Origin of the sequence: Sphingobium sp. AS12 (assembly GCF_019097845.1) — a bacterium.
Taxonomy (GTDB): Bacteria; Pseudomonadota; Alphaproteobacteria; order Sphingomonadales; family Sphingomonadaceae; genus Sphingobium.
In genome coordinates this window covers 726279-782246 of sequence record NZ_JAHRGM010000001.1, presented here as the reverse complement: position 1 = coordinate 782246, position 55968 = coordinate 726279, and the positions used below count along the sequence as shown (strand labels likewise).

Annotated in this window: 53 protein-coding genes and 4 tRNA genes (1 of these 57 cut by a window edge); 35 read left to right on the top strand and 22 right to left on the bottom strand. The window is 63.8% G+C overall.

Annotation, left to right across the window (positions count from 1 at the left end; translation table 11 throughout):
• Window positions 1-461: 461 nt before the first annotated feature.
• Window positions 462-549, bottom strand: a tRNA-Ser gene (locus KRZ98_RS03890).
• A gap of 135 nt (window positions 550-684) precedes the next feature.
• Here KRZ98_RS03890 and KRZ98_RS03885 point away from each other — a divergent pair.
• The 14 genes from KRZ98_RS03885 to KRZ98_RS03820 all read left to right on the top strand — a co-directional run bounded on the left by KRZ98_RS03885 (window position 685) and on the right by KRZ98_RS03820 (window position 14381).
• Window positions 685-1734 carry a lytic transglycosylase domain-containing protein gene (locus KRZ98_RS03885; RefSeq protein ID WP_217672304.1) on the top strand — a complete coding sequence of 350 codons (1050 nt, stop codon included), beginning with the start codon at window positions 685-687 and terminating at the stop codon, window positions 1732-1734.
• Window positions 1735-1762: 28 nt separating this feature from the next.
• On the top strand, window positions 1763-2716 hold the full coding sequence (locus KRZ98_RS03880) for a septal ring lytic transglycosylase RlpA family protein (RefSeq protein WP_302849070.1): 954 nt from the start codon (window positions 1763-1765) through the stop codon (window positions 2714-2716).
• Window positions 2717-2762: 46 nt separating this feature from the next.
• Window positions 2763-3926, top strand: coding sequence for a D-alanyl-D-alanine carboxypeptidase family protein (locus tag KRZ98_RS03875; RefSeq protein ID WP_217672302.1), 1164 nt, complete (start codon window positions 2763-2765; stop codon window positions 3924-3926).
• The gene (gene tmk / locus KRZ98_RS03870; RefSeq protein WP_217672301.1) at window positions 3923-4549 is read left to right on the top strand and encodes a dTMP kinase; all 627 of its coding nucleotides are present in this window, start codon (window positions 3923-3925) and stop codon (window positions 4547-4549) included. The genes KRZ98_RS03875 and tmk overlap by 4 nt, the downstream gene beginning before the upstream one ends.
• Complete coding sequence (locus KRZ98_RS03865; RefSeq protein ID WP_217672300.1) at window positions 4546-5517, top strand: AAA family ATPase; 972 nt, start codon at window positions 4546-4548, stop codon at window positions 5515-5517. Before tmk ends, KRZ98_RS03865 begins: the two co-directional genes overlap by 4 nt.
• 43 nt (window positions 5518-5560) lie before the next feature.
• A complete protein-coding gene (gene metG, locus KRZ98_RS03860; protein WP_217672299.1) occupies window positions 5561-7129 on the top strand; it encodes a methionine--tRNA ligase in 1569 nt (522 codons plus the stop codon).
• 4 nt (window positions 7130-7133) lie between these two features.
• Complete coding sequence (locus KRZ98_RS03855) at window positions 7134-7907, top strand: TatD family hydrolase (RefSeq protein WP_217672298.1); 774 nt, start codon at window positions 7134-7136, stop codon at window positions 7905-7907.
• Window positions 7904-8695 (top strand): MBL fold metallo-hydrolase, encoded by a 792-nt coding sequence (locus KRZ98_RS03850; RefSeq protein ID WP_217672297.1) that lies wholly within the window; start codon window positions 7904-7906, stop codon window positions 8693-8695. The genes KRZ98_RS03855 and KRZ98_RS03850 overlap by 4 nt, the downstream gene beginning before the upstream one ends.
• A complete protein-coding gene (locus KRZ98_RS03845; protein ID WP_217672296.1) occupies window positions 8695-9318 on the top strand; it encodes a TIGR02281 family clan AA aspartic protease in 624 nt (207 codons plus the stop codon). Before KRZ98_RS03850 ends, KRZ98_RS03845 begins: the two co-directional genes overlap by 1 nt.
• Window positions 9315-10616 (top strand): MFS transporter, encoded by a 1302-nt coding sequence (locus KRZ98_RS03840; protein ID WP_217672295.1) that lies wholly within the window; start codon window positions 9315-9317, stop codon window positions 10614-10616. Before KRZ98_RS03845 ends, KRZ98_RS03840 begins: the two co-directional genes overlap by 4 nt.
• 199 nt (window positions 10617-10815) lie before the next feature.
• Complete coding sequence (locus KRZ98_RS03835) at window positions 10816-12234, top strand: ISNCY family transposase (protein ID WP_217672294.1); 1419 nt, start codon at window positions 10816-10818, stop codon at window positions 12232-12234.
• A gap of 243 nt (window positions 12235-12477) precedes the next feature.
• Entirely contained in the window at window positions 12478-13257 is a 780-nt protein-coding gene (mazG, locus tag KRZ98_RS03830) for a nucleoside triphosphate pyrophosphohydrolase (RefSeq protein ID WP_217672293.1), read from the top strand.
• On the top strand, window positions 13221-13733 hold the full coding sequence (locus KRZ98_RS03825; RefSeq protein ID WP_217672292.1) for a GNAT family N-acetyltransferase: 513 nt from the start codon (window positions 13221-13223) through the stop codon (window positions 13731-13733). The genes mazG and KRZ98_RS03825 overlap by 37 nt, the downstream gene beginning before the upstream one ends.
• A 114-nt stretch (window positions 13734-13847) precedes the next feature.
• Window positions 13848-14381, top strand: coding sequence for a M48 family metallopeptidase (locus KRZ98_RS03820; RefSeq protein ID WP_217672291.1), 534 nt, complete (start codon window positions 13848-13850; stop codon window positions 14379-14381).
• Between the two features lie 9 nt (window positions 14382-14390).
• On the opposite strand, the gene hflX is transcribed toward KRZ98_RS03820, so the two are convergent.
• The 10 genes from hflX to tkt form a co-directional block, all read right to left on the bottom strand.
• Window positions 14391-15725: a GTPase HflX gene (hflX, locus tag KRZ98_RS03815; protein WP_217672290.1), complete on the bottom strand. Its 1335-nt coding sequence runs from the start codon at window positions 15723-15725 to the stop codon at window positions 14391-14393.
• A 4-nt stretch (window positions 15726-15729) separates the two neighbouring features.
• Window positions 15730-18387 (bottom strand): alanine--tRNA ligase, encoded by a 2658-nt coding sequence (gene alaS / locus KRZ98_RS03810; RefSeq protein ID WP_217672289.1) that lies wholly within the window; start codon window positions 18385-18387, stop codon window positions 15730-15732.
• Window positions 18388-18560: 173 nt separating this feature from the next.
• Window positions 18561-18731 (bottom strand): hypothetical protein, encoded by a 171-nt coding sequence (locus KRZ98_RS03805; protein WP_217672288.1) that lies wholly within the window; start codon window positions 18729-18731, stop codon window positions 18561-18563.
• A 5-nt stretch (window positions 18732-18736) separates the two neighbouring features.
• On the bottom strand, window positions 18737-19993 hold the full coding sequence (locus KRZ98_RS03800) for a Xaa-Pro peptidase family protein (RefSeq protein WP_217672287.1): 1257 nt from the start codon (window positions 19991-19993) through the stop codon (window positions 18737-18739).
• Entirely contained in the window at window positions 19980-20603 is a 624-nt protein-coding gene (locus tag KRZ98_RS03795) for a glutathione S-transferase family protein (RefSeq protein WP_217672286.1), read from the bottom strand. Before KRZ98_RS03795 ends, KRZ98_RS03800 begins: the two co-directional genes overlap by 14 nt.
• Complete coding sequence (gene thiE, locus KRZ98_RS03790; RefSeq protein ID WP_217672285.1) at window positions 20600-21316, bottom strand: thiamine phosphate synthase; 717 nt, start codon at window positions 21314-21316, stop codon at window positions 20600-20602. The genes KRZ98_RS03795 and thiE overlap by 4 nt, the downstream gene beginning before the upstream one ends.
• Window positions 21317-21597: 281 nt before the next feature.
• Complete coding sequence (locus tag KRZ98_RS03785) at window positions 21598-22503, bottom strand: fructose bisphosphate aldolase (protein WP_217672431.1); 906 nt, start codon at window positions 22501-22503, stop codon at window positions 21598-21600.
• Between the two features lie 68 nt (window positions 22504-22571).
• Window positions 22572-23774 (bottom strand): phosphoglycerate kinase, encoded by a 1203-nt coding sequence (pgk, locus tag KRZ98_RS03780; protein WP_217672284.1) that lies wholly within the window; start codon window positions 23772-23774, stop codon window positions 22572-22574.
• A 62-nt stretch (window positions 23775-23836) separates the two neighbouring features.
• Complete coding sequence (gene gap, locus KRZ98_RS03775; RefSeq protein WP_217672283.1) at window positions 23837-24847, bottom strand: type I glyceraldehyde-3-phosphate dehydrogenase; 1011 nt, start codon at window positions 24845-24847, stop codon at window positions 23837-23839.
• Between the two features lie 29 nt (window positions 24848-24876).
• A complete protein-coding gene (gene tkt / locus KRZ98_RS03770) occupies window positions 24877-26844 on the bottom strand; it encodes a transketolase (protein ID WP_217672282.1) in 1968 nt (655 codons plus the stop codon).
• 194 nt (window positions 26845-27038) lie between these two features.
• Between tkt and KRZ98_RS03765 the strand changes: the two genes are divergently transcribed.
• The 5 genes from KRZ98_RS03765 (at window position 27039) to aqpZ (ending at window position 29629) form a co-directional block, all read left to right on the top strand.
• Window positions 27039-27230 (top strand): hypothetical protein, encoded by a 192-nt coding sequence (locus KRZ98_RS03765; protein WP_217672281.1) that lies wholly within the window; start codon window positions 27039-27041, stop codon window positions 27228-27230.
• Entirely contained in the window at window positions 27223-27558 is a 336-nt protein-coding gene (locus KRZ98_RS03760) for a cell division protein ZapA (RefSeq protein WP_217672280.1), read from the top strand. Before KRZ98_RS03765 ends, KRZ98_RS03760 begins: the two co-directional genes overlap by 8 nt.
• A 248-nt stretch (window positions 27559-27806) precedes the next feature.
• Window positions 27807-28388: a 5-formyltetrahydrofolate cyclo-ligase gene (locus tag KRZ98_RS03755; protein WP_217672279.1), complete on the top strand. Its 582-nt coding sequence runs from the start codon at window positions 27807-27809 to the stop codon at window positions 28386-28388.
• Window positions 28385-28627, top strand: a complete 243-nt coding sequence (locus KRZ98_RS03750; RefSeq protein WP_217672278.1) for a DUF2842 domain-containing protein — start codon at window positions 28385-28387, stop codon at window positions 28625-28627. The genes KRZ98_RS03755 and KRZ98_RS03750 overlap by 4 nt, the downstream gene beginning before the upstream one ends.
• A 270-nt stretch (window positions 28628-28897) precedes the next feature.
• Window positions 28898-29629: an aquaporin Z gene (aqpZ, locus tag KRZ98_RS03745; protein WP_217672277.1), complete on the top strand. Its 732-nt coding sequence runs from the start codon at window positions 28898-28900 to the stop codon at window positions 29627-29629.
• Window positions 29630-29709: 80 nt separating this feature from the next.
• Here aqpZ and KRZ98_RS03740 read toward each other — a convergent pair.
• From KRZ98_RS03740 to KRZ98_RS03730, 3 genes are all read right to left on the bottom strand, one after another.
• A tRNA-Asp gene (locus KRZ98_RS03740) sits at window positions 29710-29786 on the bottom strand.
• An 82-nt stretch (window positions 29787-29868) separates the two neighbouring features.
• Window positions 29869-29945: transfer RNA gene (locus KRZ98_RS03735), tRNA-Asp, on the bottom strand.
• A gap of 42 nt (window positions 29946-29987) precedes the next feature.
• Window positions 29988-31142 (bottom strand): AI-2E family transporter, encoded by a 1155-nt coding sequence (locus KRZ98_RS03730; RefSeq protein ID WP_217672276.1) that lies wholly within the window; start codon window positions 31140-31142, stop codon window positions 29988-29990.
• A 171-nt stretch (window positions 31143-31313) separates the two neighbouring features.
• Here KRZ98_RS03730 and KRZ98_RS03725 point away from each other — a divergent pair, with 171 nt between their 5' ends.
• Window positions 31314-31787, top strand: a complete 474-nt coding sequence (locus tag KRZ98_RS03725; RefSeq protein ID WP_217672275.1) for a hypothetical protein — start codon at window positions 31314-31316, stop codon at window positions 31785-31787.
• Between the two features lie 3 nt (window positions 31788-31790).
• Here KRZ98_RS03725 and KRZ98_RS03720 read toward each other — a convergent pair whose 3' ends face one another.
• The 4 genes from KRZ98_RS03720 to thyA all read right to left on the bottom strand — a co-directional run bounded on the left by KRZ98_RS03720 (window position 31791) and on the right by thyA (window position 36505).
• Window positions 31791-33110, bottom strand: a complete 1320-nt coding sequence (locus tag KRZ98_RS03720; protein ID WP_217672274.1) for a dihydrolipoamide acetyltransferase family protein — start codon at window positions 33108-33110, stop codon at window positions 31791-31793.
• Between the two features lie 5 nt (window positions 33111-33115).
• Complete coding sequence (locus KRZ98_RS03715) at window positions 33116-34120, bottom strand: alpha-ketoacid dehydrogenase subunit beta (protein WP_217672430.1); 1005 nt, start codon at window positions 34118-34120, stop codon at window positions 33116-33118.
• 41 nt (window positions 34121-34161) lie between these two features.
• Complete coding sequence (locus KRZ98_RS03710) at window positions 34162-35457, bottom strand: 3-methyl-2-oxobutanoate dehydrogenase (2-methylpropanoyl-transferring) subunit alpha (protein WP_217672273.1); 1296 nt, start codon at window positions 35455-35457, stop codon at window positions 34162-34164.
• Window positions 35458-35578: 121 nt separating this feature from the next.
• On the bottom strand, window positions 35579-36505 hold the full coding sequence (gene thyA, locus KRZ98_RS03705; RefSeq protein ID WP_217672429.1) for a thymidylate synthase: 927 nt from the start codon (window positions 36503-36505) through the stop codon (window positions 35579-35581).
• A 174-nt stretch (window positions 36506-36679) separates the two neighbouring features.
• On the opposite strand from thyA, the gene KRZ98_RS03700 reads away from it, so the two are divergent.
• From KRZ98_RS03700 to KRZ98_RS03655, 10 genes are all read left to right on the top strand, one after another.
• On the top strand, window positions 36680-36970 hold the full coding sequence (locus KRZ98_RS03700) for a JAB domain-containing protein (RefSeq protein WP_217672272.1): 291 nt from the start codon (window positions 36680-36682) through the stop codon (window positions 36968-36970).
• 102 nt (window positions 36971-37072) lie between these two features.
• Window positions 37073-37149 (top strand) — tRNA-Pro (locus KRZ98_RS03695).
• Window positions 37150-37434: 285 nt separating this feature from the next.
• Window positions 37435-39069, top strand: coding sequence for a TldD/PmbA family protein (locus KRZ98_RS03690; protein WP_217672271.1), 1635 nt, complete (start codon window positions 37435-37437; stop codon window positions 39067-39069).
• 19 nt (window positions 39070-39088) lie between these two features.
• Window positions 39089-40423 (top strand): TldD/PmbA family protein, encoded by a 1335-nt coding sequence (locus KRZ98_RS03685; RefSeq protein ID WP_217672270.1) that lies wholly within the window; start codon window positions 39089-39091, stop codon window positions 40421-40423.
• Window positions 40424-40439: 16 nt separating this feature from the next.
• Complete coding sequence (locus tag KRZ98_RS03680) at window positions 40440-41135, top strand: DUF4159 domain-containing protein (RefSeq protein ID WP_217672269.1); 696 nt, start codon at window positions 40440-40442, stop codon at window positions 41133-41135.
• Window positions 41136-41273: 138 nt separating this feature from the next.
• On the top strand, window positions 41274-42263 hold the full coding sequence (locus tag KRZ98_RS03675; protein WP_217672268.1) for a MoxR family ATPase: 990 nt from the start codon (window positions 41274-41276) through the stop codon (window positions 42261-42263).
• 8 nt (window positions 42264-42271) lie between these two features.
• Window positions 42272-43165, top strand: a complete 894-nt coding sequence (locus KRZ98_RS03670; RefSeq protein WP_217672267.1) for a DUF58 domain-containing protein — start codon at window positions 42272-42274, stop codon at window positions 43163-43165.
• Window positions 43162-44310 carry a BatA domain-containing protein gene (locus tag KRZ98_RS03665; protein WP_217672266.1) on the top strand — a complete coding sequence of 383 codons (1149 nt, stop codon included), beginning with the start codon at window positions 43162-43164 and terminating at the stop codon, window positions 44308-44310. The genes KRZ98_RS03670 and KRZ98_RS03665 overlap by 4 nt, the downstream gene beginning before the upstream one ends.
• Window positions 44307-46430: a DUF4175 domain-containing protein gene (locus KRZ98_RS03660; protein ID WP_217672265.1), complete on the top strand. Its 2124-nt coding sequence runs from the start codon at window positions 44307-44309 to the stop codon at window positions 46428-46430. The genes KRZ98_RS03665 and KRZ98_RS03660 overlap by 4 nt, the downstream gene beginning before the upstream one ends.
• A complete protein-coding gene (locus KRZ98_RS03655; RefSeq protein ID WP_217672264.1) occupies window positions 46427-48217 on the top strand; it encodes a carboxypeptidase-like regulatory domain-containing protein in 1791 nt (596 codons plus the stop codon). The genes KRZ98_RS03660 and KRZ98_RS03655 overlap by 4 nt, the downstream gene beginning before the upstream one ends.
• Here the strand turns inward: KRZ98_RS03655 and KRZ98_RS03650 are convergent.
• The gene (locus KRZ98_RS03650; RefSeq protein ID WP_217672428.1) at window positions 48202-48651 is read right to left on the bottom strand and encodes a hypothetical protein; all 450 of its coding nucleotides are present in this window, start codon (window positions 48649-48651) and stop codon (window positions 48202-48204) included. The two genes, KRZ98_RS03655 and KRZ98_RS03650, sit on opposite strands and share 16 nt — an antisense overlap.
• Before the next feature lie 113 nt (window positions 48652-48764).
• On the opposite strand from KRZ98_RS03650, the gene KRZ98_RS03645 reads away from it, so the two are divergent.
• Window positions 48765-49436, top strand: a complete 672-nt coding sequence (locus KRZ98_RS03645) for a spermidine synthase (protein ID WP_217672263.1) — start codon at window positions 48765-48767, stop codon at window positions 49434-49436.
• 3 nt (window positions 49437-49439) lie between these two features.
• Here the strand turns inward: KRZ98_RS03645 and KRZ98_RS03640 are convergent, their stop codons facing one another.
• Window positions 49440-50201 (bottom strand): molybdopterin-binding protein, encoded by a 762-nt coding sequence (locus KRZ98_RS03640; RefSeq protein ID WP_217672262.1) that lies wholly within the window; start codon window positions 50199-50201, stop codon window positions 49440-49442.
• Between the two features lie 80 nt (window positions 50202-50281).
• Here KRZ98_RS03640 and map point away from each other — a divergent pair, with 80 nt between their 5' ends.
• From map to KRZ98_RS03620, 4 genes are all read left to right on the top strand, one after another.
• The gene (map, locus tag KRZ98_RS03635) at window positions 50282-51109 is read left to right on the top strand and encodes a type I methionyl aminopeptidase (protein WP_119747499.1); all 828 of its coding nucleotides are present in this window, start codon (window positions 50282-50284) and stop codon (window positions 51107-51109) included.
• Between the two features lie 247 nt (window positions 51110-51356).
• On the top strand, window positions 51357-51695 hold the full coding sequence (locus tag KRZ98_RS03630; protein ID WP_043151458.1) for a P-II family nitrogen regulator: 339 nt from the start codon (window positions 51357-51359) through the stop codon (window positions 51693-51695).
• A gap of 98 nt (window positions 51696-51793) precedes the next feature.
• On the top strand, window positions 51794-53206 hold the full coding sequence (gene glnA, locus KRZ98_RS03625; RefSeq protein WP_217672261.1) for a type I glutamate--ammonia ligase: 1413 nt from the start codon (window positions 51794-51796) through the stop codon (window positions 53204-53206).
• 160 nt (window positions 53207-53366) lie between these two features.
• Window positions 53367-54845: a DUF2142 domain-containing protein gene (locus KRZ98_RS03620; protein WP_217672260.1), complete on the top strand. Its 1479-nt coding sequence runs from the start codon at window positions 53367-53369 to the stop codon at window positions 54843-54845.
• Here KRZ98_RS03620 and KRZ98_RS03615 read toward each other — a convergent pair.
• A complete protein-coding gene (locus tag KRZ98_RS03615) occupies window positions 54825-55457 on the bottom strand; it encodes a phosphatase PAP2 family protein (protein ID WP_217672259.1) in 633 nt (210 codons plus the stop codon). The genes KRZ98_RS03620 and KRZ98_RS03615 overlap by 21 nt on opposite strands.
• Window positions 55435-55968 carry the final stretch of a dihydrolipoyl dehydrogenase gene (gene lpdA, locus KRZ98_RS03610; RefSeq protein ID WP_217672258.1) on the bottom strand. It continues 882 nt past the right edge of the window, so only the last 534 of its 1416 coding nucleotides appear in the window; the start codon falls outside the window, past its right edge; the stop codon is at window positions 55435-55437. Before lpdA ends, KRZ98_RS03615 begins: the two co-directional genes overlap by 23 nt.

The window sequence follows — 55968 nt, the reverse complement described above, 5'->3', positions numbered from 1 at the left end:
CCAAGACCGGCGCGTCCGTTTGTTGGTCACGCCGCAGTGGACGATCACCGTGGGGTGGGCCGGGTTAGGGATAGAAATTGTGAACAGGAGCGCTTTCCCCGTTACCATTCAAGATCTAGGCTTCACGATAGGCAAACCTAAAGGCAAAATCCCACGTCGGGTGACCATGACATCTGGCTATATCATCCATGGACCGGAACTCCCGTGTTCACTCGGCCCAAGAGAATCACTCAGCGTAGTAATAGAATCTGAGGGCCTGCACAGGCTTGGAGTTGGGAAAGCCTATGCGCAGACATCCGATGGTCGGTTCCATTATGGAGATAGCGATGCACTCGCGCAATTTAGGCGGGAAGGCTTGGTCGACATTCCCAGATAACGAATATTCGGTGTGCGTATTTTGGTGGGGACGCTGCCACTCTCCATCAAATAATCTAACATTTACAGATGATTACAACGAAGAATGGCGGAAGGGGTGGGATTCGAACCCACGGATACTTGCGCATCGGCGGTTTTCAAGACCGCTGCAATCGACCACTCTGCCACCCTTCCGTCGCCTCGCTTCCTAGCGCGCTGTGCTGGCTTGCCAAGCGCAAAAATCGCCTGTGGCTCGGTTCATCGTCTAAACGGGCCATAGTTGCCATTAAGGGGATTCACCTGCCGTCCGGCCTGTGCAACAACGGGGGGATGAGAGATTCTCTGCGTTCTTCTGTATTTTCGCTGTTGCTGGGGCTGGCTGGCGTAACCGCTGGTGCCGTCGTGCCGGGTGCTGCGCTGGCGCAAGATAGCACGGATTTTCGCGCCTATCTGGAAAGCCTGCGGCCCAAGGCACGGGCGATGGAGATCAGGGACGCAACGCTGGACAGCGTGTTTCCGACGCTGACCCCCAACCCGCGCGTCATCGCGCTGGACCAGACCCAGCCGGGTGGTGGCGCTTATTCGCCGATCCCCAATTTCGAACCCTATCGCCGCCAGCATGTCGACGCCGCGCGGATCAGCCGTGGGCGGATCGCCTATCAGGCCAACCGGGCGCGGCTGGCACGGATCGAGGCGGAGACCGGCGTGCCGGAGGAGATCATGGTCGCCATCTATGGCCATGAAACCAATTATGGCAGCTATACCGGCGATTTCGACCTGATCCGGTCGCTGGCGACGCTTGCGCATGAGGGGCGGCGGCGTGCTTTGTTCGAGCCGGAATTGCTGGCGACGCTCAAGATGCTGGACAATGGCGTGCCGCGCAGCCGCCTGATCGGCAGTTGGGCAGGGGCGACCGGCTATCCCCAATTTCTGCCGTCGGTCTATTTGCGGCTGGCCAAGGATGGCGATGGCGACGGGCGCGCGGACATCTGGACCAGTGAGGCCGATGCGCTGGCATCGATCGCCAATTATTTCGTGCAGGCCGGATGGCGGCGTGGCCAGCCCTGGGGTGTGGCGGTGTCTGTGCCGTCCAGTTTCGATCGCGCCAGCGTGGCGGCCAGGACCAACCCGGCGCGCTGCCCGCGCGTGTTCAACCGGCATAGCCGCTGGCTGACCATGGCCGAATGGCGCAAGCTCGGCCTGTTTCCCGCCAGCGGCATCTGGCCCGGCGACACGGTGATGGCCACGCTGCTGGAGCCGGACGGGCCGGGCAAGACCGCCTATCTGCTGACCGGCAATTACCGGGCGATCCTGGATTATAATTGTTCCAATTTCTATGCTCTGTCTGTGGGGTTGCTGGCCGATGCGGTCAAACAATAGGGGGAGGCTGCCACTGGCGGCCGGAGTGATGCTGTTCCTCGCGTCCTGCGGCGGCGGGGAGCAACCGCGCGTGCCGCCGACGCCATCACCGCGTCCGCTGGCGCAGGGCGGGATGGTCGCCGATGAACCGGTGACGATCGGCGCGCCCTATAGCGTGGGCGGCGTGACCTATACGCCCGAAGATGCGCCCAATTATGATGCGGTCGGCTATGCGGGCTGGTATGGCGAGGAGTTGCAGGGCAACCGCACCGCCAATGGCGAGACGTTCGTGCCGAGCGCGATCACCGCTGCGCACCAGACATTGCCGCTGCCCAGCTATGTCGAGGTGACGGCGCTGGACACGGGCCGGACGATCCTGGTGCGGGTCAATGATCGCGGCCCCTTTGCCAATGACCGGATCATCGACCTGTCGCGGGGGGCTGCCGAGCAATTGGGTGTCATCGGCGATGGCGCGGTGGCGGTGCGGGTGCGGCGGGTCAGCCCGCCCGATCAGGAGCGCGCCACGCTGCGCGGCCATGGCCGGGTCGCCGAGCGGCTGGAAACCCCGCCAGCCCTGCTGACGGCATTGCGCGCCAAGCTCCCCGGACGTCTGAAAAAGGCCGCCATTTCAGCCAAGCCCAGCCTCAGGACATTGCCCAAGCCGGTGCGCGGCCCGGACCTGCGCGAGTCCGTGCCCCAGCCAGCACCGCAGGATGGTTTCGTGGTGGAACAGGTAGGCGCGCCATCGGCACCCCAGCCTGTTGCGCCGGTCGCCGCGCCGACGCCGCCCAGAAATTATATCGTGCAAGTCGCCGCTTTTGCCTCCCGCGCCCGCGCGGAAACGCTGGCGAAGCGCATTGGCGCGCAGGCGGTGGAAGGCGACGGATTGTGGCGCGTGCGCTTTGGTCCCTATGCCACGCAGGACGCCGCGCAGGCGGGTGTGCGCGCAGCCGCAGCCAAGGGCTTTGAGAATGGCCGCATCATGGCTAATGACGCGCGATAGACATCGCGCACCGACCGGCGATTCCATCCCATTTGAAGGCAGCCCCATGAACAAGTCCGTTGCAGTCCTCCTTTTCACCGGGCTGTTGACCCAGCCGCTGACCGCCGCCGCGCCGCCTTACACCAGCGAAGCGCCCATCGCCTATATGAAGGATTTGTCGTCGGGCGCTGTGCTGTATGACAAGGGTGGCGAGACGAAGATGCCGCCCGCGTCGATGGCCAAGATGATGACCGCGCATGTCGCGTTCCGCCTGATCAAGAAGGGCGATTTGAAGCTCGACACGATGTTCACCGTGCGCCCGGAAACCTGGAAACAGTGGCATGGTCCTGCCGCAGGATCGACCATGTTCCTGTCGGCGGGCGAGCAGGTGTCGGTCGAAAATCTGCTGCACGGCATTGTCACCCTGTCGGGCAATGACGCCTGCGTCGTGCTGGCCGAAGGGATTGCCGGTACCGAACAGGCCTTCGTCGCGCTGATGAATGAGGAGGCCAAGCGCATGGGCCTCAAGAACAGCCATTTCGGCACCAGCAACGGCTGGCCGGACGAGGGCGTGACCTATGTGACCGCCGAGGATCTGGCCAAGCTGGCGCAGGGAACGATCGAGGAAACGCCCGATCTCTACAAGCGCTTCTACGCCACCCGCTCCTTCACCTGGGGCAAGACGATGGGCGGCGCGGACATTGCGCAGGGCAATCGCAACCCGATCCTTGGCAAGATTGCGGGTGCCGACGGCCTCAAGACCGGCCATACCGAGGAAGCCGGTTTCGGCTTTACTGGATCGGCCGAGCAGGATGGCCGCCGTCTGGTGATGGTGGTGGCGGGGCTGACCAGCTTTAACGGGCGGATTCAGGAATCGGTCCGCTTCATGGACTGGGGCTTTAAGGCGTGGAAGGCGCAGCCCTTGTTCAAGAAGGGCGTGACGGTCGAAACCGCCGACGTCCAATTGGGCAGCGAAACCAGCGTCGCGCTGGTCGCGCCGCAGAATCTGGCTGTCACATTGCCGCGCACCGCATCGACCAATATCTCGGTCAAGGTCGTCTATACCGGCCCGATCAAGGCGCCGATCGCCAAGGGGCAGAAGATTGCCGACCTGATCGTGTCCACGCCCGACACGCCGCCGCAGGTGATGCCGCTGGTCGCGGGCGCAGATGTCGCCGAAGCGGGCATGTTCGGCCGGTTGTGGAATGGCCTGAAATCGCTGTTCGGGTGACGGCGGGACGGTTCATCACGCTGGAAGGCGGGGAGGGCGCGGGCAAATCGACCCAGTTGCGTGCGCTCGCAGCCGCTCTGCGCGAGCGCGGACTGGACGTGGTGGAAACCCGCGAACCGGGTGGCAGTGAGGGGGCCGAAGCGATCCGTTCGCTGTTGCTGACGGGCCGCGCGGATCGATGGAGCGCACGAGCCGAGGCTTTGCTGTTCGCCGCTGCGCGGGCCGATCACGTCGAAAAGACGATTCGGCCTGCGCTGGCGCGCGGGGCATGGGTGCTGTCCGACCGGTTTCTCGATTCGAGCCGGGCCTATCAGGGGCAGGGGGCGCTGAGCGACGCGGATATAGTGACGCTGCACCGAATCGGTAGCGAAGGGTTTTTGCCCGATAGGACGCTGTTCCTGACCTTGCCAGAGGGCGAGGCCGAAGCGCGGGCGCGGGTGCGGGACGGGGACAAGTCCGACCGGATCGGCGGGCGAGGCCAGAGTTTTCATCGGGCTGTTGCTGATGCCTTTGCCCGATTTGCCAGAGACGAAGCCGCCCGCTTTCACGCGATTGATGCGTCGGGTGAGGCTGACGCGGTGACGGCCCGCCTGCTCGATGCGGTGGCGGACTTGCTGCCATGACGTCACTTCTGGGCCATGACGCGCAGGCGCGGACGCTGATAGACGCGGCGGCCAGCGGGCGGATGCATCATGGCTGGATCTTGAGCGGTCCCAAGGGGATCGGCAAGGGCGGTTTTGCGCGCGCGCTGGCGCTGCGCCTGCTGGCTGACGCCGCCGGTCCGCCGGTGGAGGGGGAGGGGCTGGATGTGCCGGAAACCCACCCTGTCCGCCGCCTGATCGAGGCCAGCGCTCATCCTGATTATGCCGAACTGTTCCCGCTGGAAAAGGATGGCGTCACTGCGCGCAACATCAACGTCGATCAGGTGCGCGGGCTGCACCGGTTGCTCCAGTCGGCCCCGTCGCTCTCGACCCGGCGGATCGTGGTGATCGACAGCGCAGACGATCTGGAGCGGGGCGCGGCCAATGCGTTGCTCAAAAATCTGGAAGAGCCGCCCGCCGACATGCTCTTCCTGCTGGTCAGCCATGCGCCGGGGCGTTTGCTACCGACGATCCGGTCGCGCTGCCGTACATTACGGTTCGATCCGCTGAATGACGGGGCGATGCGTGTGATCTTGCGGAGCAAGGACGAGGCGCTGTCCCCGGCGGAGATTGACGCGCTGATCCGCGCGGGTGAAGGGTCGCCGGGCAAGGCGCTGCGCTATGCAGGGCTGAACCTTGCTGACATTGAGAGCGCGATGGCGCGGATAGCGCAGGATGGCGACCGCGACAATCGCCAGCGGCTGGCGCTGGCCAAGGCGCTGGCGATCAAATCGGCCAAGCCGCGATACGAGGCGTTTCTGGAACGCGCGCCCGCCTTTATCGCGCAGGCCGCGCGCCATCGCAGTGGGTCCGCGCTTGGCGTGGCGCTTGATCATTGGGAAAAGGCGCGGCATCTGGCGGGCGGAGCAGTGATCCTGTCGCTCGATCCGGCAGCGGTGGTGTTTGAACTGGCCGGCCATGTCGCGGCGCTTGCACCGCAATCGGCCTGAAAAGCGGCTTCCCGCCCGGCGCAACAGCCGCTAGGGACGGGGCATGTCCAAGCCATATACGATCACCACCGCCATTTCCTATCCCAATGGCCGTCCCCATATCGGCCACGCCTATGAGGTGATCGCGACCGATGCGATTGCCCGGTTCCAGCGGATGATGGGCCGCGACGTATTCTTCCAGACGGGTACGGACGAGCATGGCCTGAAAATGGCGCAGACCGCGCGCAACCGGGGGATCGAACCACTGGCGCTGGCCGATGAAATGTCGGGCTATTTCCGCGAGATGAATGAGCGGCTTAACATCAGCCATGATCGCTTCATCCGCACCAGCGAGGCAGCGCACCATAGTGCCAGCCAGGCGATCTGGCAGGCGATGGAGGCCAATGGCGACCTGTATCTGGACCGTTATGAAGGCTGGTATTCGGTCCGCGACGAAGCATTCTACGACGAAAAGGAACTGACTGACGGGGAAGGGGGGGCCAAACTCTCACCCCAGGGGACACCCGTGGAGTGGACGGTCGAGGAAAGCTGGTTTTTCCGCCTGTCCAACTATCAGGACAGGTTGCTGGCGCTCTATGAGAGCCAGCCCGATTTCATTCGCCCCGACAGCCGCCGAAACGAGATTTTGCGCTTCGTCGAGGGTGGCCTGTCGGACCTCAGCATTTCCCGCACCAGCTTCGACTGGGGGGTCAAGGTGCCCGGCAGCGACGGCCATGTCATGTATGTGTGGGTCGATGCGCTGACCAATTATCTGACCGGCTGCGGCTATCCCGACGATGCGGAGCGGATGGCGCGATATTGGGCGGAAGGCGGCGACATCACGCACATCATTGGCAAGGATATTGTGCGTTTTCATGCCGTTTACTGGCCAGCCTTCCTCATGAGCGCCAAAATACCGCTGCCCAAGCAGGTCTTTGGTCACGGCTTTCTGCTCAACCGGGGCGAGAAAATGTCCAAGTCGGTCGGCAATGTCGCCGACCCGATCGAACTGGCCGAGCGGTTCGGTGTTGACCAGTTGCGCTATTTTCTGCTGTCGGAAGTCACGTTCGGCAATGATGGCAGCTATAGCGCCGAGGCGATCGTCCAGCGCTCCAACAGCGATCTGGGCAATGCGTTCGGCAATCTGGCGCAGCGGACGCTGAGCTTCATCGCCAAGAATCTGGAAGGGTATTTGCCCGCCATTCATGGCCATGATCCGGCGGACAGCGAATTGTTCGACCTGATCGATCGGGTTGTGCGCACCGACATGCCTGCCGCCATGGCCGACGTTGCGCCATCGGTGGCGATCGACGCCTGGCTGCGCGCAGCCTTTGCCTGCAACCAATATATCGATGCGCAAGCCCCCTGGACCCTGCGCAAGACCGACCCGCAGCGGATGGAGACCGTGCTGGCGACGCTCTATATCGCGATAGCGCAGCTTACCGTCGCCGTGTTGCCGGTGATCCCCGCCAGCGCGACCGCGCTGCTCGACCATATGGGCATTCCCGCCGACAAGCGGACCTATAGCGCGATCGGCGATCATTGGTATTCGCCGCTGGCGGAAAGCGACTTCATCCTGGCCGCGCCCAAGCCGCTCTTCCCCCGGCTCGAACTGACCGAAGCGGACGGCTAAGCCCATGCTGATCGACAGCCATTGCCACCTTAATTACAAGGGGTTGGTCGAGGATCAGGAGAATGTGCTGGAACGCGCCCGCGCGTCCGGCATCGACCTGATGCTCAACATCGCCACGCGCGAAAGCGAGTGGGATGCGGTGTTGGACACCGCCATCCGCGCGCCGGACGTGTGGGCGACGGTCGGCATCCATCCGCATGAGGCGGACGAGCATCCCCATATCGACACCGCCAAACTGGTCGCCCGCGCGGCGCATCCCCGCGTCGTCGGCATCGGCGAGACGGGTCTCGATTATTATTACGACCATAGCGACCGCGAACGGCAACGCAGCAGCTTCCGGTCGCACATCGTCGCAGCGCGCGACACGGACCTGCCACTGATCGTCCACACCCGCGATGCGGAGGAGGATACACTGGCGGTGATGCGGGACGAGATGGGGAAGGGCGCTTACACCGGCGTCATCCATTGCTTCACTGCCAGCGGAGCCTTTGCCGACGCCGCGCTGGAGCTGGGTTTCTATATCAGCATATCGGGCATCGTGACCTTCAAGAGCGCGAAGGATTTGCAGGAGACCGCCGCGCGCCTGCCGATCGACCGGCTGCTGGTGGAAACGGACTCGCCCTTCCTGGCCCCGGTGCCGCATCGCGGGCGTCCGTGCGAGCCGGCCTTCGTCGCCGACACCGCAAAATTCCTTGCCAATTTGCGCGGCGAAAGCCTGGAGGATCTGGCCGCCGCCACCTCCGCCAATTTCCGCACCCTTTTCAAGAAGGTGGCATGAGCCTCACACTCACGATCCTGGGCAGCGGCACATCGTCAGGGGTTCCGCGCATCGGCAATGACTGGGGAGCGTGCGACCCCGCAGAGCCAAAGAACCGCCGGACCCGCGTGTCGATTCTGGTCGAAAGCGCGACGACGCGGATATTGGTGGACACCTCGCCCGATATGCGCGCGCAACTGCTGGCCGCGGACGTGATCGCCATCGATGCGATCCTTTGGACGCATGACCATGCCGATCACAGCCATGGCATAGACGATGTGCGGCAGCTTTATCACCATCGCCGCGAGCCGCTGCCCGGCTATGCCCGGTTGCAGACGCTCAGCCTGCTACGCCAGCGGTTTAGCTACGCCTTTGATGGTCGCAACGGCTATCATCCGACCATCGACGGGCGAGTTTTGCCTGATGGCCTGCGGATCGGCGATATCGACATTGCCTGCGTCGATCAGCCCCATGGCGACATTTATTCGACCGGCTTCCGCTTCAGCCATGGCGGCAGGTCCATCGCCTATGCCACGGATTTTCATGAGCTGACGCCCGACATGCTGGCGCTGTATGACGGTGTCGATGTGTGGGTGGTGGATGCCTTGCGCGAAAAGCCGCACCCGACGCATCCGCATTTGGCGCTGACGCTGGACGGCATCGCCGCTGCCCGGCCCGGTCGCGCGATCCTGACCCATATGGACCAGAGCATGGATTATGCGACATTGCGCCGCACCCTCCCCAAGGGCGTCGAACCGGGCTATGACGGCATGATGATAGTGTTGGAACCGGCAGAGCAGGGGGATTGATGGACAGCGGCGATCAGGCGGCATCAACCATCTGGTATGTGCTGGCACTGGTGCTGGTTGGCTCCGCGCTCATCGGTCGGCGGCTTGCCTGGGGCGGGGTGCTGCGCATGGCGTTGCTGTGGGTCGCGATCTTCGCCGGACTGCTGGGCCTGTTCAAACTGGCGCAGAATCAGGGCTATCTGACCGGGCGTTGGGCCGAGCAGGGGGATATGGTCGATGAAGCCCCTGTCGCGCTGCCGCCTGCCAAAGCCGAGGGGCAATCCATTCGCATCCCCGTCGCGCCCGATGGCCATTATTGGGTCGAACCGACGATCAACGGCACACCGGCCCGGTTCCTGATCGACAGCGGCGCGACCATCACCGCGCTGTCGGAAAATACCGCGCGGGCGTCGGGCCTCAACTATGATGTCGGCGCGCCGGGCGTGATCATGACCACAGCCAATGGCAGGGTGGAGGCGCGGCGATCCAGCATCGCCAGCTTGGCGGTCGGTCCAATTACGGCGACCGACTTGCCCGTTGTCGTGTCATCCAGCTTTGGTGAGGTCAATGTGATCGGCATGAACATGCTGTCCCGCCTGAAAAGCTGGGGCGTGCAGAATGGCGAAATGGTGTTGACGCCATGACCGCCCCAATAGAAACAGGTGCTCCCAGCCAGCGCGAACGACTCAAGGCCATTATCGGCGGCTCGACCGGCAATCTGGTCGAATGGTATGACTGGTATGCCTATGCCGCCTTCACCCTCTATTTCGCGCCGCATTTCTTCCCCAGTCAGGACCGCACCGCCCAGTTGCTGAGCGCGGCCGGCATCTTTGCCGTCGGCTTCCTGATGCGGCCGATCGGCGCGTGGATCATGGGCGTCTATGCCGACCGGCACGGGCGCAAGAGCGGGCTGACGCTGTCGGTGGCGCTGATGTGCGCGGGGTCGCTGCTGATAGCGATGACTCCGGGCTATGAGACGATCGGGGTCGCTGCGCCGCTGTTGCTGGTACTGGCGCGGTTGATGCAGGGATTGTCGATCGGTGGGGAATATGGCGCGAGCGCGACCTATTTGTCGGAAATGGCGGGCAGAAACCGGCGCGGCTTTTTCTCCAGCTTTCAATATGTAACGCTGATCGCGGGGCAGTTGGTGGCGATCTGCGTGCTGCTGCTGTTGCAGGCGACACTGAGCGAGGCGCAGTTAGATGCTTGGGGCTGGCGGATACCCTTCTTCATTGGTGGGGCGCTGGCGGTCGTCGTATTCTGGCTTCGGCGCGGGCTGGCGGAGACGGAGAGCTTTGCCGTGGCCAAGGCGGAGGGCGCGCCGAAATCCGGCTTTGTCGAACTGCTGACCAAGCATCCGCGCGAGACGGTGACGGTGATGCTGCTGACCGCGGGCGGGACGATCGCATTCTATGCCTACTCCATCTACATGCAGAAATTCCTGGTCAACACGAGTGGGTTGAGCCGTGAAGCCGCATCGCAGATCAATGCCGTGACCCTGTTTGTTTTCATGCTGTTGCAGCCGGTTGCTGGGGCGCTGTCGGACCGGATCGGGCGCAAGCCGCTGATGATCGGCTTTGGCGTCATGGGCGTGCTTTGCACCTATCCGATCTTTGCGACGCTGGCGGTGACGAAGGATCCTGTGGTCGCCGGGCTGCTGGTGATGGCGGGGCTGGTGATCGTGACCGGTTACACATCGATCAACGCGGTAGTGAAGGCCGAGCTGTTTCCCGCGCATATCCGGGCGCTGGGCGTGGCGCTGCCTTATGCGCTGGCCAATACGATGTTTGGCGGGACGGCGGAACTGGTGGCGCTCTGGTTCAAACAGGCGGGCATGGAGCAGGCATTTTATATCTATGTCAGCGTGATGATCGCCATCTCTCTGGTCGTCTATGTGCGGATGAAGGACACGGCCAAGACCAGCCTGATCCGGGAGGATTAAGTTTAAGCCGACAGTGATTTGGACATATGTGAGCGATTTGATACGAGGCTTGATTTAACATAATATATATTATCGGACTTGGATTGCTGTAAGCGCCATTTAGAAATGACACACCCCCGCTAGATAGAGATGACACAGTTTGGATCATCAGCGGAGCGCTGCTGTCATGTTCATCCTTCGCGTTGGAGGATGTGCGATAATGGCGGTGCTGGTGATGAGCGATGGCGAGCTTTCGCGTTTCGATACCTTGATGCGCGTGAACCGTGGCGAACTGCGGCCGACGGATGCGGCCCGGCTTTTAGGCATTCAGCGGCGGCAGATTTATCGGCTGTTGGATCGGTTACGAGCCGAAGGTGCTGCCGGCTTGGTGTCAGCCAAGCGCGGCCGGCCCAGCAACCGGCGCTATCCCGATGATTTTCGCGAGCGCGTGGTCGCGATCGTGCGTGAGCATTATTATGATTTCGGTCCCACTCTGGCCCGTGAGTATCTGGCCGAACGGCACGATATTCATCTGGCCTGCGAGACGTTGCGCCAGTTCATGATCAAGGCTGGGTTGTGGAAGGATCGCGAAGCCCGCCGCCCTCGCCCATATCAACCACGCTATCGCCGGGATTGCCGGGGCGAGTTGATCCAGATCGACGGCTCGAAGCACTGGTGGTTTGAGGATCGCGGGCCGCAATGCACGCTTCTCGTCTATATCGACGACGCGACCAGCGAGCTGATGCACCTCAAGATGGTCCAGAGCGAGAGCACCTTCGCCTATATGGAGGCGACACGCGAGTATATCGAGCGGCACGGCAAGCCAGTGGCCTTCTACTCCGATCAGCACAGCGTCTTCCGCAACTCCCGCGCCAGCGCGGCGCGCGGTGACGGCATGACGCATTTCGGGCGGGCGCTCGATGCGCTCAACATCGAGATCATCTGCGCCAACTCGCCGCAGGCCAAGGGCCGGGTCGAACGGGCCAATGCCACGTTGCAGGATCGCCTGGTCAAAGCGATGCGTCTGGAAGGCATATCGTCGATCGATGACGCCAACGTCTTTCTCGACAGCTATATGGCCCGGCATAATGCGCGGTTCGCTCGCCCCGCCTTTGATGCGCGCGACCTGCACCGTCCCCTCGCTACGCATGACGATCTGCGCTCGATCATGGTCTGGCGAGAGCAGCGGACAGTAACGGCGGCGCTGACGCTGCATTACAACAAGGTGATGTTCATTCTGGAGCCGACAGCGATCAGCAAAGCATTGGCGCGCAAGCGGGTGACAGTGTGCGAATATCCTGACGGTCGGCTGGAGATCGAGCATGAAGGCCATGTCCTGCCCTATCGTCAGTTCGACAAGATGCGGCAGGTGAACCAGCCTGCCATTGTCGAGAACAAGCATCTGGATGCGGCGCTCTTGTTGGCCCGGCAGATGCAGGCGATCATGCCGCATCACCGCAAGCGCAACAACGACGCCCCTGCCCGCCGTGACCAGACCATGCATATGTTCCCCGAGCCGGAACCACCCGCGAAGATCGATCGCCGCAAACTGGGCGGCTCAAAGCTCAAGCGCGGTCCCAGGCTCAGTGATGAGGCGTTGCGCGAACGCGGCACGCTCAGGTTCGTGCAGAGGACATGACCGGGCCCACTGCAGGGCAGCGGGTCCATGGGTCGGCTACCCCAAGGTCAGCGCATCAGCAGGGTCTGCGCTGCGCTGTATCGATGGCTCCACGCAGCCCCTGCTGTTCCCCAACCTGTGACATTTATATATGGCACAGATTGTGACTTCTCTAATTAGCGAGAACAGATTGCGAAGTCTGGCCAACGCCCTTTCGAAACAGTATCTCCCTTTTTCATCCCCTCCATCATTCCAGGTTCCGCCATGCCCACAGCCAGTTCCGCCGACATCATGCCGCTTGCCACCGTCATGGCGCGGTTGCGTGATCCTGATACGGGCTGCCCTTGGGACATCGAACAGGATTTCATGTCGATCGCGCCCTATACGATCGAGGAAGCCTATGAGGTGGCCGACGCGATCGAGCGTAACGACATGGCGGCGCTGCGTGATGAACTGGGCGATCTGCTGCTCCAGGTGGCGTTTCACAGCCGGATGGCAGAACAGGCCGGGCATTTCAGTTTGCAGGACGTGATCGACGGCATCACCCAGAAGATGATCCGGCGGCATCCGCATGTCTTTGGCGAAGGCACAAGACGCGAGGATGGCCATGCCCAGTGGGAGGCGATCAAGGCCGCCGAGCGGGCGGAAAAGGAACCGGACCCAAGCGCGCTGGCCGGGGTCGCGATCGCCCTGCCCGCACTGCTGCGCGCCGAGAAGTTGCAGAAGCGCGCGGCGCGGACCGGGTTTGACTGGCCCGACAGTGATGGCGCGATCGCCAAGATCGTCGAGGAACTGGACGAGGTGCAGGGGGCGGCGACGCAGGCGGAGCGTGAGGAGGAAGTGGGTGATCTGCTGTTTGCGGTCGTCAATCTCGCACGACATCTGAAGGTTGATCCGGAAGTGGCTCTGCGGGCCGGTAACGCCAAGTTCGACCGGCGGTTCAGAATGATGGAGGCCATCGCTGGAGACGCTTTCGCCGCCCTTCCGCTGGATGAGAAGGAAAAGCTATGGCAGCGGGCCAAGCAGGCGGAAGTGCCGGCTTGATCCGCGCGGTCACGCCCGCCGATCAGGATGCGATCTGGGCTATCATCGAACCAGTGATCCGTGCTGGCGAAACGCTGGCCGTCCCGCGCGAGATGACGCGGCAGGCCGCCCTCTCCCTCTGGCTGTCGCCCGACCGGACAGTGCGGGTATTGGAGGAGGATGGCGTTGTGCTGGGCGTTTTCTATGTGCGCGCGAACCAGAGCGGCGGCGGCGCACATGTCGCCAATGCAGGTTATGTCGTGGCGCAACACGCGACTGGACGCGGTGTCGCGCGGCGCATGTGCGCGGCCTCGCTCGATCTGGCGCGGGAATTGGGTTTTCGCGCGATGCAATTCAACTTCGTGGTGTCGACCAATCTGCGCGCGGTGGCCCTGTGGCAGGCCATGGGCTTTGTGGTGGTCGGGCGGTTGCCGGGTGCGTTTGATCACCCTGCCCTTGGCACTGTCGATGCGCTGGTGATGTTTCGGGAGTTATAAAACGCTCCACTCGCCTCAGACATGACCCAGACAAGGTTTGGAATTGAAACTGATATTTGACAAGTGCTTGCAAAAGCCATAATTTTCTCCCGATCATATGATGGAGGAAATGCGATGCGCCTGACTGTCCTTCTCCCGCTCCTTTGCGCTGTGGCGGTGCCTGCCTACGCCCAGCAAAATGGCACTGGCATTTCCGGCATCCATTTCAACACGGCCAGCCCGATGGGCGTCATGCCCATCACCGGCTTTGGCCCCGACAATTTCCGCAGCAGCCGCTCCACGTCCTTGCAGCAGGCACAGCAGTTGATCGCATCGGGCGATTATGTGCAGGCTGACAGCCTGCTTGCGACCGTGATCGGCGAGACGCCCAGCCGTCAGGCGCGTTTCCTCAAGGGCATGGCCAAGCTCGGCCTGGGCGATGCGGCAGCAGCGCGGCGCTATTTCGAGCAGAGCCTCTATCGTGGTCGCAACGGGCATCCCGGTGCGATGTCCGGACTGGCCATTGCGGAAATCCGGCTAGGCAATGCGGATGCCGCGCGCAATATCCTGCACAAGTTGCAGTATCAGCAGGAAAAATGTGGGCATAGCTGCGACCGCGCCGGGGCGTTGAAGCAGGCCGTAGGCGTGGTTGAAAAAGCGCTGGCGTAACGCCAGCGCCTACACCTGCCCGCGTTTCCCGAACCGTGCGAAGGCCGCGTCCGAAAGCCTGACTTCGACGCGGGTTTCCTCGCCCTGGGCATCGCTGGTCAGCACTTCGCCATGTTCGTGGAGCCACGCCAACGCTGCGCCATCGGACGCCGCGATGCGCAGACCATAGACTTTGGCTCCTCCTGTCATTTTCGTACTGATCGCGCGTTGCAGGTCGGCGACGCCATCCCCCGTCAATGCCGAGAGGATCACCACATCGTCGCGGCGGGACGCGGTTTCTCTCGCCAGCGCTTCGGCTTCGGGATCAAGCAGGTCGAGCTTGTTCCACGCCTCGATAATCGGCGGGGCTGCGGGTTCGCCTTCAGCGCGGTCGAGCGCCCCCTCCCCGGCCACGCCCAACTCGCTCAGCACGTCCAGCACATCGTCGCGCTGGGCGTCGCTGTCGGGATGGGCGATGTCGCGGACATGGACGATGAGGTCGGCGGACAGTACTTCTTCCAGCGTCGCGCGAAAGGCGGCGATGAGCTGGGTCGGCAGGTCGGAGACGAAGCCGACCGTGTCGGACAGGATCGCCTTGTCGAGGCCGGGCAGCGCGATCTGGCGCATGGTCGGGTCGAGCGTGGCGAAGAGCAAATCCTCCGCCATGACGTCAGCGCCTGTCAGGCGATTGAAAAGCGTCGATTTTCCGGCGTTGGTATAGCCGACCAGCGCGATCACCGGCCAAGGCGCGCGTTGCCGCCGGGCGCGGTGTAGGCCGCGCGTGCGGGTGACCTGATCCAGTTCCTTGCGGATCTTGGCCATGCGGTCGCGGATCATCCGCCTGTCCGCCTCGATCTGGGTTTCGCCGGGGCCACCCAAAAAGCCGAAGCCGCCGCGCTGCCGCTCCAAATGCGTCCAGCTGCGCACCAGCCGCCCCGCCTGATAATCCAGATGCGCGAGTTCGACCTGTAGCCGGCCTTCGTTGGTGGCAGCGCGTTCGCCGAAGATTTCGAGGATCAGCCCGGTGCGGTCGATCACTTTTGCGCCGACAGCCTTTTCCAGATTGCTTTGCTGAACCGGCGACAGGGCATTGTCGACGATGACCAGTTCGGCCTCCTCCTGGACAACGAGGGTGGCGATCTGGTCGACCTGCCCGCTACCGAACAGGGTCGCGGGTTTACGGTCGCGCACGCGAAAGGCTTGGCCCACGCGCACGTCGATGCCAATGGCCAGCGCCAGCCCGCGCGCTTCCTCCAGCCTTGCCTCGCTATCCCGGCGTTCCAGCCCGTGGGTTTCGGCATGGACGACCACGGCGCGGGCGCCGCGGGCGACTTCATCATCGGAATCGCGGTTGAATATGGCCATGGGGTTAGCCGGGACTCCCCGCAAGTCGGGCCTTGACCGCCTCGATAGCTGCAGCCGCCTTGTCCCCGTCGGGGCCGCCGCCCTGCGCCATGTCGGGACGGCCACCGCCGCCCTTGCCGCCCAGCGCCTCGACACCGACGCGGACGAGATCGACCGCGCTGATTGTGCCGGTCAGATCGTCAGTGACGCCCACGGCAATAGTGGCGCGGCCATCGACCACGGCCACGATCGCCGACACGCCGCTGCCCAGCGTCTTTTTATTGCCGTCAACGATGCCGCGCAATTCCTTGGGGTCGAGGCCGTCGATGACCTGCGCCAGGAAGCTGACGGCGCCGACCTGTTCGGGACCAGCCGGAGCCGCACCCGACGCGCCGCCGCCCAGCGCCAGTGCCTTCTTGGCTTCGGCCAGTTCGCGTTCCAGCTTGCGGCTCTGTTCTACCAGCGCGGCGATGCGCGCGGGCACATCTTCGGGCGACGTTTTGAGCGTGGCGGCGGACTGGCGAAGCTTGTCCTCCCGATCGACCAGCCAGAGGCGCGCGGCCTCCCCGGTCAAGGCCTCGATCCGGCGAACGCCGCTGGAAACGGCGCTTTCCGACACGATCTTGAGCAAGGCGATATCGCCCGTCGCGCGGACATGGGTGCCGCCGCACAGTTCGACCGAATAATGAAGATCGTCGCCCTTCCCCATCGAAAGAACGCGCACTTCATCGCCATATTTTTCGCCGAACAGCGCCATTGCGCCCGCTGCAATCGCGTCGTCGGGCGTCATGAGACGGGTCGTGACCTCCTCATTATGGCGGATCTGCGCGTTCACGTCCGCCTCGACCTTGGCGATCTGCGCATGGGTCAGGGCTTCGGGGTGCGAGAAGTCGAAGCGCAGCCGTTCGGCGGCGACCATGCTGCCCTTTTGCGTCACATGCGCGCCGAGTTCCTTGCGCAGGGCTGCGTGGAGCAAGTGGGTGGCGCTGTGGTTGGCGCGGATGCGATCGCGGCGTTCGACATCGACGCTCAGTTGGACCGTGTCGCCGACCTTGACGCTGCCGGCGCTGATCACGGCCTGATGTGCATGGAGGCGGCCCAATGGCTTGGATGTGTCGGCAACGTCAGCGGACAGGCCGCCGAGCGAGGTGATCGCCCCGGCATCGCCATTCTGCCCGCCGCTTTCGCCATAGAAAGGCGTCTGGTTGGTGATGATCGCAACGCTGTCGCCAACGGTCGCGCTATCGACGCGCGCGCCGTCCTTGACGATGGCCAGCACTTCGCCCTCGCCCTTGGTCGAGGCGTAGCCGACAAATTCGGTGCTGCCGAGGGTTTCGGCAATGTCGTACCAGATGTCGTCCGACGCCTTTTCACCCGATCCCTTCCACGCTGCGCGGGCGGCGGCTTTCTGTTCGGCCATGGCAGCGTCGAAACCGGCGCGGTCGACGCCCAGACCCTGGGTGCGCAGCGCGTCCTCGGTCAGGTCATAGGGGAAGCCATATGTGTCGTAGAGCTTGAATGCGGTTTCGCCGGGCAGCGTGCCGCCTTCGGCCATGCCGGTCGTCGCTTCATCGAGCAGGCGCAGGCCGTTTTCCAGCGTCTTGCGGAAGCGGGTTTCCTCCCGCAGCAAAGTTTCCTCGATCAGCGGCTGGGCACGGACCAGTTCGGGATAGGCGCCGCCCATTTCGGAGACGAGGCTGCCGACCAGGCGATACATCAGCGGGTCTTTGGCCCCGATGATGTGCGCATGGCGCATGGCGCGGCGCATGATCCGGCGCAGCACATAGCCGCGGCCTTCATTGGCGGGCAGCACGCCATCGGCGATCAGGAAGCTGGTCGAACGGAGATGATCGGCGATGACGCGGTGGCTGGCCTGGAGGTCACCATCGGTCGCGGTGCGGGTGATCGCGCCGCTTTCGGCAATCAGCGCCTTGAATGTGTCGGTATCATAATTGTTATGGACGCCCTGCATGACGGCGGCGATGCGCTCCAGACCCATGCCGGTGTCGATCGAGGGCTTGGGCAGTTCGCTGACGATCTCATTGGCTTCCTGCTCATATTGCATGAACACCAGATTCCAGATTTCGACGAAGCGGTCGCCATCCTCCTCCGGGCTGCCGGGAGGGCCGCCCCAGATATGGTCGCCATGATCGTAGAATATCTCCGAACAGGGACCGCAGGGGCCACTGTCGCCCATCGCCCAGAAATTATCCTTGGTCGGGATGCGGATGATGCGATGTTCGGGCAGGCCCGCAATCTTGCGCCACAGGTCGAACGCTTCGTCATCGGTGTGATAGACGGTCGCGGTCAGCTTGTCGGCCGGAAGCCCCCATTCCTTGGTCAGCAGGGTCCAGGCATGGTGGATCGCCTGTTCCTTGAAATAGTCGCCAAAGCTGAAATTGCCCAGCATTTCAAAGAAAGTATGGTGGCGCGCAGTATAGCCGACATTGTCGAGATCATTATGCTTGCCGCCCGCGCGAACCGACTTCTGGCTCGACGTCGCGGTCTTGTAGGGGCGGGTTTCCAGGCCGGTAAAGACATTCTTGAACGGCACCATGCCCGCATTGACGAACATCAGCGTCGGGTCGTTGTGCGGCACCAGCGGCGCGGACGGAACGATGGTGTGGCCGTTGGCCCCGAAATAGTCGAGGAAGGAGCGGCGAATGTCGTTGGTCGATGTCATGGGGGCGATTTAGTGGGAAGCGGCCCGCCGCACAAGCGGAGGATTTGGTCGCAACGTAACATCTGTCATGCCAGCGAAGGCTGGCATCTCTCTGCCTCCTTTCGATGCGCAGACGAAAAGTGAGATCCCAGCTTTCGCTGGGATGACCATAGCAGGAAAGCAACGAAAGAAGACTACTCAATCTCAAACGAGGCGACCATGGCGACAGACGCAGCAATCCAAAAAGCTACGCTAACCAATAGGCCACCAAGCAGGCCGACACTCGTTCCCCACCGACGCTTGAGAAGAATGGCGCTACCCAGCCCCGACAGGAAGATCGCCACTATTATTGCCGCTTCGGTCATGCCCCCTACCCAATAGCTTCCTCGATCGACACCGGCGGCTTAGAAAACCACGCCGGTCCCTGCGCCGTCATGTGGAAGCAGTCCTCCATCCGCACGCCCATCACGCCGGGCAGATACAGGCCCGGTTCGTTGGAAAAGCACATGCCGACGTCCAGCTTGGTGGTTTCGCCATGGACCAGGTTGACCGGCTCATGCCCTTCCATGCCGATGCCATGGCCGGTGCGGTGGGACAGGCCGGGGAGCGCGTAGCCGGGGCCGTAGCCCTGGGTTTCATACCAGCCGCGCACTGCGTCATCGACCGATCCGGCGGGTTCGCCGAGTTTTGCCCCGTTGATCGCGATGCTCTGGCCGCGCGACACGTCGTTCCACACTTTGCGCTGTTGCGTGGTGGGGGTTGCGCCATGGATGAAGGTGCGACTGATGTCGGACTGATAGTCGCCGACGGTGCAGCCGCAATCCATTAGCACCACCTCCCCTATCCGCACCGCCTGTAGCTTGCCGGAGCCATGGGGATAGGCGGCTGCCTCGCCGAGCAGCACCAGATTGAATTCAGGCTTGCCGCCGAGCTGTTTGGTCGCGGCGGTCATCAGCGCGGCGATGTCGGCGGGGGTCATGCCCGCTCTCACCTGCGGGTAGGTCCAGCGATAGGCGGCCATGGTGACGTCGGCAGCTGCCTGCATCAGCGCGATTTCAGCGGGGGCCTTGCGCATTCGCAGGGTGCGGGTGACGCTGTCGGGGACCAGGGTTGCGCCGGGCAAAGCGGCTTTGAGGCCATCGACGGCGAAATAGCGCACTGTTTCCTCTATGCCGATGCGACCACGCGCCAGCCCCTTCTCCTTGAGGAAGGTGGCGATCAAGGCGTGGGGGCTTTCATGCTCCTGCCAGACGCGGACCTCCGCCGGGATGCCGAGCGATTCTTCGATCGAGGGCTTCTCGAAAAAAGGACAGATGATCAACGGCGTGCCGGTCGCAGGGATGATGGCGGCAGTCAGCCGCTCGCTGCGCCACCAGCGAACGCCCGTATAATAGACGAGGCTCGCGCCCGGCTCGATCAGCAGCGCGTCGATCCCCCCGCGTTGCATCATTGCCTGTGCGCGGGTCAGGCGATCGGCGCGTTCGGGGCGGCCGATCGGTGCGATGGTGCCGGTGAGAGGCCTCAAGGCTTCTGCCGCCCGCTCCTGCGCGAACAGGCGCGGCGTGACCGTGCTTGCCGCCAGCCCCGCCATGGAGGCGAGCACAGTGCGGCGATCAGGCGTAAGCATAGGGACCGCCCGCGGCGAGGGCAGCCTGATAGGCCGGGCGCGCCTGCATTCCGCTGAGCCAGCGCCGGATAGCGGGACGCGAGTCGTTCAGGCCACCGCGCGAGCGGGAGGCTTCGATCGGGAAGCTCATCATCATGTCGGCGGCGGTGAAATCGTCCCCGGCAAAATAGGGGCGCGACGCCAATTCGCTTTCCAGCCAGTCGAGGTGATCGTCCAGCATCCGCTGCACCGTGGGCCGCGCAGGGCGACCGAGCAGGCCCAGCTTGCCGATGATGAGCAGCGCGAGAAGCGGCGGCATCATCGATCCTTCGGCATAGTGCATATATTGCCGATAGCGGATCGCGCCCTCCGCATCTGCGGGCGGGCCAAAGCGTCCGGCTCGGGCAACCAGATAGTCCATGATCGCGCCGGTTTCGATCAGGGCGTGACCGTCCACCTCCACCACCGGTGAGCGCCCCAGCGAATGGATGGCGCGCAGCGTGGCGGGCGCGCGCATGGTCTTTCGGTCGCGCTCGTAACGGACGACCTGATAAGGCTCGCCCAATTCCTCCAGCAGCCAGAGGATGCGTTGTGACCGGCTGTTGTTGAGATGATGGACGATGATGGTCATTTGGGGTCCGGCGCTCCGTTGCGGGCCTGTTGCAAGACGTCGGCAAAGGCCGCAACGCCAGCGCCCGGCCCCGCCGGATGGTTCCACACCGCGCTGCTGACCGCCAGAAAATCCGCGCCCGCCGCCACCAGCGGCGCGGCATTGTCCGCCGTCACGCCGCCGATCGCTACGCAGGGTAGCTCGAAAATCGTCGTCCACCAGCCCAGGATCGACGGCTCTGCATGGTGCAGCACATCCTTGGTCGTGGTGGGATAGAAAGCGCCGAACGCGACATAGTCGGCCCCCGCCTCTCCCGCTTCCATCGCCAGATGGCGGCTGTCATGGCAAGTGACGCCGATCTGCACCTTGGGTCCAAGGATTTTGCGGGCCTCGCGCGGATCGCCATCGCCCTGCCCCAGATGCACGCCGTCTGCGCCCAGACGTTGCGCCAGCGCGACGCTGTCGTTGATGATGAAGGCAACGTCGCGATCTGCGCACAGCGCCTGCAACGGCGCGGCCAATTCGGCAATCGCGTCCTCATCCAGCCCTTTCAGACGCAACTGGAACGCGGCGACTTCGCCACCATCCAGCGCGGCGGCCAGCGCATCAACAAAGGTCGCGTCGATGTTGGGAGGGGAGATCAGGTAAAGCTGGCAGGCCGGGCGGAAACCTTGCTCGAACTGATCGGCAAAATGCGGGTCGAGCGCCAGCTCTTCATCGGTAAAATCGGTCATGCCCGGGTGTTAGCCCAGCCAGCATCGTAACGAAAGCCTCTGGCTTTCCTTGCCTCCCCTGCAAGGTAGGGGAATTGTATATGAAACTGCCCCCGCCTCCACCGTCACCCTGAACTTGTTTCAGGGTCCATTTCTCCAGCTCAACCGGCGGTTTGTGACGAGAAATGGATGCTGAAATAAATTCAGCATGACGTTGTAGGGATAGCGGAAGCCTATGTGCGATATCTCCCCCTTAAAGGGGAAGATAAGGCTGTAGTCAGTTTGATCGGCTGTAATGCAAGTTACGCAGCAACCGCCGTCTTGGCGACCGAAGCGCCATGGATTTCGTCGATCGCTTCGCCCAGCGATGCGTTGAATTCATCGTCGCTCATCTGGTGGCGCAGATCGTTGAGAAGCGCGCGGCTGAAGCTGGCGATGATGCCGCGATTTTTGGCCAGTTCGACGCAGGCTTCGGGACGGGCAAAGCCGCCCGACAGGGCGACGACGCGCAGCACGCGGGGATGATCAACCAGCGGGTCGAACAGGCCCGGCTGCACCGGCAGCGACAGCTTCAGCATTACCTGCTGGTCGGCGGGCAGCGCGTCGAGCGCCTTGAGCAGTTCGTCGAGCAGGATCGCGTCGGCCTCGGCGCGTTCGGGCGACTTGATGTTCACTTCGGGTTCGATGATCGGCATCAAGCCTGCGGCCAGCACCTGTTGACCGATTTCAAACTGCTGCTTGACCACGGCGGCAATGCCTCCGCGGTTGGCTAGGTTAATGACCGAGCGTTCCTTGGTCCCGAACACGCCCAGCGCCTTGGCGCGGTGGAGCAGCACGTCCAGGTCGGGGTTCGGCTTCATCACCTGAACGCCGTTCGCCTCATGCTCCAGACCCTTGTCGATCTTGATGAAGGGGACAACGCCGCGCTCGATCAGCGCCTGCGGGGTCGGCTTGCCATCGACGGTGCCGTCCATCGTGCGCTCGAACAGGATCGCGCCCAGCACCTTCTCGCCGGTGAACACGGGCGAAGTGATAATGCGGCTGCGCATCGCGTGGATCAGGCCGAACATTTCCTCGTCATTGGACCAGGCACCCTCTTCGATGCCATAGCCCTTGAGCGCCTTGGGCGTTGAACCGCCGCTCTGGTCGAGTGCGGCGATAAAGCCTTCGCCTGTCGCAATCTTCTGCTTCTGAACCTGATCCAGCATCTGCACATACTCTCTCTTAATGGAGATGGCGCCGCCCTCTCCAAGGCGGTGCCACCGTTGACCGGTCGTCAGGCCATCAAAGCCTTTACGCCCGGCAAATCCTTGCCTTCCATCCATTCCAGGAACGCGCCGCCGGCCGTCGAGACGAAGGTGAAATCGGCTGCTGCCCCTGCGTGGTTGAGGGCTGCCACAGTATCACCGCCACCGGCGACCGAGGTCAACTGGCCTTCCTTCGTCAGCGCAGCCGCCGTGCGGGCGAGCGCCACCGTCGCAGTGTCGAACGGGGGAATTTCGAACGCGCCCAACGGCCCGTTCCACACAAGCGTGCGGCAGGTCTTGAGGACATCGGCCAGCGCTTCAACGGCGGCGGGGCCGACGTCGAGGATCATTTCGTCCGCCGCGACTTCATGGACGTTGCAGGTGCGGACGGAGGGCGGGTTCGCGGCAAATTCCTTCGCGACCACCACGTCATAGGGCAGATGGATGGTGCAACCGGCGGCTTCCGCTGCATCGAAAATGGCGTCGGCGGTAGCGGCCAGATCCTTCTCGCACAGCGACTTGCCGATATCGACGCCGCGCGCGTGGAGGAACGTGTTGGCCATGCCGCCGCCGATGATCAGATGATCGACCTTGGTGACCAGATGGTTCAGCACATCAAGCTTGGTCGAGACTTTCGCGCCGCCCACAACAGCGGCCACCGGCTTGACCGGGGTGCCGAGCGCGGCCTGCAACGCATCGAGTTCCCGCTCCATCGCGCGCCCGGCGAACGACGGCAGCTTGTGCGCAATCCCGGCGGTCGAGGCGTGGGCGCGGTGCGCGGCAGAGAAGGCGTCGTTGACATAAAGGTCGGCAATCGCCGCCATCGCATCGACCAGAACGGGATCGTTCTTTTCCTCGCCAGCGTGGAAGCGGGTATTTTCCAGGATCGCGATGTCGCCTGGGCGCATCACTGCGATGCCATCGGTCGCAGCCTCCCCCTGGCAGTCAGGGATGAACTGTACTTCGCGACCCAGCACCTGGCTCAGGGGCCGGGTGATCTTGGACAGCGAATATTCGGGGTTCTTCTGCCCCTTGGGACGGCCGAAATGGGCCAGGATCAGCACTTTCGCACCACGATCGGCCAGTTCCAGCACGGTCGGCATGGCCGAACGCAGGCGGGTATCATCGCTGACCGAACCGTCCTGCATCGGCACGTTCAGATCCTCGCGCACCAGCACGACCTTGCCGTGGATGTCGCCCATATCGTCGAGTGTCTTGAACGGCTTGGTCATGCTATTTCCCTGCTTCTGCCCCAAATGCAAAAAGGGGACGGTTTTACCCGCCCCCGCGTTCCTTACAGGAACTTCGCCACCACGCCCGTAGTGTCGATCATGCGGTTGGAGAAGCCCCATTCATTGTCGTACCAGCTGAGCACGCGCACCAGCTTGCCATCGACCACGGCGGTTTCCAGGCTGTCGACGGTCGAGCTGCGCGGATCTCCATTATAGTCGATCGAGACCAGCGGCTCGTCCGAATAGCCCAGCACGCCCTTGAGCGGACCAGCTTCCGACGCGGCCTTGAGCAGCGCGTTGACCTCATCCTTGGTGGTCGGGCGCTTGGGAATGAACTTCAGATCGACGACCGAGACGTTGGGCGTCGGCACGCGGATCGACGAGCCGTCCAGCTTGCCCTTGAGTTCAGGCAGAACTTCGCCCACCGCGCGGGCAGCGCCGGTGGAGGTCGGGATCTGCGAGAGAGCAGCGGCGCGGGCACGGCGCATGTCGCTGTGCAGCTGGTCCAGCGTGTTCTGGTCGTTGGTGTAGCTGTGGATCGTCGTCATGAAGCCGCTTTCGATGCCGATGGCGTCGTTCAGCACCTTGGCGAGCGGGGCCAGGCAGTTGGTGGTGCAGCTGGCGTTCGAAATCACGATGTCGTCGGCGGTCAGCGCGTCATGGTTGACGCCGAATACGACGGTGCGATCGACATTGGTGCCGGGCGCGGAAATGATGACGCGCTTGGCGCCGGCGGTAAGATGCGCGCTTGCCTTGTCCTTGGTGGTGAAGATGCCGGTGCATTCCAGCGCGATCTCCACGCCCAGCGCCGCGTGCGGCAGATTGGCGGGGTCGCGCTCGGCGGTCACCTTGATCTTCTTGCCATCGACGACCAGGAAATCGCCATCGACGCTGACGTCGCCGCTCCAGTTGCCATGAACCGAATCGCGCTTGAACAGCAGTGCGTTGGATTTGACGTCGCCCAGATCGTTGATGCTGACCAGTTCCAGGTCATGGTCGGTGCGCGAGAGAATGGCGCGCGCCACCAGGCGGCCGATACGTCCGAAACCGTTAATTGCTACCTTCGTTGCCACTGCACTAGCCTCCTGAAGTTGTTGTTCGGTCAGTTGTTGAGAGCGGCCACGATCTGCGGCGCAATCTTTGCGGCGGTCAGGCCGAAATGGTCGTAAAGCGCTTCCGCCGGGGCCGACGCGCCGAAGCTGTCGATGCCAAAGCGCAGCCCGGCGATGCCGGTATGGCGTTCCCAGCCAAAGGTCGTCCCGGCCTCGATCGATACGCGCAGCACATGGTGCGGCAGCAGATCGTCCTTGTAGGACTGTGGCTGCGCCTCGAAATGCGCCCAGCTTGGCATGGACACGACATCGGCACCGATGCCCTGTTCTTCCAGCGCCTTGGCGGTATCGACCGCGATTTCGACTTCGGAGCCGGTGGCGATCAGCACGACCTTGCGATCCGCATTGGCGGCACGCAGGCGATAAGCGCCCTTGGCCGACAGATTTTCTGCCTTTTCGGTGCGCAGCTGTGGCAGATTCTGGCGGGTCAGCGCCAGCACCGACGGGCCGGTCGCGTCCTTCAACGCCAGTTCCCAGCATTCCGCCGTCTCGACAATGTCCGCGGGGCGATAGACGTCCAGGTTCGGGATCATGCGCATCGACATGACATGCTCGATCGGCTGGTGGGTCGGGCCATCTTCGCCAAGGCCGATGCTGTCATGGGTCAGGACGTGAATTACACGCTGCTGCTGGAGCGCGGCGAGGCGGATGCCCGCGCGCATATAGTCGGAAAAGACCAGGAAAGTGCCGCCATAGGGGATGACGCCCCCATGCAGCGCCATGCCGTTCATCGCGCAGGCCATGCCGAATTCGCGGATGCCGTAATAGACATAGCGGCCCGAATAATCGTCCTTGGTCAGCGGGCCTGTCGACTTGGTTTTGGTATTGTTGGACCCGGTAAGGTCCGCCGAACCGCCCAGCGTTTCGGGCAGCAGGTCGTTGATCGCGCCCAGCGTCAATTCGCTGGCCTTGCGGGTCGCGACCTTCTGCGGCGCGGCAATCAGGCTGTCGATATAGGCTTCCAGCGAGAAGTCGGCGGGCAGATCGCCAGCCATGCGACGGGTAAATTCCGCGCTCTTCTCATTGCTTGCAAGCCGGGCTTCCCACGCAGTGCGAACATCGCCACCCTTGGCACCAATCGCCTTCCAGGCGGCGGCAATGTCGGCGGGAATGACGAAGGGTGCCGCGTCCCAGCCCAGAAATTCGCGCGCGGCTGCGACTTCAGCGTCGCCCAGCGCGGAACCGTGGACGCCCGACGTGCCTGCCTTGTTGGGCGAACCATAGCCGATCTTGGTGGCGCAGGCCACGAGCGAGGGCCGCGAATCGGCGACAGCTTCGGCCAGCGCGCGGCGCACATCGGCCACGTCATGGCCATCGCACGACACGACATGCCAGCCGGTTGCTTCATAGCGGGCGCGGACATCTTCGCTGCTCGACAGGTCGACCGCGCCGTCAATGGTGATCTTGTTATCGTCCCACAGCACGATCAGGCGGCCAAGGTTTAGGTGACCGGCAAGGCCAATCGCTTCATGGTTGATGCCTTCCATCAGGCAGCCATCGCCCGCAATCACCCAGGTTCGGTGATCGACCAGATCGTCGCCAAATTGCGCGTTCAGATGCCGCTCGGCAATCGCCATGCCGACGGCAGTGGCCAGGCCCGAACCCAACGGCCCCGTGGTCGCCTCGACGCCTGCCAGCTCGAAATTTTCAGGATGGCCAGCGCAGGGGCTATGCAACTGGCGGAAATTGGCGATGTCCTCAATCGTGGGACGTGCATAGCCGGTCAGGTGCAGCAGGCTGTAGATCAGCATAGACCCATGGCCTGCCGACAGGACGAAACGGTCGCGGTCGGCCCATTTGGGCTGGGTCGGATCGAACTTCAGATAATCGCTGAACAGCACCGTTGCGACGTCTGCCATGCCCATCGGCATCCCCGGATGGCCGCTGTTGGCGGCCTGCACGGCATCCATGGAAAGCGCCCGGATGGCGTTGGCGAGCGACTTATCGGAAACGGTCATCGGCAGCGTGCGTCTTTCCTGAACAGGACTGACCTGCCCGCAGGCTATGCGGGCGAGTCGAGATCGCGCCTCCTTTGTCGCGTCAAGCCCCATGCGTCAACCGCGGCGGGCCGGAAAGCGGCCTCTTGTAGGTCCAATGATCGCTTTTGTGCCGCGCCAAGTTTCGCTATGCGTGAGGAATGGCAAGCGAGCGCATGATGCAGGCAATTGGCACGCTGGAACGTGCAGTGGGTCGGCTCGAACAGGATGTGGTCCGCCTTGCGGCCGCCCCCTCCCCCTCCCCACTCCCCACCAGCGGTCAGAATATGGATGTGGACGGCGCCCGCGCGGCGCTGCGTTCGCTCGATGAGCTGATCGCCGATCTGAAGGGCCGGACCATTGGCTGAAACCACGCTGCACATTGCCGGACGCCATTATGACATACGGTGCCGCGATGGCGAGGAAGCACATCTCACCCATCTCGCCAGCCTGATCGAGGAGAAGGCGCGCGCCGCGCAGCAGGGGATGCCCGGCATGACGGAGGTGCGCAGCCTGCTGTTCGCCGCTTTATTCCTGGCCGACGAATTGAACGACTTGCGCCGCGATACTGCGGCCCGGCAGCAAAAGCTGGCGCTGGAAGCGGAGGATGAACCGGCGGCGCAGGTGATAGAGGCGCTGGCGGCGCGTATAGAAAAGCTGCGCGACGGGCTTGCCGCCCGCGCCGCGGACGCCTAGATTGGGGTGGACGGGTACTGCCTGGTACGAGCTTTAGCGAACATCCCTGAGGCGATAATCACATCCTAGGGGGCTGTCCCTGGGCGGGCTCCGGCCCGATCTACATGGTCCCCACCTGACGTTGAGGCGTCAGAGGATTTTCCAGCAAACGGCCAAGGCGGTCCCGTCACCCTTCCAAGGCAAGCGATCCAAATATAGACGTGTTCCCGCGCAGGCGGGAACACGATAGTGAGCAGGCAGACATACGGATGAACGGCGACACCATCGACAAGACGAGCTTGCGCCAGATCGCGCGCGACCGCCGCCGTGCCTTCGTCTCGACGCTTGATCCGCTGGCGCACCGGCTGGCGTTCAAGGTGCTGCCTTCCCCCCTCGCCCGCCGCATTGCAGACGCACGGGTGGTCGCGCTCTACATGGGGCTGGACGATGAAGCACCCGCGCAACGGCTGGCGCACCAACTGAGCGCCATGGGCAAGACCGTGGCTCTGCCGCGCGTGCTGGATCGGTTGGGCAGCATGGACTTCCTGCGCTGGCAGCCTGACGACATATTGCTGCCCGGCCCGTTCCGCACCAGCCACCCCGAACCCGGCGATGGTCCGGTGACGCCTGACGTCATCATCGCCCCGCTGGTCGGGTTCGATCGCGCCCTCAATCGACTGGGTCAAGGCGGCGGCTATTATGACCGCGCCTTTGCCCGCTTCCCTGACGCGCTACGCATCGGCATCGCCTGGTCGGTGCAGGAACAGGATGCCGTGCCTGCCGACCCGTGGGACTTGCCGCTGCATATGGTGCTGACCGAAGTCGAACTGATCGAAGGGCCACTGACATGAGCATCGACCCGCGCCATTATCATCGCCCAAGCTGGCGCAAGCCGGTGGGGATGCTGGCGATCGTCGGCCTGATCGCGCTGTGGGCGGTGATGGTGGCCAGCCTGTCGGGCCTGATCGGCTCGCTGCCGGTATGGGCACAGACGCCGCTCTATGTCGTTCTGGGGATCGTGTGGATATGGGTGCTACCATTGCGCCGCCTGCTCGCGTGGATGGAGACGGGGCGTTGGCGGCGCGGCTGATTAACAGCGGTGACAAGCATCCCGCCTGCCTGTATCTGTTCCGTTAAGGAAGCGTAACGGCCTATCCCCTATTGCGGAGACGCGCGCTGCTTCCTGACTGCGGAAGGGGGGCAAAGCCATGTCCATGCGCCAGTCGACACAGAAGGCGCGCTTATGGCGCGATCCTGCCCCCTGCCCGTCACATCTGAACCACCGGGCGGCGGCCACCGCGCGCCGGGGGACGCACAGCCTGTCGGTGGCCCTTGCCAACCCCCACAGGAGGACGATGCGATGGTTCCCATGAGCAAACGGCTGTTTGCAGAAGCGTTCGGCACATTCTGGCTGGTTTTCGGCGGCTGCGGCAGCGCGGTGCTGGCGGCGGCCTTCCCTGATGTCGGCATCGGCCTGCTGGGCGTCAGCCTGGCGTTCGGGCTGACGGTACTGACCATGGCCTATTCGATCGGCCATATATCGGGCTGTCACCTCAACCCGGCCGTTACCGTCGGCCTGTGGGCAGGCGGGCGCTTTCCGGTGCGCGACATCGCGCCCTATATCATCGCGCAACTGATAGGCGCAGTCATCGCGGCGCAGCTATTGCTGTTCATCGCCAGCGGCCAGCCGGATTTCGCCCTGACCGGTACCGGGCTGGCGGTCAACGGCTATGGGGCGCAGTCGCCCGGTGGCTATAGCATGGAAGCGGGCCTTGCGATTGAAGCGGTGCTGACGCTGGGCTTCCTGATCATCATCCTGGGATCGACCGACAGCCGCGCGCCCGCAGGCTTTGCGCCGATCGCGATCGGTCTGGCGCTGACGCTGATCCACCTGATCAGCATTCCGGTGACCAACACATCGGTCAATCCGGCGCGCAGCACGGGTCCGGCGCTGGTGGTCGGCGGACTGGCGGTGCAGCAACTATGGCTGTTCTGGCTGGCCCCGATAATCGGCGCGCTGGCCGCAGGCGGCATCTATCGCTGGCTGGCCAACGAACCGCTCGCTCCCGCGATCACGGGCGATAATCTGTGAGCCAATGACAGGCGGGCCGATACCATGCGTGTCGGCCCGTTCATCTGCGCGATTGCGCCATCCCCTGCATCGGCAGGAAATGGCGCGAGTGACGGGGCTCGAACCCGCGACCTCCGGCGTGACAGGCCGGCACTCTAACCAACTGAGCTACACCCGCGCAGGGTGACATCTGTTCGGGATTTTAGTCCCCAGACGATGCTGTCTGATCCACCTTATTCCCACCTTCCGGTCAAGGAAAGTGGCGCGAGTGACGGGGCTCGAACCCGCGACCTCCGGCGTGACAGGCCGGCACTCTAACCAACTGAGCTACACCCGCGTTCGGTGTGGAAGCGCCGTCTATGTGCGTCCGCCGGGACTGTCAACCGTCCGCATCGGCTGTTTTCGCATTCTCGTCACTTTCTTTGCGCGGCGCGACCGTCAGCGTCCCCTGCTCGAACAGGAAACCGGCGATATCGGGCGTGCCAGCGGCCGAAACGACGGTCTGGATGATGATCAGCAGCGGCACACCCAGCAGCGCGCCCGGCGTCCCCCACACCCAGCCCCAGAAGGTGAGCGACACGAGAATCAGCAGCGGGTTCATCGTCAGCCGCCGCCCCAGCACCGTGGGCGTGATCACATTGGCCTCGACCAGATGAAAGCCGACCTGGAGCGCGGCGGGCATCAGCGCTACCCACACATCGTCGAACACCATCAACCCGCCCAGCGCCAGCAGCACGGCGGCCAGCATCGGCCCGAAATAGGGCACGAAATTGAGTAATGCGACGATGCCCCCCCACATCAAAGGCGACGGCATCCCGATCAGCCACAACGCCAGCGCGACCGCCAGCCCCAGGCACAGGTTGATGACGGCAATGGTGATGACATAGGCCGATGTCGCATCGACCACATTCTGGATCACCCGCGCCACCGCCAGCGCCCCATCGAAACTGTCGCGGCTGTTGATCGTGCGCCGCCGCAGCCGGGTCCAACCCGCCAGAAAGAAGTAGATAATGAGCAGAGCGAACACCATCTGGATGATCGCGGCAGGCGCAGACATGGCGGCAAATTGGAGCAACGATCGCGGCGTATCGACGGTAGCTGTCTGCGCCGCCGCAACCGGCCCGGTCGCCAGCATCTGCACCGTTTCGTCGACGAAGCGCTGGAGGTTGGAATAAAAGTCTATCAGCGGGGCCAGGTTCGCCTGAATCTGCGGCAGTCGCTGGGGCAGGATGCGGAACCAGTCGGTCGCTGGCACGATGATCAGCACCAGCGCGGTATTGGCAACCACCAGGAATCCGATCACTGCCAGCAACGCGGCCAGTCCCGACGGCAGCCGGTGCCGCTCCATCCATTCGAGCAGCGGCACGAGCGCGATCGCGATCACCAGCGCGGCGGTCAATGGCAGGAAAAACTCCGCTCCGGCGCGCAGCGCAAAGGGCAGCGCCAGCATCAGTCCAATGCCCGCCGTCAGCGCGATCGATGCGAGCAGCCGGTCGCGCCTGCGATTGATTTCCTGCTGTTCGTGCAATTTCACGGTGGATTGATTCTCCGGTCGAAAGGCCGTTCCGATGTGCGCTCGCTGCTACCGGGCGTCAATTTGCAAAGCAGGGCCGGACCATGACCGGGCGCAGGAAAACAGCGGCTTAACCAAATATTGGCCGGACCGTTCTAGGGACGAACAAGGGAATGCAGAACGGGAATGGGCATGAAGGCCGCCACATTGTCATGGATGATCGCGCTGACGGGCCTTGCGGCGTCACAAACGGCAAGGGCGCAATCGGGCGTCCGGCTCGACACGCAGATGTTCGTCGAGCGGGTGACGACTGACGTCAACGGCCGCTCACGCCGGATATTGGCCAGCGCAGACCGGATTGCGCCCGGCGACCAGCTGATCGTCATCGTCCATTGGCGCAATGACGGCAGCGCGCCTCTGCGCGATCAGGCCGTGGTGCGCCCACTGCCGCGTGGCGCGCAAATCGACCCGACCGATCCGACCATGCAGGTGTCGGTCGATGGTGGCGCGCATTGGGGCCGGATGGAGCAGCTATGGCTACCCACGCCACTGGGCGGCACGCGCCGCGCCGTGGCCGCCGATGTAACTCATGTCCGCTGGTCGCTACCGCAAGCAGTGCCGCCCGGCCATGCCGGACGGCTCAGCTATCGCGCGACGATGCGCTGAATATTAATCGACGAACAGCAGCGCGGGGTTTTCCAGCAATTTGCGGATGGCCTGCACATAGCTGGCCGCGTCCCAGCCATCGACGACACGGTGGTCGCAACTGATCGACAGGTTCATCAGCTTCGCCGCGACAATCTCCTTGCCGCGGAATACCGGCCGCTCGATCACCCGGTTGGGACCGATAATCGCCACTTCCGGCCGGTTGATGACCGGCGTCGTTGCGATGCCGCCCAGCGGTCCCAAGGACGTCAGCGTCAGGGTGGAGCCGGACAGTTCTTCCGACTTCGCCTTGCCCGACCGGGCGGCGTCGGCCAGACGGCGGATTTCGCTCGCCAGCTGCCAGACGTTGCGGTCCTGCGCATCGCGGATCACCGGCACCATGAGGCCCGCATCGGTCTGCGTCGCGAGGCCCAGATGCACCGATCCATGGCGGGTCACCACGCCCGCCTCATCATCATAGCGGGCATTGAGCATCGGGAAATCGGGCAACGTCTTGCAGATCGCGACGATCAGCAGCGGCAACATGGTGAGCTTTGGCTTGTCACCACGGCTGGCGTTGAGCTGTTCACGTAGGGTTTCCAGCGCGGTGACGTCGATTTCCTCGACATAGGTGAAGTGGGGGATGTGGCGCTTGGACGCGGCCATATTCTCCGCGATGCGACGGCGCATCCCGATGACCTTGACCTGCTCGTCGGGACGACGCGCGGACGCCCCCGCCGCGCGATAGCCCTGTCCCTGCCCGTAGAGCAGATAGGCGTCGAGATCGGCATGGCGGATATGGTCGCCAGCGGACTTTACCTGCGCCAGGTCGATGCCCAGATCCTTCGCGCGGGCGCGGACGGCTGGGGAGGCGAGGATCTTGTCCTCCCCGGCACGGGGAGGGGGACCGCCCGAAGGGTGGTGGAGGGGGTTGGCCTCCGGCACGACATTCGATGGGTTCGCCAACTCTTCCAAGGGTGCGTCCAGACGCTCGCCCCCTCCACCACTCGCTTCGCTCGCGGTCCCCCTCCCCGTTTCGGGGAGGAATGGCACCTCCGCCTCGATCACCTCGACCGGCGGCATCGGTGCAGCGACTGCCTCGCCCTCGACCTCAATCTCCACCAGCATCGCGCCGATCGAGACCTGATCGCCTTCTTCGCCCGCCAGCCGCATGATGGTGCCCGCGACCGGGCTTTCCATCTCGACTGTCGCCTTGTCGGTCATCATGTCGGCGATCGGCTGGTCCTCCTCGACCCGGTCACCGACCTTGACGTGCCAGCCGACTATTTCGGCCTGCGCGATGCCTTCGCCGATATCCGGCAGCTTGAATGTGAACAGAGCCATGGCGCTCAATCCTTCATGATCTTGTTGATGGCTTCGCGGATACGGACGGGACCGGGGAAATAGGCCCATTCCAGACTGTGCGGATAAGGCGTGTCGAACCCGGTCACCCGCTCGATCGGCGCTTCGAGATGATGGAAGCAGCGTTCCTGCACCTGGGCGAGCAATTCCGCGCCAAAGCCGCTGGTGCGGGTGGCTTCATGCACGATCAGGCAGCGTCCGGTCTTTTTCACCGACGCCTCGATCGTTTCGATGTCGAGCGGCACCAGGCTGCGCAGGTCAACAATCTCCGCGTCCAGACCCAGCATCGCGACCGTATGCTCAACGACATGGACCATCGTGCCATAGCAGAGGATGGTCAGCGCCTCGCCCGCCCGCGCGATCCGCGCCTGACCCAGCGGGATGCGATAATAGCCGGTCGGCACCTGCGCATCCTTATGCCCGGCCCAGCTGGTCGCCGGCGTGTCATATTCGCCGTCGAACGGGCCGTTATAGATGCGCTTGGGTTCAAAGAAGATCGTCGGATCATTATCCTCGATCGCCGCGATCAGCAGCCCCTTGGCATCATAGGGGGTGGACGGGATCACCGTCTTGATCCCCGAACAATGGGTGAAGATGCCTTCGGGCGATTGCGAATGGGTCTGGCCGCCGAAAATGCCCCCGCCAAAGGGCGATCGCACCGTCATCGGCGCGATGAACTCGCCCGCCGACCGATAGCGCAGCCGTGCGGCTTCCGACACGAGCTGGTCGAGCGCGGGATAGATATAGTCGGCAAACTGGATTTCCGGCACCGGCCGCAGGCCATAGGCGCCCATGCCCACCGCGACGCCAATGATGCCACATTCAGTGATCGGCGTGTCGAACACGCGGTTCTTGCCATATTTCTGTTGCAGCCCGGCGGTGGCGCGGAACACGCCGCCGAAAAAGCCGACATCCTCGCCCATCACCACGACCGTCGGGTCGCGCTCCATCATCACGTCCATAGCGCTGTTGATCGCCTGGATCATGTTCATGTGCTGCACGTCCGTGCCTGCCTCTTGCGTCATGACGTCACTCACAGCCCCGCCGCCTTCCATTCGTCCAGCATCTGTTGCTGCTGTTCCTTCAGGTGCCAGGGCATGTCCTCGAACACATCCTCGAACATGCTTTCCATCGGATGGTGCAGGCCGTGGCCAAGGATGCCGTTCTTCTCCGCTTCGCGCGCGGCGTCGCGAACCATCTCGGCCAGTTCCTTGTCCATCGCGGCGTGGCGATCCTCGTCCCAGATGCCCAGCGTGATGCAATGCTGCTTGAGCCGCGCGATCGGGTCGCCCAGCGGCCACAGGCTGCTTTCCTCGGCAGAGCGATAGGCGGTCGGATCGTCCGACGTGCTATGCCCTTCGACGCGATAGGTAAAATGCTCGATCAGCGTCGGCCCGGCATTGGCCCGCGCCCGGTCGGCCGCCCAACGGGTCGCGGCATAGACCGCCAACACGTCATTGCCATCGACCCGCAGCCCCGCAATGCCATAGCCCACGGCGCGCGCGGCAAAGGTCGTCGCCTCGGCCCCGGCGAACCCTGAAAAGCTGCTGATCGCCCATTGGTTGTTGACGACGTTCATGATGACCGGCGCGCGATAGACGCTGGCGAAGGTGCAAGCGCTATGGAAATCGCCCTCCGCCGTGGAACCCTCGCCGCACCAGGTCGCCGCGATCCGCGTGTCGCCGCGCGCCGCGCTTGCCATCGCCCAGCCGACTGCTTGGGGATATTGGGTGGTCAGATTGCCGGAGATGGAGAAGAAGCCCGCCTCCCGCGCCGAATACATGATCGGCAACTGGCGACCTTTCAGCCGGTCGCCCTTGTTGGAATAAATCTGGTTCATCATGTCGATGATCGGCCAGTCACGCGCGATGAGGATGCCCTGCTGGCGATAGCTGGGGAAGCACATATCATCGCGATGCAGCGCCAGCGCCGCGCCGATCGACACCGCTTCCTCGCCAGTCGACTTCATATAGAAGCTGGTCTTGCCCTGCCGCTGCGCCCGGAACATACGCCCGTCAAACGCGCGGGTCAGCGCCATCGCGCGCAGCATCCGCAGCAAAGTTTCGGGCGGCAGGTTGGGGTTCCATTGCCCGACCGCCGCGCCATTCTCGTCGAGCACCCGCACCAGCCCATAGGCCATGTCGCGCATGGTCGCAGGCTGCGCCGTTTCGTCGGGCCGGGGCGCTGCGTCGGCGGCAGGAATGTCGAAATGGGTGAAGTCCGCGCTCTCGCCGGGGCGGGCGGGCGGCTCAGGGACGTGCAGGCGCAGCGGGGGCAGATTACGCCCGGCTTCACCCTGCAATCGCGCCGAATCGTGCGGATCGGTCATCCTGCCTCCTAATGCTGCATCGCAATAATGTTGCTTGTGGCTAACATTATATTACGTCACCACGAAAGGCAAGCCTTCCTTACCCATTTTTCCTTTTCACTATGTCCGGCTCACTGTCGCCCTAGACAGCGACCGGCGCGGAAATATGGGCTTGCGGCGCGTAGTCGGTCACCTCGAAATCCTCGATGGCGTAGCTGAAAATGTCCGAAGGCCGCCGATTGATCCGCAGCTTTGGCGCTCCCGACGGAATTCTCTCCATCTGCGCCTCAACCAGCGCGGCATGGTTCAGATAGAGATGCACGTCTCCGCCCTGCCAGACCACCTCGCCCGGCTCCAGATCGCATTGCTGCGCCAGCATCCGGGTGATCATCGACAGGCCGAATATGTTGAAGGCGAACCCCAGTCCCAGGTCGCAACTGCGTTGGAACAACAAGCCGTTGAGCTTCCCGTTCGACACCTGAAACTGATAGGTCATATGGCAGGGCGGCAGCGCCATATTGGCGACTTCCGCGACATTCCAGCCCGTGAACAGCAACCGCCGCGACCCCGGCGTCGCCCGGATCGCCGCGACCAGATCGGCAATCTGGTTATGCCCTTGGGCTGCCCGCCGATAGAGGCCATCGCCCGCCGGCTCATAACGCGGCCAGTTGACCCACTGCGCGCCATAGACCGGACCTAGATCACCCCATTGCCGCGCGAACGCTTCATCCTCGATGATTCGCGCCTCGAACGCATCCCGGTCGATCGCCTCGCCGGTTGCGCGGCGATAGGCGTCGAGCGGCCAGTCGGTCCAGATATGCACACCCTGCCGCACCAGTTCGCGGATATTGGTGTCGCCCGACAGGAACCACAGCATCTCCCGCGCCGCCACCTTCCAATAGACCCGCTTGGTCGTCAACAGCGGCACCGCGTCGTCGGCCAGCGCAAAACGCATCGTCGCGCCCAGGATCGACCGAGTGCCCACCCCGGTGCGGTCGACCCTTTCGTCGCCATGTCGCCAGATGTGGCGCATCAGGTCGAGATATTGCTGCTCATAATGGGGCGTCATGTCGCGCAAGGGCGGGCATCCTGAACTGAAAGGCTGTGGGTCGTCACCCGCTCTAGCCCAGCCAGTCCCGCCCGCCAATGTCCCGTTCGTTCTGGACCAGATTGCGCGTGCCTTTCACCATAATGGCGCGGCTTGCGCTGGCGAGGCGGAGCGCGCCTGGGTCACATTTCGCCCATGGCCGGACTGGACCTGCTCATCCTCGATCGCACCTGGCGTCCCCGCGACCGCGTGCCATTGGCGCACGACTGGCGTACCGTCATCGGTCAGTTGCTGGCGCTGGAGGGGCGATGGCTGGCCATCCACCAGCAGCGACCCGGCGACGCCCCCGCCCTGCCCCGCCCGGCCGACATCGCCCTGACCCGCGCCCTCACGCGGCGGCTCCGCCCGCTCGACATGCGGCTGGCCGACCATATGATAGAGGCCGGGGAAAGCCGGTTCAGCTTCCGCGCTGCCGGGCTTTTGTGAGGTGCAAAAAAAGCCGCTCTGGCCGCTTGCCAGCCTGAAAAGCCGTCTCTATAGGCTGCGGCCTGCCTTACGGGGTCGCTTGACGGCGGCTTCGGCATCGGTCGGGGAATAGCTCAGCCTGGTAGAGCACTGTCTTCGGGAGGCAGGGGCCGGAGGTTCGAATCCTCTTTCCCCGACCAACTTTCTTCACAGTATCATGAACGGATACACCCCTTCACGGGGAACGGCCATCCGCGCCGGATTTTGTTGCGTCCACGCAACGTCCGGCCTGTTCCGCATTGGCCAGCGACTTTCGACAGATGTCATATGTCGAAAGCGGGCGACCCCAAGTTGCGCAGTCGTAAAAGATGTTTGACCCGGCCCCGCCCTGCCGCGATGATCCCGGCTATCGGTACGGCCGACCGGCCGCATCCCAAGCACAATCCGACCCGCGTCGCGCGGGCATTTGCAGGTGGAGACGAACCTTGCACAGAAGAGATTTTCTGGCCTTTGGCACCATGGGCGTGGGCGGCCTGATCCTGCCGTCGATGTTCGGCAAGGTCATTGCGGCTGAGGAACTGAGCAGCGCCATCGACGTCGCCGTCAAGAAGTCGCTGGCCGACGCAGCGATGAACGCAGCCAAGAGCGCAGGCGCAACCTATTGCGACGTGCGCGTCGGCCGCTACCTGCGCCAGTTCGTCATCACCCGCGAACGCAATGTCGAAAATATCGTCAACACCGAATCGACCGGCGTCGGCATCCGCGTGATCGCAGGCGGGGCATGGGGCTTTGCCGCGACGAACGAGATGACCAAGGAAGCCGTGGCCAAGGCCGCGACCCAGGCGGTCGCCATTGCCAAGGCCAATGCCCCGACCCAGTCCGCCCCGGTACAACTCGCCCCGGTCAAGGGCGCGGGCGAGGTCAACTGGCGCACCCCGATCGTCAAGAACAGCATGACCGTGCCGATCAAGGACAAGGTCGACCTGCTGATGGGGGTGAATGCCGCCGCCATGGATGCAGGCGCGGACTTCATCCGCTCCATCCTGTTCCTGGTCAACGAGCAGAAATATTTTGCCAGCACCGACGGCAGCTATATCGACCAGGACGTCCACCGCATTTGGGCGCCGATGGAGGTCACCGCCGTCGACAAGGCGACCGGTAAGTTCCGCGTGCGCGAAGGCCTGTCCGCGCCGATGGGGCTGGGCTTTGAATATCTGGATGGCGCGGCGTCGGGCAAGACCGTGCTGCCAAACGGCGTCACCGTCTACGGCAACAGCTATGACATGAAGGAAGATGCGATCGCCGCCGCCAAACAGGCGCGCGCGAAGATCAAGGCACCGTCGGTCAAGCCGGGCAAATATGATCTGGTGCTGGACCCCTCCCACACATGGCTCACCATCCACGAATCGGTCGGCCATCCGCTCGAACTCGACCGGGTGCTGGGCTATGAAGCCAATTATGCCGGCACCAGCTTTGCCACGATGGACAAGCTGAAGGCCAATTTCCAATATGGCAGCGACAAGGTGAACATCGTCGCGGACAAGACGCAGCCCGGCAGCCTGGGTGCGGTCGCCTTCGACGACGAAGGCGTCAAGACCAAGAAATGGGACCTCATTCGCAACGGCAAGCTGGTCGGCTATCAGGCGATCCGCGATCAGGCCCATATCGAGGGCAAGAGCGAAAGCGACGGCTGCTGCTATGCCGACAGCTGGTCCAACGTGCAGTTCCAGCGCATGGCGAACGTCAGCCTGGAACCCGGCAAGGCCAAGCAGAGCGTCGCCGACATGATCTCCAATGTCGAAGATGGCATCTACATCATCGGCGACGGCAGCTTCTCGATCGACCAGCAGCGCTATAATGCGCAATTTGGCGGACAGCTCTTCTACGAGATCAAGCAGGGCAAGATCACCCAGCAGATCGAGGATGTGGCCTACCAGATCCGCACCCCGGAATTCTGGAACGGTTGCGCCGGGGTCTGCGACGCCAGCGACTATCGCCTGGGTGGTTCCTTCTTCGACGGCAAGGGCCAGCCTGCGCAGGTTTCGGCCGTGTCGCACGGCTCCAGCACCGCGCGCTTCAACGGCATCAACGTCATCAACACCGCCCGTTCGCTCGGTTGATCGGTCAGGGAGAGAAAATATGAGCATCCTTTCCGAAGCACAGGCCAAGGCGATCCTGACCAAGGTCGTGGGCTTTTCCAAGGCGGACGAATGTACCGCGCAGCTGACCGGTTCGATCCGTGGCAATGTGCGCTTCGCCCGCAACGACGTGTCGACCGCAGGCATTACCGACAATATCGAACTGTCGGTGCAGGTCGCCTATGGCAAGCGGGTCGGCATCGCGACCATCAACCAGTTTGACGATGCCGCGCTGGAGCGCGTGGTGCGCAGGGCGGAGGAGCTGGCCAAGCTGGCCCCGGAAAACCCGGAATTCATGCCCGCGGTCGAGAAGCAGACCTACACAGCAACCCCCACATACAGCGCTACCACCGCCGGGATCACCGCTGACTATCGCGCCAAGGTGGCGATCGATTCGATCGCGCCCTGCCGCGCCGAAAAGCTGATCGCGGCGGGCTATCTGGAGGATCAGGCCGGGTTCGTCGCCTTCATGAACAGCAAGGGCAATTACGGTTACCAGACCGGCACCAGTGCCGATTATACCTGCACCGTCCGTACCGAGGATGGGCGCGGGTCCGGCTGGGTCGGGCATAATGTACAGGACGTCGCAACCTTCAACGCGGGCGAGGATATCCGCGTCGCCATGCGCAAGGCGAGTGCGTCAGCCGAAGCCAAGGCGCTGGAACCGGGCAAATATACCGTCATCCTGGAACCGGCGGCGGCCGCTGGTCTGATCCAGTTCATGTTCTTCTATTTCGACGCGCGATCGGCCGATGAAGGCCGCAGTTTCCTGTCGAAAAAGGGCGGCGGCAACAAGCTGGGCGAACAGGTGTTCGGGCCGCAGGTCAATTTCTTCGCCGACCCGGCCTATCCGGGCGCGGCTGTCTATCCGTGGGACGAAGAAGGCCTGCCGCGCAGAAAGATGCCGATCGTCGAGAATGGCAAGCTCGTGAACATGGAATATTCGCGCTACTGGTCGCAAAAGCAGGGCAAGCCCGCCATGGCCCAGCCGGGCAATCTGATCATGACCGGTGGCACCAAATCGACCGCCGATCTGGTGCGCACGACCGAGCGCGGCATATTGGTGTCCCGCACCTGGTATATCCGCATGGTCGATCCGCAGACGGTGCTGCTCACGGGCCTGACCCGCGATGGCACTTTCTATATCGAAAATGGCCAGATCAAATATCCGATCAAGAATTTCCGCTTCAACGAATCCCCCGTCATCATGCTCAACAATGTCGAGGAACTGGGCAAACCCGTCCGGGTGAAGGGAGACGAAGCGGATGCCCCCATGGTCGTGCCGCCAATGAAACTGCGCGACTTCACCTTCACGTCACTGTCGGACGCGGTGTGAGGCCAATGCGCGCGATATGACGCGGAGCGATTTTCTTCGGTTGATGGCGGGTGGTCTGGCCAGCGCAATGCTGGCCCGGCCGCTCGCCGCCGCCGGGGGCTATGATTTCTGGTTCACGCGGCTGCGCTATGATTCGGGCGACTGGGATGTCGACCAGCGGATGCCGTCCAACCTGATCACGTCGCTGATCGACTATACGACGTTGCGGGTGGACCCGAAGGAGCATGTCATTGCCCTGTCGGACCCCAAAATGCTGACCGCGCCCTTCTGTTATCTCGCGGGGCACAAGCTGGTCGAGTTTTCGCCCGCCGAACGGCGCAATTTCGAACGCTATGTCCGCAATGGCGGCTTCGTGCTGGTCGATGATTGCAACCACGATATTGACGGCCTGTTCGCCCGATCGTTCGAGGCGCAGATGAGCAAGATTTTCGGGGCCAGGGCGCTGAAACAACTGCCCAATGTCCACCCGCTCTACCGGTCTTTCTTCAAATTTGACGGGCCACCCAATACCGGCCTGGAATTGAACGGCTGGGGTGATGATCTGGTCCATGACTATCTGAAAGGGATCGAGATCGAAGGGCGGCTAGGCGTGCTGTACAGCAACAAGGATTATGGCTGCGAATGGGACTATGACTGGCGCAACAAACGGTTCCTGGCCGAGGATAATACCAAGTTCGGGGTCAATATCGTGATGTATGCGCTGTCGGTGTGATCCATAATTTTTACGCCTCCAATTAAACCCCGTCCGGGCTGAGCCTGTCGAAGCCTTGTTCTTCCCTTCAAGAAGGAAGCCCCTTCGACAGGCTCAGGGTGAACGGTAAGCATGAAATTGCCCAGTAAGGGACCATCTATGACCAGCATCACCGAAGCCGATATTCAGGGCCAGCTTGCCCGCCTGACGCAATTGCGCGCCGCGATCGGGCAGGCGATCGTGGGGCAAGGCGAGGTTGTCGAACAATTGCTGATCGGCCTGCTGGCGGGTGGCCATTGCCTGCTGGAGGGGGTGCCGGGGCTGGGCAAGACCTTGCTGGTGCGCTCGCTGGGTGAAGCGCTCAAGCTGGAGTTTCGCCGCGTCCAGTTCACGCCCGACCTGATGCCCAGCGACATTCTCGGCACCGAATTGCTGGAGGAGGACCATGGCACCGGACACCGCAGCTTCCGTTTCCAGAAGGGGCCGGTATTCACCAACCTGCTGCTCGCCGACGAACTCAACCGCACCCCGCCCAAGACGCAGGCGGCGCTGCTGGAGGCGATGCAGGAAAAGACGGTGAGCTATGCGGGCGTGACGCACCAACTGCCCGCGCCCTTCTTTGTGCTGGCAACGCAAAATCCGCTGGAACAGGCCGGCACCTATCCGTTGCCAGAAGCGCAGTTGGACCGTTTCCTCCTCCACATCCGCGTCGATTATCCGACCGAGCAGGAGGAGCAGGACATCCTTGCTCAGACAACGGGAGCGAAGGCAAGCGCTGTCCCTGCCGTGATGCATGGGGAGGAGGTGCTGGCGTTGCAGGCCTGGGTACGGCAGGTGCATTTTAGCGATGATCTGCTGCGCTGGGTCACCCGCATGGTCCGCGCCAGCCGCCCCGGCGACGGCGCGCCTGACGATATCCGCAAATATGTGAAATGGGGTGCGGGGCCGCGCGCTGGCCAGTCGCTGATCTTGGCGGCCAAGGCGCGCGCGCTGCTGCATGGACGGCTGGCCGCAACACGCGACGATATTGTCGCGCTGGCCGCGCCGGTGATGCGGCACCGCCTGCTCCTGTCCTTCGCGGCGGAGGCGGAAGGACGCAGCGCCGACGATGTCGTGGCCGCCCTGCTGCGCGCCGTGCCGCTCAGCTGAGCTTGCGGATGGTCGATCTCATTCCCCCGGATGTGCGCAGCAGGCTGAAAAGCCTGCGCCTCGTCACGCGCCGGGCAGTGGGGTCGCACGGCATTGGGCTGCACCAGAGCCACAGCCGGGGCGCGGGCCTCGAATTCGCGCAATATCGCGCCTATGAGCGCGGCGACGAACTGCGCCAGATCGACTGGAAACTCTACGCCCGGTCGGACAAATTCTTCGTGCGGGAAGCGGAGCGGGAAAGCCCGGTCGCGGTGTGGATATTGATGGACGCCAGCGCCTCCATGGCGCAGGCCGATGCTGCCCGCCCCGACTATCGCCGCTTCGACGCGGCAAAAGCGCTGGCCGCCTGCATCGCTGACCTGGCGATGCGGCAGGGCGACCGTTTTGGCTGGATGGCGCTGAGCGATCACGGGCTGACGCTGCTGCCCTCTGCCAGCGGCGCACGGCAGCGGGACCGGCTGTTGCTGGACCTGATCGCGGTGGACGCGGTAGGCGGCTTTGCGCGGGAGGACCAGCTTGGCCCGCTGTGGGAGCGGATCGGCGCGCGCGATCTGGTCATCCTGCTGAGCGACTGCTTCGATCCTGGCGCGATCGAACTGGCGGAAAAACTGGCCGCAGCGGGGCGCGAAACGCTGGTGATCGAAATGCTGACGGTCGCCGAGCGCGATTTTCCGTTCGATGGCGGCTATCGCTTCCGTGACCCTGAAACGGGCGAGGAGTTGCTGGCGGACGGGGCGGCCTTGCGCAGCGAATTTCTGACCCGTTTCGGCGCGGCGCGCGATGCGCTTCACGATCGGCTCGATGCTATGGGCATCCGTTACGCCACGCATGTGCTGGACCAGCCGATCGACCTGCCCCTGCGCCGCCTGTTCGGTCCGCATGAATCGGCGGAATATTCATGACGCCAGCCCTGTTGCTGCCCGGCGCACTGGCGGCGCTGCTGGCGCTCGTCATCCCGCTGATCATCCATATCGCCCGGCGCAGCGAGCAGGTGCCGACCGATTTCGCCGCCTTACGCTGGCTGCGGCAAAAGCCCCGGCCACGATCGCGGTTGCGTTTTGACGAAAGGGCGTTGCTGTTGCTGCGCCTTATGTTGTTGGCGCTGGTGGCCTTGTGGCTCGCCCATCCGGTGCTGTTCGGGGCGGGGGACCGCACGCCGGTCGTCGCGCTGGTGCCCGGTGTCGATCCGGCGCGCGCCCCGACTGGCGACGTCCGAACCGTCTGGCTGGCACCCAGCTTTCCAGCGATCGACCAGCCATCGCCGACCGGGGCGCTGCCGGTTGCCAGCCTGATCCGCCAACTCGACGCGGATATTCCGGCAGGGGTCCCGCTGACCATTGTTACGCCGCAAGTGATCGAAGGGGCCGACGCCGACCGGCTGCGACTCTCGCGCAAGGTAAGTTGGCGCATCGTGTCGGGTGCCATGTCCACACCTCGCAGCCAGCCTGTCGCCATGCCGTTGCTGTCGATCCGGCACGATGACCAGCATCGTGGCGGCATCCGCTATCTGCGCGCCGCTGCGCTGGCCTGGCAGCCCGCTGGACGCGCGTCGGCGATCGACATTGGCTCGCTCGATGCGCCACTGCCAGACCAGCGCCACCTCCTCATCTGGCTGGGCGGCGGCACGATGCCGGACGGTCTGACCCAGTGGATCGCGCAGGGCGGAACAGCGCTGGTCGCTTCGGACATACTGGTGCCTGCAGACAAGCCACGCGCTTCGCTTTGGCGTGATCCGCTTGGCGTGGCGTTGGTCGAGGCGATACCTTTGGGCCAAGGGCGGCTGTTGCGTTTCACCCGCCCCCTGACACCGGCCATGATGCCAGCCCTGCTGGAGGGTGATTTTCCGGCGCAGCTGCGCGCTGTGCTGGCCCCCACTCCGCAAGCACCAGCGCGGGTTGCTGCCGTCGATTATGCTCCGCTGACCGGTGGTCGCGTCTATGACCAGCCGCCGCAGGATGTGCGCCCGTGGCTGGCCATGTTGATCGCGGCGCTGCTCATCGCAGAACGCTGGCTGGCGACCCGCCGCAGCCGGGGGGCCAATCCATGAGCGCGGCGGATTTGCTCGCGCGCTGGACGGCCCCTGCAAGACGTCGGGTGTTGGCCGACAGTCTGGTGCTTGCCGTTCCGCTGATTTTGGCGCTCGCCGCGATCGGCTGGCGCTTGTCCGGCATGGTCGCCGTCGTGGTGACTGTCCTGATCGGTGTCGCGATCGCCCTGCTGGTCGCCCGCCATCGGGCAGCCCGCTACGACCAGCGCTGGCTGGTCCGCGCGCTGGATGCTAATCGCCCGGATTTGGAGGACAGCGCCGACCTGTTGTTCGCTGACCCGGCCATGCTCGGTCCACTCGAACGGCTCCAGCAGGCGCGTCTGGCGGACCGGATCGACGGCGACAGTCCGCAAAGCCTGCGCCCCGACTGGTCGCGCCGCCTGATCCCGATCCTGTGGATCGCCGGTTTGATCATGATCGGATTGGCGCTGTTCTGGCCTCGCCCCGGTCACGGCCCGCCGACCCTGGCCCCCAGCACGGAAGCACTCCCCGCAACGCCCGGCATACCCCGTCTGGTCGCTCAGAATCTGCGGATCATCCCGCCTGCCTATACCGGACTGCCGCCGCGCGATTTGGCGTCGCTGGACGCCCGCGCGCCGGTGGGATCGCGGATCGAATGGACGTTGCGCTTTGATCCACAAGCGACTGTCCCCGCGATCCAGCCCGTTGGTGGCGCGCGGCTTGCCCTGCGCCGCGATGGTGCCAACTGGATTGCCAGCCGCACGCTCGACGCTTCCTTCCTCTATCGTGTCGATCCCGCCTCTGGCCGTGGCCCGACGCCGCCGCTCCACCGGATCGACGCCATTGCCGATAACCCGCCGCAGGTGAAAGCACTCAGCCCCGCCGCCAGCCTGAGCATGGTGACGGCCGGCCAGCGTAGCTGGTCGCCAGTCTTTGCCGCGACGGACGACTATGGCGTCGCCGCCACCGCCCGGCTGCGCATTACGCTGGCGATTGGCGAGGGCGAGAATGTGACCTTTAGCGAGCGCGAGATCGCCTTGTCCGGCAGCGGTCCCGCGCGCGACAGGCGCTTCAGTCCCCGGCTCGACTTCAGCGCTCTGGGCTTTGGCGCGGGCGGCGACATGGTGGTGCAACTGATCGTCCGCGACACGCGCCAGCCCGTTGCGAACGAAGTGCGCGGCCCCAGCCTGATCCTGCGCTGGCCATCGCCCAAGCAGCCCGAAAGCAGCGGCCTCCAGGGCATGGTCAACACCACCCTGCCCGCCTATTTCCGCAGCCAGCGCCAGATCATCATCGACGCCGAAACGCTGATCAAGCAGAAGCGCCGCCTTGCGCCCGATCGCTATCTCGCCCGATCCGCCAGCATCGGCGGCGACCAGCAGATATTGCGCGGTCGCTACAGCCAGTTTCTGGGCGGCGAGGAGGAAGGCACGCCCGAACCACCCACCAATGACGGCGAGCAGCATAGCGACGATGACGGCCATGATCATGGCGGGCCGCCGCGCCAGCCCGGACCCGGCTTCGGCGCGCCGGAGGATGTGCTGGCGGATTTCGGTCATCCGCATGATGATTCGCCTGCGTCCAGCCTTGATCCAGAAACCCGCGCGATCCTGAAAAAGGCGGTCGATGAAATGTGGCAGTCCGAACTGCAACTGAAACAGGGTCATCCCGATCTGGCGCTGCCCTACGCCTATCGCGCGCTGCGCTTCATCAAGGATGTGCAGCAGGCGACGCGCATCTTCCTGTCGCGGGTCGGGCCGGAACTGCCGCCGATCGACGCCAGTCGCCGCATGACCGGCAAGCGGGAGGGGCTGTCGAGCCGCGTTCTGGCGATCAGCCCTGTCGAGGGACGCGATGGTCCCGCCGCCGCAGCCTGGCGCGCTCTGGGCGACGGGCCGGGTGCGATCCGGGGACCAATCGAGCTGGATGCGCTCGATCGCTGGGCGCGGGGACAAGCCGCGCATTTGCCCGATCCACTGGCGCTGTCGGGCGCGATCGACGCGGTGCGGCGCGACCCGGCCTGCCTGCCCTGTCGCGCCAAGCTGCGCGCCTTGCTGTGGACCGCGATGGAGCGGCCCCCCGCCCACCTCGCCCGCCGCCGTCCGGCCGATGCTGGTGGTACAAGCTATCAGAGCGTGATTGGTGGAGGCACACCATGACCCCGGCATGGATCACCGCCATCCTGCTGGGCATGGCCGTGCTGCTGGCAAGCGTGCGCTTGATCCTGTGGTATCGCAGCGCTGCCGCGCCGTCGCCCAAGCGCCTGATCGCTCTGCTGTTGCTCCAGCCAATCTGTGCGGTGCTGCTGTTCCTGACCCTGTTTCCGCCTGCGGTAACAACGGGTGGCGACGCGCTGCGGATCGCGACGCAGGGAACGCCGCGTCTTGCCGCTATGGGCAGCCCGCTCATCCTGCTGCCCGAAGCCCCGGACACTGGTGCTGGTGAGCGCGTGCCGGACCTTGCGACCGCGCTGCGTCGGCATCCCGGCACCAGCGAGATTATCGTGGTGGGCAACGGCCTGCCGCTACGGGACATGGATGCGGCCAAGACTGTTGCCGTCCGCTTCGACCCGCCGCCGCAGCGTCCGGGGATCAGCCATGTCGCTCCCCCAGCGATCGTTGCGCCGGGGAGCAGTTTCAGCGTTTGCGGCCAGCTAAGCGCCCTGCCCCGCGCCACCGTCGAGTTGCTGGACCCCGCGGGCCAGGTGACGGACAGCGTTCAGGCCGATGCCGATGGGCGCTTTACTTTGACCGGTACGGCGCGCGCTGCCGGAGCGGTGCTATTCACCCTGCGCGTACGCGACGGGCGACGCACCGTGGAACAGGCCAGCGTGCCGGTGCTGGTGGCGGACAGTCCCGCCCCGCGCCTGCTGATCCTCTCCGCCGCGCCCAATGCCGAGATCAAATATCTGCGTCGATGGGCGAGTGATGCGGGCTTTGCCGTCACGACGCAGATGAGCGCGGGCGGCGGGATTGCACTGGGTGACGCACCAATAGCGATCGACGGCGCGACGCTGCGCCGGTTCGATGTCGCGATCATCGACGACCGGAGTTGGGCAACGCGGCGGGGCGTAGTGATGGGCGCGGTGAGGGACGGTCTGGGCCTGATCCTGCGCGCCAGCGGGCCGATCGACGCGGCGACGCGCGGCCAGTGGCGGGCGTTGGGCTTTGGCTTGGCTGGCAAGGATGGCGTGGCACCGCTCGCTTTGCCCAAGGCTCTCCCACCCGCCATCGCCCGTACCCGTCAAGGCATCGGCAGCGACGATGTGCCAGCAGACATCGCCCTGCCCGACGAGATGCTGCCGGAGATCAGCCGCCTTGGCCTGACGCCTGATGGCGGCGATGCCGTGCAGTTGCTGCGCGATGCGGGGGGCGCGACGCTGGCGGCGTGGCGGGCGGTCGGCACCGGGCGCGTTGCGCTGTTCACCGGGATCGACAGCTATCCGTTGACGCTGACGGGGTATCGGACGCTCTATGGCGACTGGTGGAGCGCGATGCTGGCGACTGTTGCGCGCCCAGCCCCCGGCATGACCCCGATCACCACGTCCGGCTGGGCGGGCGAGCGCATGGTCCTGTGCGGTCTAACCGCTGCGGCACAGGTCGAACGCCCAGATGGACGGATGGCGAACCTGCTCCCCGTGGGCGGTTGCGGCGCGTTCTGGCCAGAGAGAGCAGGCTGGCACCTGTTGCGCCAACCGCGGAACAGCCAGCCGACGCCCTTCTACGTCCAGCCCGCTGATGCTCTGCCGGTCATGCGCGCTGCGCGGGATCGGGACGCCATGCTGACGCTGCGTCCACCAACGCCGGGCGACCGAAAGGCCACGGGCCAGCCAAACCCCGGATCGCCCTGGCCCTTCGCTCTGGGCTGGCTGCTGGTCAGTGCGCTATTGTGGTGGCTCGAACGGGCGCGGATAGGGCGCGCCACTGTGCCTCAATCGGCGAAGTAGAAATCCCGCAGCGCCCGCGCGTCATGCAGGGCGTTGTGCGGCACCCGGCTGTTGGCCGCCGCGCTAAAGCCCGCCGCGTTGATCAGTTCCAGCCGCAGACCGAAATCCACTCCGGCCATCAGCGCCGGTCCCTTGACCAGCAGGGCGCAGAAATGGGCGAGATCCTCCGGCCAGTCGGCGATGATCAGCGGATCGTCATCGCCCTCCAGATAGGCAGCGACATGGTCAGCGGCATCCACCCGGTTGAGTTCCAGATATATGCCCGGCGGCACATGGCGCAGATAGGGGACGACATGCTGCGCCACCCATGGCTCGACATCGTCGGGCAAAGGCAGCGCGACGTAAAATTCCTGGTCGCCATGTTCAGGCACCAGCGCGACGCTCATCAACGCGCCGCCAAAGCCATTAAATTCAGTGTCGAGAAAATAGCGCATGAAAAGAGGAACTGCCTGCCGTTCGATATATCTTGCGAACGCCTGTAGCATTTGCGCGATGCTTGCCAAGCTGCCATGCGGCCCAGCGACGCACCTCAAGGAAAGACGCCAGCATGACCCCGCGCGAATATCTTGGCTCTGCCGCCATTCCGGGCGGGGAGGAATTGAAGCTCTACCGCCGGGGTGGCGATTTCATGATCGTGCTGGATCGCAACGAATTGATGAGCAGCCGGATGAGCGGATCGGAAAAGGCGCTGGCCGTCATGACGATCGAGCGGCTGGCGGGGCGCAAGGCACCGCATCTGCTGATCGGCGGATATGGCATGGGCTTCACCCTGCGCGCGGCGCTGGCGATCTTGCCAGCCGATGCGCGAATCACGCTGGTAGAACTGGTGCCGGAGATCATCGCATGGGCGCGCGGGCCGATGGTCGAGCTGGCTGCCGGATGCCTGGACGATCCCCGCGTCGATCTGGTCATGGGTGATGTGGCGACGGCTATTGCCGACGGTAAGAGCAGCTATGATGCGATCTTGCTCGACGTGGATAATGGTCCGGACGGGCTGACCATGGCGGCCAATGACCGGCTCTATTCTGCGCAGGGTCTGGCGACAGCGCGCGATGCGCTGACACCCGGCGGCATATTGGCGGTGTGGTCGGCGGGATCGGACGATGCTTTCACCCGTCGCTTGCGCAATGCGGCCTATGCTGTCGATGAAGTGGTGGTCAAGGCACGCGACAATGGCAAAGGACCGCGCCACGTCATCTGGTTCGCGGCGAAACGCTGATCCCTAGATGCCGTCCGGCATTACCGGCCATCCGCCTTGCTCCAGCGCAGCGCTGAGCGCCGCGACGCACTGGTCAAGCGCGCTTGCATCGGTCGATCGCACCACGAAGTTCGCGCCGGTGCGACCTTCGCGGAAAAAGGGATAGCTGCCGATCTGGCAGCCATCATGCGCGCGTTCGGCGGCACCCAGCAGGTCTGCAATCTCGCTTTCCGCAACCCAGCAGCCGATGGTGGCGGAGAGAACCGGCAATCCGCCCTCCAGCTTGCCCGTCAGGCTATCGAGCATCCCGCCGGTGATATGCGGCACGCCCGCCATGATGAAGATATTGCCATGGCGAATGCCCGGCGCGCCCGACATGCGGTTTTCGATCAGGCTGGCCCCGGCAGGCACCCGCGCCATGCGGAGCCGCGCGTCAGTCAGGCCGCCGCGCGTTTCATAATAGCCCGCCAGCATCGCCCGCGCCTGTGGATGCACCTCCACGGCCACGCCCAGAGCCGCCGCGATCGCATCGACGGTGATGTCGTCATGGGTCGGGCCGATGCCGCCAGTGGTGAACAGATAGTCGTTGCGCGCGCGCAGAATATTGACCGACTCGATGATCGCATCATTGTCATCCGCCACCACCCGCACTTCGCGCAGGCGGATCCCCTGGACATTGAGCCAGGTCGCAATCTGGCTGACATTCTTGTCCTGGGTGCGGCCAGAAAGGATTTCGTCGCCGATCACGATCAGCGCTGCGGTCCAGATGCGGGTGGGATCGGCCATGGCGCGTCCATAGCCTGCCCTGTCCGCCCTGCCTAGCCGCCCCTCTCGCATTATGGCGCATCTGCCCCTATAGTCATGTCATGACCGAATATATGACGATGACGGCCGATGCGCCGATTTCCCGTTCGTCCGCGATCAAACTGTATGACGCGGCCGGTTTTGAAGGTATGCGCCGCGCCGGTCGGCTGGCGGCGGAGATACTCGACGCGCTGGTGCCGCATGTCGTGCCGGGCGTGACGACGGGCGAACTGGACGACATTGTGCGGCGCATGACGCTGGATGGCGGTGGCGTGCCTGCGACCCTGGGCTATCGCGGCTATACCCATAGCTGCTGCACATCGATCAACAATGTCATCTGTCACGGCATCCCCGGCGACTATCGGCTGAAGGACGGCGACATCGTCAATATCGACGTCACCCCGCTCGTCGATGGCTGGCATGGCGATACCAGCCGGATGTTCATCGCGGGCGACGCGCCGATCAAGGCGCGGCGGCTGGTCGAGGTGACCTATGAGTGCCTGATGCTAGGCATCGAGCAGGCGAAACCGGGGAACCATCTGGGCGACATCGGCCATGTGATCCAGCGGCACGCCGAAAAGCACCGCTATGGCGTGGTCCGCGACTTTTGTGGTCATGGCCTGGGCCGGGTGTTCCATGACAGCCCTGAGGTCGTCCATATCGGCCGTCCCGGTACTGGTCCTGAACTCAAGCCCGGCATGTTCTTCACGATCGAGCCGATGATCAATATCGGCAAGCCCGGCGTCAAGATGATGGACGATGGCTGGACCGCGGTAACGCGCGACCGGACCCTGTCCGCCCAGTTCGAACATAGTATCGGCATCACCGAAACGGGGTGCGAGATTTTCACCAAAAGCCCTGCCGGACTGGACGCGCCGCCCTATAGCTGAGCGCGCGTCATGCCCTGCTTAAAAAACGGGCAGTTTGACACGGAAATGCCCTGAATCCGGGCAATATGGACAAAGATTGCTGCATCGCCGAAAGCATGTTCTAGCGATTCGCCATTTGGCACGGTAATTGGATATCAAGAGGGACGGCGCTTGGCCTTTGGGGGGACATGACGATCGTCACTTGAGGAGAGAGGGATGCGGGTCGCGCCCGCATTCTGTCGTGCGTCATGGGTTGGGATTACAAGTGATGAAAAAGATCGAAGCGATCATCAAGCCGTTCAAACTGGACGAGGTGAAGGAAGCGCTCCACGAAGTGGGCGTGTCGGGCATTACCGTGACCGAGGCCAAGGGTTTTGGCCGGCAGAAGGGCCATACCGAACTCTATCGCGGCGCTGAATATGTCGTCGATTTCCTGCCCAAGGTGAAGCTGGAAGTCGTCGTTGATGATGCGCTGGCGGACCGTGTGGTCGAGGCGATCTGCGCCGCCGCGCAGACCGGACGCATTGGCGACGGCAAGATCTTCATTTCCAACGTCGAGGGCGCCGTGCGGATTCGTACCGGCGAGCGGGACAGCGACGCGATTTGAACTCACGCAAATTCTCGTCATCCCGACATCGGGGCGACGGAACAACGGGCATCCATCTACCCCTTCGGGGGGGTAACAAACGAGAAGGGCAAGCGCACATGGCCAATACGCCAAAAGACATTCTCAAGATGATCGAAGAAAAGGAGATCGAGTGGGTCGATGTCCGTTTTACCGATCCCAAGGGCACCTGGCATCACCTGACGATGTGCGCGAACGTCATTGGCGAGGATGAGCTGACCGACGGCCTGATGTTCGACGGTTCCTCGATCGAGGGCTGGAAGGAAATCAACGAATCGGACATGATTCTGAAGCCCGATCTGGACGCGGTGTTCTTCGACCCGTTCAGCGCGACGCCGATGATGATCCTGGTGTGCGACATTGTGGAACCCGAAGATGGTTCGCTCTATTCGCGCGATCCGCGTTCGACCGCCAAGCGCGCCGAAATGTTCCTTCAGTCGACTGGCCTTGGCGACACCGTCTATATCGGCCCGGAACCTGAATTTTTCATGTTCGACAGCGTAGAGTTCGACAACACCTATAATGGCAGCTTCTACAAGCTGGACGATGTCGAGTTGCCGACCAACACTGGCACGAAATATGATGGGGGTAATATGGGCCACCGTCCGCGCGCCAAGGGCGGCTATTTCCCGGTCGGCCCGGTCGACGTGACCACCGACATCCGAGCCGAAATGGTGACCACGCTGATGGAAATGGGCCTGCCCATGGACAAGCATCACCATGAAGTCGCGGGCAGCCAGCACGAACTGGGCCTGACCTTTGGCAAGCTGGTCGAAACCTGCGACCGCATTCAGATCTACAAATATGTAGTGAAGATGGTGGCCCAGGCGTATGGCAAGACCGCAACCTTCATGCCCAAGCCGATCAAGGCCGACAATGGTTCAGGTATGCACACGCATATCTCGATCTGGAACAAGGGGCAGAATACCTTTGCCGGCGACGGCTATGCCGGTCTGTCCGACACCTGCCTGTTCTTCATCGGCGGCGTCATCAAGCACGCCAAGGCGCTCAACGCCTTCACCAACCCGACCACCAACAGCTACAAGCGTCTGGTGCCGGGCTTTGAAGCCCCCGTGCTGCTCGCCTATTCGGCGCGCAACCGGTCGGCTTCGTGCCGTATTCCTTACGGTGCCGGCACCAAGGCGAAGCGCGTCGAATTCCGCTTCCCCGATCCGCTCGCCAACTCCTACCTTGCCACATCGGCGCTGCTGATGGCGGGCATCGACGGGATCGAGAACAAGATTCATCCCGGCGAAGCCATGGACAAGAATCTGTACGACCTGCCGCCGGTGGAACTGGCCAAGGTGCCGACCGTGTGCGGATCGCTCCGCGAAGCGCTCGAAAGCCTGGAAAAGGATCAGGACTTCCTGCTCAAGGGCGGCGTGTTCACCAAGGACCAGATCGACGCCTATATGGAACTGAAATGGCCCGAAGTGTATCGCTGGGAAATGGCACCTTCGCCGGTTGAATTCGACATGTACTATAGCGGCTGATCTTTTTCAGCGCTGTACGACGGAAAAGGCCCGGTCGCTTCCAAGCGGCCGGGCCTTTTCCTTTGCAGTCATGGTCGGGCAAAATTTCTCTACAGGCGCGAAATGTTAAGGGCTGGCGGCCTATGGTCCGGCGGAAATTGACCAAAGGCACAGGGCAGTCATGCGGAACGAGCGGATTGGGAGGGCGCGGGCGACGCGCGGCGACATGCTGTTCGCTGCGCCATGGTCTGCGCTCGAACGGCTGCTGCTGGTGGCGATCTGCGCCGCGACACTGTTCTTTGCGGTGGTGACGCCGCCCTTTCAGGCACCAGACGAAAATCAGCATTATATGAAGGCGCTGCTGCTGTCCGAAGGCGGTGTGCTGACCGAGCAGCGTGGCGAGACGATTGGCGCGCAATTGCCCCGCGCGGCGATCGACCTTCATAGCGTCGATTTCCCGACTGATGTGCCAGTCACTCTGCGTCGGTTCGACACCGCGATGCTGGCGCACAGCTGGCACGCGGATGCTTCGCGGCCCGGCACGGTCTTTGCCGAGTTTCCCAATGTCGCGAGCTATGCGCCGACGCTCTATGCGCCGGGCGCGACGGGCTTGCTGATCGGCGATGCGCTGGGCCTGCCGCGATTGGGCAGTTTCTACACCGGGCGGATCGTCAATGCGCTGGTCGCGCTGGCCCTGCTGATTGCGGCGCTGCGGCTGCTGCCCTTTGGCCGGATGGCGATGCTGAGCGTCGCGCTGTTGCCGACCTTTGCCTATCAGATCGGCTCGCTCTCGCCCGATGCGGTAATCAACGGCATGGGCTTCTTGGGGCTGGCACTGGCGCTGCGCGTCGGCTTCATGGGGCAGGCATCGGCAGGACTGGTTCTGGCTGCGCCGTTGCTAGCGCTGGCCAAGGGCGTCTATCTGCCGCTGTTGGCGGCGGGACTGCGCTGGCCGCAGCATCGGCGCGACAGGCGGCCTTGGCTGATTCTGGGCGCGATGGCGCTGGGTGCGGCGGTGTTTGTGGGCTGGATGAAATTTTCGGGCGGCAGTCAGGCGCTCTATCATATCATGTCGCGCAAGACCGGCGAGAGCGTGATGACCGCGCCGCTGGCCGACCAGTTGGCGGTGATCCTGAACGATCCGGTCGGCTATGGCCGCATCCTGACGTCCAGCGTGATCGAGCGAGCGCCGGTCTATGCCCTCCAGATCGTCGGGCGCTTTGGCTGGAACGCGATCCTGCTGCCGTTGATCGCCTATCCGCTGGCGGCGGCCATGCTGGGTGCGGCGGTGCTGAACGGCGCGGAGGCGCGCTTTGGCATGGGCCAGCGACTCTGGTGGCTCGCGGTTGCGGGTGGGGTCGCGCTCCTCATTGAAACCGCCATGTATTTGACCGGCACACCGCCGGGCGCGGATTTCATTCAGGGGACGCAGGGGCGCTATTTCCTGCCTGTCCTGCCGCTGGTGCTGTTGGCGCTCTCGCCCGACCGGGCCGTGCGCGGCGCTCGGACAGTGCTTGCCGCCTCCGCGCTGCTCCTCCTGCTGATCGCCGCCACCAGCGCCTATGACAGTTTCTGGGTCCATGGCTTCATCACCAGAGACGGAATGCCGCCGCATGACAGCCTGAAGAGGGCGTTGCTGCTACCCTCGCCGCGCTGGTAGCCAGACGCGGCAGAACGCAAGCCAGCCTAGTCCTTCAATCCATCCGGCAGTCACGTCGCTCGGCCAATGCACGCCCAGCCAGACGCGGCTGGCCCCGATCAGCGCGATCATCACGCCCGCGGCCCAATAGGCACTGCGCCGTCCCGCCAGCATCGCCAGCGCGCCGAACATCATCATATTGCCCGCCGCATGGCCGCTGGGAAAGCTGTAGCTGTGGACGATGTCGAGATGCGGCAGCAGGTCCGGGCGCGGCGCAGCGAATATCTGCTTGAGGATCAGGTTCAGCGCGGTGCCGCCCGCCATCATCAGAGCCAGCCAGAGCGCGTCGGCACGGCGATGCCGCCACAGCAACGCCGGCAGGACCAGCGCCAAAATCGCAAGTCTGCCGATCGTATCGCCGATCGCCGTTGCCAGCCGCATCAGTGGCGTCAGTTGTTGGCCCAGCCCGCTATCGCGCGCCGTCCCGGCCCAGCCCATCAGCCCGACATTCAGGCCATCCAACCACCCCGCCCGCTGCATCAGCGCAACGCCCAAGACGCAAAAAAGCGCGAGAGCCAAAGCCCCCGCGCCTTTCCATACTGTCCAGCGATCAGATATGGAGCGCACGGCCATAGGCCGCCAGTACGCTTTCGTGCATCGATTCCGAAATGGTCGGATGCGGGAACACGGTGTGCATCAACTCCGCTTCGGTCGTCTCCAGCGTCTTGCCGATGGTGTAGCCCTGGATCATCTCGGTGACCTCCGCGCCGATCATGTGCGCGCCCAACAACTCGCCGGTCTTGGCGTCGAACACTGTCTTGGTGAAGCCTTCGGATTCGCCCAGCGCGATCGCCTTGCCATTGCCGATGAAGGGGAACATGCCGACCTTCACATCGTAACCGGCTTCCTTCGCCTTCGCCTCGGTCAGGCCGACGCTGGCGATCTGCGGGTGGCAGTAGGTACAGCCAGGAATGTTGCGCACGTCCATCGCGTGGGGATGGACATCCTTGTTGCCCAGCGCCTGCGCGATCGCCTCGGCGACGATCACGCCTTCATGGCTGGCCTTATGCGCCAGCCATGGCGGCGCGGTGACGTCGCCGATCGCCCACATGCCGTCGACATTAGTGCGGCCATAGGCATCGGT

Excerpts from the sequence above, each read along its gene's own strand:
- KRZ98_RS03700 (WP_217672272.1), top strand. The coding sequence starts at position 36,680 with ATGGCCGGACTGGACCTGCTCATCCTCGATCGCACCTGGCGTCCCCGC.
- KRZ98_RS03800 (WP_217672287.1), bottom strand. The coding sequence starts at position 19,993 with ATGCTTACGCCTGATCGCCGCACTGTGCTCGCCTCCATGGCGGGGCTG.
- mazG (WP_217672293.1), top strand. The coding sequence starts at position 12,478 with ATGCCCACAGCCAGTTCCGCCGACATCATGCCGCTTGCCACCGTCATG.
- aqpZ (WP_217672277.1), top strand. The coding sequence starts at position 28,898 with ATGGTTCCCATGAGCAAACGGCTGTTTGCAGAAGCGTTCGGCACATTC.
- KRZ98_RS03855 (WP_217672298.1), top strand. The coding sequence starts at position 7,134 with ATGCTGATCGACAGCCATTGCCACCTTAATTACAAGGGGTTGGTCGAG.
- KRZ98_RS03765 (WP_217672281.1), top strand. The coding sequence starts at position 27,039 with ATGATGCAGGCAATTGGCACGCTGGAACGTGCAGTGGGTCGGCTCGAA.
- KRZ98_RS03880 (WP_302849070.1), top strand. The coding sequence starts at position 1,763 with ATGCTGTTCCTCGCGTCCTGCGGCGGCGGGGAGCAACCGCGCGTGCCG.
- KRZ98_RS03755 (WP_217672279.1), top strand. The coding sequence starts at position 27,807 with ATGAACGGCGACACCATCGACAAGACGAGCTTGCGCCAGATCGCGCGC.
- KRZ98_RS03685 (WP_217672270.1), top strand. The coding sequence starts at position 39,089 with ATGAGCATCCTTTCCGAAGCACAGGCCAAGGCGATCCTGACCAAGGTC.
- KRZ98_RS03645 (WP_217672263.1), top strand. The coding sequence starts at position 48,765 with ATGACCCCGCGCGAATATCTTGGCTCTGCCGCCATTCCGGGCGGGGAG.
- glnA (WP_217672261.1), top strand. The coding sequence starts at position 51,794 with ATGGCCAATACGCCAAAAGACATTCTCAAGATGATCGAAGAAAAGGAG.
- KRZ98_RS03680 (WP_217672269.1), top strand. The coding sequence starts at position 40,440 with ATGACGCGGAGCGATTTTCTTCGGTTGATGGCGGGTGGTCTGGCCAGC.
- KRZ98_RS03710 (WP_217672273.1), bottom strand. The coding sequence starts at position 35,457 with ATGACCGATCCGCACGATTCGGCGCGATTGCAGGGTGAAGCCGGGCGT.
- KRZ98_RS03835 (WP_217672294.1), top strand. The coding sequence starts at position 10,816 with ATGGCGGTGCTGGTGATGAGCGATGGCGAGCTTTCGCGTTTCGATACC.
- KRZ98_RS03840 (WP_217672295.1), top strand. The coding sequence starts at position 9,315 with ATGACCGCCCCAATAGAAACAGGTGCTCCCAGCCAGCGCGAACGACTC.
- KRZ98_RS03850 (WP_217672297.1), top strand. The coding sequence starts at position 7,904 with ATGAGCCTCACACTCACGATCCTGGGCAGCGGCACATCGTCAGGGGTT.
- KRZ98_RS03875 (WP_217672302.1), top strand. The coding sequence starts at position 2,763 with ATGAACAAGTCCGTTGCAGTCCTCCTTTTCACCGGGCTGTTGACCCAG.
- KRZ98_RS03820 (WP_217672291.1), top strand. The coding sequence starts at position 13,848 with ATGCGCCTGACTGTCCTTCTCCCGCTCCTTTGCGCTGTGGCGGTGCCT.
- KRZ98_RS03725 (WP_217672275.1), top strand. The coding sequence starts at position 31,314 with ATGAAGGCCGCCACATTGTCATGGATGATCGCGCTGACGGGCCTTGCG.
- tkt (WP_217672282.1), bottom strand. The coding sequence starts at position 26,844 with ATGACCGTTTCCGATAAGTCGCTCGCCAACGCCATCCGGGCGCTTTCC.
- KRZ98_RS03620 (WP_217672260.1), top strand. The coding sequence starts at position 53,367 with ATGCGGAACGAGCGGATTGGGAGGGCGCGGGCGACGCGCGGCGACATG.
- KRZ98_RS03720 (WP_217672274.1), bottom strand. The coding sequence starts at position 33,110 with ATGGCTCTGTTCACATTCAAGCTGCCGGATATCGGCGAAGGCATCGCG.
- KRZ98_RS03650 (WP_217672428.1), bottom strand. The coding sequence starts at position 48,651 with ATGCGCTATTTTCTCGACACTGAATTTAATGGCTTTGGCGGCGCGTTG.
- KRZ98_RS03845 (WP_217672296.1), top strand. The coding sequence starts at position 8,695 with ATGGACAGCGGCGATCAGGCGGCATCAACCATCTGGTATGTGCTGGCA.
- KRZ98_RS03615 (WP_217672259.1), bottom strand. The coding sequence starts at position 55,457 with ATGGCCGTGCGCTCCATATCTGATCGCTGGACAGTATGGAAAGGCGCG.
- thyA (WP_217672429.1), bottom strand. The coding sequence starts at position 36,505 with ATGACGCCCCATTATGAGCAGCAATATCTCGACCTGATGCGCCACATC.
- KRZ98_RS03630 (WP_043151458.1), top strand. The coding sequence starts at position 51,357 with ATGAAAAAGATCGAAGCGATCATCAAGCCGTTCAAACTGGACGAGGTG.
- KRZ98_RS03865 (WP_217672300.1), top strand. The coding sequence starts at position 4,546 with ATGACGTCACTTCTGGGCCATGACGCGCAGGCGCGGACGCTGATAGAC.
- KRZ98_RS03795 (WP_217672286.1), bottom strand. The coding sequence starts at position 20,603 with ATGACCATCATCGTCCATCATCTCAACAACAGCCGGTCACAACGCATC.
- KRZ98_RS03640 (WP_217672262.1), bottom strand. The coding sequence starts at position 50,201 with ATGGCCGATCCCACCCGCATCTGGACCGCAGCGCTGATCGTGATCGGC.
- metG (WP_217672299.1), top strand. The coding sequence starts at position 5,561 with ATGTCCAAGCCATATACGATCACCACCGCCATTTCCTATCCCAATGGC.
- KRZ98_RS03675 (WP_217672268.1), top strand. The coding sequence starts at position 41,274 with ATGACCAGCATCACCGAAGCCGATATTCAGGGCCAGCTTGCCCGCCTG.
- KRZ98_RS03750 (WP_217672278.1), top strand. The coding sequence starts at position 28,385 with ATGAGCATCGACCCGCGCCATTATCATCGCCCAAGCTGGCGCAAGCCG.
- thiE (WP_217672285.1), bottom strand. The coding sequence starts at position 21,316 with ATGACCGATTTTACCGATGAAGAGCTGGCGCTCGACCCGCATTTTGCC.
- KRZ98_RS03785 (WP_217672431.1), bottom strand. The coding sequence starts at position 22,503 with ATGCTGGATCAGGTTCAGAAGCAGAAGATTGCGACAGGCGAAGGCTTT.
- alaS (WP_217672289.1), bottom strand. The coding sequence starts at position 18,387 with ATGACATCGACCAACGACATTCGCCGCTCCTTCCTCGACTATTTCGGG.
- KRZ98_RS03665 (WP_217672266.1), top strand. The coding sequence starts at position 43,162 with ATGACGCCAGCCCTGTTGCTGCCCGGCGCACTGGCGGCGCTGCTGGCG.
- KRZ98_RS03670 (WP_217672267.1), top strand. The coding sequence starts at position 42,272 with ATGGTCGATCTCATTCCCCCGGATGTGCGCAGCAGGCTGAAAAGCCTG.
- KRZ98_RS03655 (WP_217672264.1), top strand. The coding sequence starts at position 46,427 with ATGACCCCGGCATGGATCACCGCCATCCTGCTGGGCATGGCCGTGCTG.
- pgk (WP_217672284.1), bottom strand. The coding sequence starts at position 23,774 with ATGACCAAGCCGTTCAAGACACTCGACGATATGGGCGACATCCACGGC.
- map (WP_119747499.1), top strand. The coding sequence starts at position 50,282 with ATGACCGAATATATGACGATGACGGCCGATGCGCCGATTTCCCGTTCG.
- KRZ98_RS03825 (WP_217672292.1), top strand. The coding sequence starts at position 13,221 with ATGGCAGCGGGCCAAGCAGGCGGAAGTGCCGGCTTGATCCGCGCGGTC.
- KRZ98_RS03805 (WP_217672288.1), bottom strand. The coding sequence starts at position 18,731 with ATGACCGAAGCGGCAATAATAGTGGCGATCTTCCTGTCGGGGCTGGGT.
- KRZ98_RS03715 (WP_217672430.1), bottom strand. The coding sequence starts at position 34,120 with ATGAACATGATCCAGGCGATCAACAGCGCTATGGACGTGATGATGGAG.
- KRZ98_RS03660 (WP_217672265.1), top strand. The coding sequence starts at position 44,307 with ATGAGCGCGGCGGATTTGCTCGCGCGCTGGACGGCCCCTGCAAGACGT.
- KRZ98_RS03885 (WP_217672304.1), top strand. The coding sequence starts at position 685 with ATGAGAGATTCTCTGCGTTCTTCTGTATTTTCGCTGTTGCTGGGGCTG.
- hflX (WP_217672290.1), bottom strand. The coding sequence starts at position 15,725 with ATGGCCATATTCAACCGCGATTCCGATGATGAAGTCGCCCGCGGCGCC.